This window comes from Paraburkholderia sediminicola (assembly GCF_902859805.1).
Taxonomy (GTDB): domain Bacteria; phylum Pseudomonadota; class Gammaproteobacteria; order Burkholderiales; family Burkholderiaceae; genus Paraburkholderia; species Paraburkholderia sediminicola.
The window spans coordinates 459,895-513,202 of the sequence record NZ_CADIKC010000005.1 but is presented as its reverse complement, the minus strand read 5'-3'; the positions used below and the strand labels follow the sequence as shown (position 1 = coordinate 513,202).

The 53,308-nt window shown below is 62.1% G+C and carries 51 protein-coding genes, 1 tRNA gene and 1 riboswitch (1 of these 53 cut by a window edge); of the genes, 29 read left to right on the top strand and 23 right to left on the bottom strand.

Going from position 1 to position 53,308, the window contains the following annotated elements:
- Positions 1-832 precede the first annotated feature (832 nt).
- The 5 genes from R8871_RS20990 to R8871_RS20970 all read right to left on the bottom strand — a co-directional run bounded on the left by R8871_RS20990 (position 833) and on the right by R8871_RS20970 (position 7,813).
- Positions 833-2,062, bottom strand: coding sequence for a pyridoxal-phosphate-dependent aminotransferase family protein (locus tag R8871_RS20990; RefSeq protein ID WP_175052176.1), 1,230 nt, complete (start codon positions 2,060-2,062; stop codon positions 833-835).
- Positions 2,063-2,255: 193 nt separating this feature from the next.
- Complete coding sequence (locus tag R8871_RS20985; RefSeq protein WP_175052175.1) at positions 2,256-3,920, bottom strand: bifunctional aspartate transaminase/aspartate 4-decarboxylase; 1,665 nt, start codon at positions 3,918-3,920, stop codon at positions 2,256-2,258.
- 103 nt (positions 3,921-4,023) lie between these two features.
- Complete coding sequence (gene aspT, locus R8871_RS20980) at positions 4,024-5,706, bottom strand: aspartate-alanine antiporter (RefSeq protein ID WP_175052194.1); 1,683 nt, start codon at positions 5,704-5,706, stop codon at positions 4,024-4,026.
- 119 nt (positions 5,707-5,825) lie between these two features.
- Complete coding sequence (gene aspT, locus R8871_RS20975; protein ID WP_175052174.1) at positions 5,826-7,508, bottom strand: aspartate-alanine antiporter; 1,683 nt, start codon at positions 7,506-7,508, stop codon at positions 5,826-5,828.
- Between the two features lie 134 nt (positions 7,509-7,642).
- Complete coding sequence (locus R8871_RS20970; RefSeq protein ID WP_175052173.1) at positions 7,643-7,813, bottom strand: hypothetical protein; 171 nt, start codon at positions 7,811-7,813, stop codon at positions 7,643-7,645.
- A 248-nt stretch (positions 7,814-8,061) separates the two neighbouring features.
- Here R8871_RS20970 and R8871_RS20965 point away from each other — a divergent pair, with 248 nt between their 5' ends.
- Positions 8,062-9,060, top strand: coding sequence for a 2-hydroxyacid dehydrogenase (locus tag R8871_RS20965; protein ID WP_175052172.1), 999 nt, complete (start codon positions 8,062-8,064; stop codon positions 9,058-9,060).
- On the opposite strand, the gene R8871_RS20960 is transcribed toward R8871_RS20965, so the two are convergent.
- A complete protein-coding gene (locus tag R8871_RS20960; RefSeq protein WP_175052171.1) occupies positions 9,057-9,680 on the bottom strand; it encodes a plasmid fertility inhibition factor family protein in 624 nt (207 codons plus the stop codon). The genes R8871_RS20965 and R8871_RS20960 overlap by 4 nt on opposite strands.
- A gap of 89 nt (positions 9,681-9,769) precedes the next feature.
- On the opposite strand from R8871_RS20960, the gene R8871_RS20955 reads away from it, so the two are divergent.
- The 3 genes from R8871_RS20955 to R8871_RS20945 all read left to right on the top strand — a co-directional run bounded on the left by R8871_RS20955 (position 9,770) and on the right by R8871_RS20945 (position 13,368).
- The gene (locus R8871_RS20955) at positions 9,770-10,594 is read left to right on the top strand and encodes a crotonase/enoyl-CoA hydratase family protein (protein ID WP_175052170.1); all 825 of its coding nucleotides are present in this window, start codon (positions 9,770-9,772) and stop codon (positions 10,592-10,594) included.
- 229 nt (positions 10,595-10,823) lie between these two features.
- Complete coding sequence (locus R8871_RS20950; RefSeq protein WP_175052169.1) at positions 10,824-11,990, top strand: MFS transporter; 1,167 nt, start codon at positions 10,824-10,826, stop codon at positions 11,988-11,990.
- Between the two features lie 217 nt (positions 11,991-12,207).
- On the top strand, positions 12,208-13,368 hold the full coding sequence (locus R8871_RS20945) for an MFS transporter (RefSeq protein ID WP_175052168.1): 1,161 nt from the start codon (positions 12,208-12,210) through the stop codon (positions 13,366-13,368).
- 133 nt (positions 13,369-13,501) lie between these two features.
- Here R8871_RS20945 and fahA read toward each other — a convergent pair whose 3' ends face one another.
- The 3 genes from fahA to R8871_RS20930 are packed head-to-tail and all read right to left on the bottom strand — an operon-like array spanning position 13,502 to position 17,585.
- Complete coding sequence (gene fahA, locus R8871_RS20940) at positions 13,502-14,830, bottom strand: fumarylacetoacetase (protein WP_175052167.1); 1,329 nt, start codon at positions 14,828-14,830, stop codon at positions 13,502-13,504.
- Positions 14,827-16,173, bottom strand: coding sequence for a homogentisate 1,2-dioxygenase (hmgA, locus tag R8871_RS20935; protein ID WP_175052166.1), 1,347 nt, complete (start codon positions 16,171-16,173; stop codon positions 14,827-14,829). The genes fahA and hmgA overlap by 4 nt, the downstream gene beginning before the upstream one ends.
- Before the next feature lie 47 nt (positions 16,174-16,220).
- Complete coding sequence (locus tag R8871_RS20930) at positions 16,221-17,585, bottom strand: MFS transporter (protein ID WP_175052165.1); 1,365 nt, start codon at positions 17,583-17,585, stop codon at positions 16,221-16,223.
- 347 nt (positions 17,586-17,932) lie between these two features.
- Between R8871_RS20930 and R8871_RS20925 the strand changes: the two genes are divergently transcribed.
- On the top strand, positions 17,933-18,766 hold the full coding sequence (locus tag R8871_RS20925; RefSeq protein ID WP_175052193.1) for an EAL domain-containing protein: 834 nt from the start codon (positions 17,933-17,935) through the stop codon (positions 18,764-18,766).
- 49 nt (positions 18,767-18,815) lie between these two features.
- Here R8871_RS20925 and R8871_RS20920 read toward each other — a convergent pair whose 3' ends face one another.
- Entirely contained in the window at positions 18,816-19,601 is a 786-nt protein-coding gene (locus tag R8871_RS20920; protein ID WP_175052164.1) for an IclR family transcriptional regulator, read from the bottom strand.
- A gap of 117 nt (positions 19,602-19,718) precedes the next feature.
- On the opposite strand from R8871_RS20920, the gene R8871_RS20915 reads away from it, so the two are divergent.
- A complete protein-coding gene (locus R8871_RS20915) occupies positions 19,719-20,909 on the top strand; it encodes an acyl-CoA dehydrogenase (RefSeq protein WP_175052163.1) in 1,191 nt (396 codons plus the stop codon).
- Positions 20,910-21,062: 153 nt separating this feature from the next.
- On the opposite strand, the gene R8871_RS20910 is transcribed toward R8871_RS20915, so the two are convergent.
- Positions 21,063-21,701, bottom strand: coding sequence for a peroxiredoxin (locus R8871_RS20910; protein ID WP_175052162.1), 639 nt, complete (start codon positions 21,699-21,701; stop codon positions 21,063-21,065).
- A 339-nt stretch (positions 21,702-22,040) separates the two neighbouring features.
- Here R8871_RS20910 and R8871_RS20905 point away from each other — a divergent pair, with 339 nt between their 5' ends.
- The 3 genes from R8871_RS20905 (at position 22,041) to R8871_RS20895 (ending at position 23,476) form a co-directional block, all read left to right on the top strand.
- A complete protein-coding gene (locus tag R8871_RS20905) occupies positions 22,041-22,343 on the top strand; it encodes a DUF883 family protein (protein WP_028198798.1) in 303 nt (100 codons plus the stop codon).
- Positions 22,344-22,483: 140 nt separating this feature from the next.
- Complete coding sequence (locus R8871_RS20900; RefSeq protein ID WP_093644691.1) at positions 22,484-22,870, top strand: phage holin family protein; 387 nt, start codon at positions 22,484-22,486, stop codon at positions 22,868-22,870.
- A 126-nt stretch (positions 22,871-22,996) separates the two neighbouring features.
- The gene (locus R8871_RS20895) at positions 22,997-23,476 is read left to right on the top strand and encodes a DUF3318 domain-containing protein (protein WP_175052161.1); all 480 of its coding nucleotides are present in this window, start codon (positions 22,997-22,999) and stop codon (positions 23,474-23,476) included.
- 113 nt (positions 23,477-23,589) lie between these two features.
- Here R8871_RS20895 and R8871_RS20890 read toward each other — a convergent pair whose 3' ends face one another.
- From R8871_RS20890 to glyA, 7 genes are all read right to left on the bottom strand, one after another.
- Complete coding sequence (locus tag R8871_RS20890) at positions 23,590-24,021, bottom strand: type IV pilin protein (protein WP_175052160.1); 432 nt, start codon at positions 24,019-24,021, stop codon at positions 23,590-23,592.
- A 10-nt stretch (positions 24,022-24,031) separates the two neighbouring features.
- Entirely contained in the window at positions 24,032-24,478 is a 447-nt protein-coding gene (locus tag R8871_RS20885) for a pilus assembly PilX family protein (RefSeq protein WP_175052159.1), read from the bottom strand.
- A gap of 131 nt (positions 24,479-24,609) precedes the next feature.
- Entirely contained in the window at positions 24,610-25,419 is an 810-nt protein-coding gene (locus tag R8871_RS20880; protein ID WP_175052158.1) for a PilW family protein, read from the bottom strand.
- A complete protein-coding gene (locus R8871_RS20875; RefSeq protein WP_281370243.1) occupies positions 25,416-25,850 on the bottom strand; it encodes a type IV pilus modification PilV family protein in 435 nt (144 codons plus the stop codon). The genes R8871_RS20880 and R8871_RS20875 overlap by 4 nt, the downstream gene beginning before the upstream one ends.
- 20 nt (positions 25,851-25,870) lie before the next feature.
- Entirely contained in the window at positions 25,871-26,437 is a 567-nt protein-coding gene (locus R8871_RS20870; protein WP_407673175.1) for a GspH/FimT family pseudopilin, read from the bottom strand.
- A 199-nt stretch (positions 26,438-26,636) separates the two neighbouring features.
- A complete protein-coding gene (gene nrdR / locus R8871_RS20865) occupies positions 26,637-27,119 on the bottom strand; it encodes a transcriptional regulator NrdR (protein ID WP_027799387.1) in 483 nt (160 codons plus the stop codon).
- A 6-nt stretch (positions 27,120-27,125) separates the two neighbouring features.
- Entirely contained in the window at positions 27,126-28,373 is a 1,248-nt protein-coding gene (gene glyA / locus R8871_RS20860; RefSeq protein ID WP_175052155.1) for a serine hydroxymethyltransferase, read from the bottom strand.
- A 166-nt stretch (positions 28,374-28,539) separates the two neighbouring features.
- Positions 28,540-28,648, bottom strand: a riboswitch (ZMP/ZTP riboswitch).
- A gap of 238 nt (positions 28,649-28,886) precedes the next feature.
- On the opposite strand from glyA, the gene ydfG reads away from it, so the two are divergent.
- The 11 genes from ydfG to R8871_RS20805 all read left to right on the top strand — a co-directional run bounded on the left by ydfG (position 28,887) and on the right by R8871_RS20805 (position 37,304).
- Positions 28,887-29,633, top strand: coding sequence for a bifunctional NADP-dependent 3-hydroxy acid dehydrogenase/3-hydroxypropionate dehydrogenase YdfG (ydfG, locus tag R8871_RS20855; RefSeq protein WP_093644681.1), 747 nt, complete (start codon positions 28,887-28,889; stop codon positions 29,631-29,633).
- Between the two features lie 70 nt (positions 29,634-29,703).
- The gene (gene ybgC, locus R8871_RS20850) at positions 29,704-30,183 is read left to right on the top strand and encodes a tol-pal system-associated acyl-CoA thioesterase (protein ID WP_175052154.1); all 480 of its coding nucleotides are present in this window, start codon (positions 29,704-29,706) and stop codon (positions 30,181-30,183) included.
- A gap of 155 nt (positions 30,184-30,338) precedes the next feature.
- Positions 30,339-31,016 (top strand): protein TolQ, encoded by a 678-nt coding sequence (gene tolQ, locus R8871_RS20845; RefSeq protein WP_012431821.1) that lies wholly within the window; start codon positions 30,339-30,341, stop codon positions 31,014-31,016.
- Between the two features lie 10 nt (positions 31,017-31,026).
- Complete coding sequence (gene tolR / locus R8871_RS20840; protein WP_175052153.1) at positions 31,027-31,470, top strand: protein TolR; 444 nt, start codon at positions 31,027-31,029, stop codon at positions 31,468-31,470.
- Positions 31,467-32,459: a cell envelope integrity protein TolA gene (tolA, locus tag R8871_RS20835; protein WP_175052152.1), complete on the top strand. Its 993-nt coding sequence runs from the start codon at positions 31,467-31,469 to the stop codon at positions 32,457-32,459. The genes tolR and tolA overlap by 4 nt, the downstream gene beginning before the upstream one ends.
- A gap of 139 nt (positions 32,460-32,598) precedes the next feature.
- Complete coding sequence (gene tolB, locus R8871_RS20830) at positions 32,599-33,891, top strand: Tol-Pal system beta propeller repeat protein TolB (protein ID WP_093644673.1); 1,293 nt, start codon at positions 32,599-32,601, stop codon at positions 33,889-33,891.
- Between the two features lie 32 nt (positions 33,892-33,923).
- On the top strand, positions 33,924-34,433 hold the full coding sequence (pal, locus tag R8871_RS20825) for a peptidoglycan-associated lipoprotein Pal (protein ID WP_035552920.1): 510 nt from the start codon (positions 33,924-33,926) through the stop codon (positions 34,431-34,433).
- A 19-nt stretch (positions 34,434-34,452) separates the two neighbouring features.
- The gene (gene ybgF / locus R8871_RS20820; protein WP_175052151.1) at positions 34,453-35,202 is read left to right on the top strand and encodes a tol-pal system protein YbgF; all 750 of its coding nucleotides are present in this window, start codon (positions 34,453-34,455) and stop codon (positions 35,200-35,202) included.
- Positions 35,203-35,409: 207 nt separating this feature from the next.
- Positions 35,410-35,485: transfer RNA gene (locus R8871_RS20815), tRNA-Lys, on the top strand.
- 441 nt (positions 35,486-35,926) lie between these two features.
- Entirely contained in the window at positions 35,927-36,298 is a 372-nt protein-coding gene (locus R8871_RS20810) for a hypothetical protein (protein WP_175052192.1), read from the top strand.
- Positions 36,299-36,491: 193 nt separating this feature from the next.
- Positions 36,492-37,304, top strand: a complete 813-nt coding sequence (locus R8871_RS20805) for a mechanosensitive ion channel family protein (protein WP_175052150.1) — start codon at positions 36,492-36,494, stop codon at positions 37,302-37,304.
- A 171-nt stretch (positions 37,305-37,475) separates the two neighbouring features.
- On the opposite strand, the gene R8871_RS20800 is transcribed toward R8871_RS20805, so the two are convergent.
- Complete coding sequence (locus tag R8871_RS20800) at positions 37,476-38,150, bottom strand: DedA family protein (RefSeq protein WP_175052149.1); 675 nt, start codon at positions 38,148-38,150, stop codon at positions 37,476-37,478.
- A gap of 275 nt (positions 38,151-38,425) precedes the next feature.
- On the opposite strand from R8871_RS20800, the gene mutL reads away from it, so the two are divergent.
- Both mutL and miaA read left to right on the top strand, forming a co-directional pair.
- Entirely contained in the window at positions 38,426-40,498 is a 2,073-nt protein-coding gene (gene mutL, locus R8871_RS20795) for a DNA mismatch repair endonuclease MutL (RefSeq protein WP_175052148.1), read from the top strand.
- 43 nt (positions 40,499-40,541) lie between these two features.
- The gene (miaA, locus tag R8871_RS20790) at positions 40,542-41,498 is read left to right on the top strand and encodes a tRNA (adenosine(37)-N6)-dimethylallyltransferase MiaA (protein ID WP_175052147.1); all 957 of its coding nucleotides are present in this window, start codon (positions 40,542-40,544) and stop codon (positions 41,496-41,498) included.
- A gap of 87 nt (positions 41,499-41,585) precedes the next feature.
- Here miaA and purM read toward each other — a convergent pair whose 3' ends face one another.
- The gene (gene purM / locus R8871_RS20785) at positions 41,586-42,641 is read right to left on the bottom strand and encodes a phosphoribosylformylglycinamidine cyclo-ligase (protein ID WP_175052146.1); all 1,056 of its coding nucleotides are present in this window, start codon (positions 42,639-42,641) and stop codon (positions 41,586-41,588) included.
- A gap of 114 nt (positions 42,642-42,755) precedes the next feature.
- Between purM and R8871_RS20780 the strand changes: the two genes are divergently transcribed.
- From R8871_RS20780 to panB, 7 genes are all read left to right on the top strand, one after another.
- Positions 42,756-43,832: an AI-2E family transporter gene (locus R8871_RS20780; protein ID WP_175052145.1), complete on the top strand. Its 1,077-nt coding sequence runs from the start codon at positions 42,756-42,758 to the stop codon at positions 43,830-43,832.
- 105 nt (positions 43,833-43,937) lie between these two features.
- The gene (hda, locus tag R8871_RS20775) at positions 43,938-44,696 is read left to right on the top strand and encodes a DnaA regulatory inactivator Hda (RefSeq protein WP_175052144.1); all 759 of its coding nucleotides are present in this window, start codon (positions 43,938-43,940) and stop codon (positions 44,694-44,696) included.
- 6 nt (positions 44,697-44,702) lie between these two features.
- The gene (locus tag R8871_RS20770; RefSeq protein ID WP_175052143.1) at positions 44,703-45,389 is read left to right on the top strand and encodes a histidinol-phosphatase; all 687 of its coding nucleotides are present in this window, start codon (positions 44,703-44,705) and stop codon (positions 45,387-45,389) included.
- A complete protein-coding gene (pcnB, locus tag R8871_RS20765) occupies positions 45,386-46,963 on the top strand; it encodes a polynucleotide adenylyltransferase PcnB (protein ID WP_175052142.1) in 1,578 nt (525 codons plus the stop codon). Before R8871_RS20770 ends, pcnB begins: the two co-directional genes overlap by 4 nt.
- A 48-nt stretch (positions 46,964-47,011) precedes the next feature.
- Positions 47,012-47,560, top strand: coding sequence for a 2-amino-4-hydroxy-6-hydroxymethyldihydropteridine diphosphokinase (folK, locus tag R8871_RS20760; RefSeq protein WP_175052141.1), 549 nt, complete (start codon positions 47,012-47,014; stop codon positions 47,558-47,560).
- Positions 47,557-48,237, top strand: coding sequence for a deoxynucleoside kinase (locus R8871_RS20755; protein WP_093644653.1), 681 nt, complete (start codon positions 47,557-47,559; stop codon positions 48,235-48,237). Before folK ends, R8871_RS20755 begins: the two co-directional genes overlap by 4 nt.
- A gap of 35 nt (positions 48,238-48,272) precedes the next feature.
- Positions 48,273-49,088 carry a 3-methyl-2-oxobutanoate hydroxymethyltransferase gene (gene panB / locus R8871_RS20750; protein WP_175052140.1) on the top strand — a complete coding sequence of 272 codons (816 nt, stop codon included), beginning with the start codon at positions 48,273-48,275 and terminating at the stop codon, positions 49,086-49,088.
- 363 nt (positions 49,089-49,451) lie between these two features.
- On the opposite strand, the gene pabB is transcribed toward panB, so the two are convergent.
- From pabB to dnaK, 3 genes are all read right to left on the bottom strand, one after another.
- Complete coding sequence (gene pabB / locus R8871_RS20745; RefSeq protein WP_175052139.1) at positions 49,452-51,332, bottom strand: aminodeoxychorismate synthase component I; 1,881 nt, start codon at positions 51,330-51,332, stop codon at positions 49,452-49,454.
- A 24-nt stretch (positions 51,333-51,356) separates the two neighbouring features.
- Positions 51,357-52,499, bottom strand: coding sequence for a molecular chaperone DnaJ (gene dnaJ, locus R8871_RS20740; RefSeq protein WP_175052138.1), 1,143 nt, complete (start codon positions 52,497-52,499; stop codon positions 51,357-51,359).
- A gap of 266 nt (positions 52,500-52,765) precedes the next feature.
- A protein-coding gene (gene dnaK, locus R8871_RS20735) for a molecular chaperone DnaK (protein WP_175052137.1) crosses the window boundary here: on the bottom strand, positions 52,766-53,308 show its 3' end. The gene runs 1,413 nt beyond the window's last position; 543 of the gene's 1,956 nt are visible here — the last part of the coding sequence; its start codon lies beyond the right edge, outside the window; its stop codon occupies positions 52,766-52,768.

Here is a 53,308-nt window from a genome sequence, read left to right as displayed (position 1 = left end):
TTCGGCGCTCAGATGTTCGTATATTTTTCCCATGCAACGCATCCTAACTGAGGCTGTTGCACTTGTATTTTGAAACCGCCAGGCAAAAGAAAGCGGCTCAAACCGCTAATGTTAAGTGGGCACCGTGGTCTGCTACGGGTAGTGGTGCATCTGGAATCTGTGTCCTCCCACATTCGGCGCCAGTGACAAGGGCATCATACTTCCGGCGGCGCTGCGCGCGCCGAAGAGTACTTCTTAAACCCCCCCGCTACGTTTCAATTCCTACGCCTCACCGACGGGGGCGTGGCTCGTCATTGCACCGCCATCACCATCTCGATTCCAATTGCAACGCCAACGGCAGATGCGAACGCGACCGTGGCTGGGATTGGGGCGGGGTGGAGCGAGGAGGGGCGGTGATTCAGCACAGCGACACATCGTTTAAAGAGGGCGGGCATTTCCGGGCTGAATGCAGCGGCGCGTCGCCGAGGCGAAGCCGACGGCCCCGACAAACCTCAACCGAAGCCCGTGGTTTCCCATGCAAACCCGTCCGCGACGCACGCAGTGCGGAGTGGGAGCTGATGAGTCCTTTGTCACTAACGTGGAATGTGCGAGAGCACGGATTCCAGTCGCACCACTACCCGCAGAAAACCACGGTGCCCACTTAGCATTAGCGGTTTGAGCCGCTTTCTTTTGCCTACTTTTCTTTGCGGCAGGCAAAGAAAAGTAGGTGCCGCCCCGCACAGGGGCAACGCTAATAGACCACTAACAAATCAAGAAAAGGCACGAAAGCCAGAACAAGGAATAGCACCAAACCCAGAACCACAAACAAGAAGCGCCGAGCAGGCCAAAACCTTCATTTCCCTTCCGACAACCCCCGCTCAAGCGCCGCCACCCCAGCCGGCAACTCAACCTTAACCCCAAGATCCACCATCGTCCTCCCAAGCGCATGCAAGGTCCTGAACAGGTTATGTTCCCGGCACTGCTCACCCATCTGCCCAATACGCACAATCGGCAAACCAAACGACCCGGAGATTTCCACCTGATGATGCCGCGAGATATGACCGCAAATATCAGCAGGACTCAATCGCTCCGGCACAACGATGCCAACAACTGAATTCAAACGACAAGGCGCCGGCGCATAAAGCTGCAAACCCAACGCAGTAATCCCCGCCTGCAGCGCGACCGAACACTTCAAATGCCGCGCAAACCGCTTCTCAAGCGTCTCCGCGCACACGAGCCGCAACGCCTCGTGCAACGCCAGCACGCCCGACACCGGCGCCGTATAGTGATACCCCGCGTTGTGCCAGAAATTCTCCGCAAGCGAAGCGTCAAGACACCAATGCGCATTCGGCGCCGTGCGCCCCTTCACCCGTGCCCACGCCTCATCCGAAAACGCGATCAGCGAGACGCCGGGGATCGACGACAAGCCCTTCTGCCCGCCTGTAATGACCGCATCGATACCCCACGCGTCCATCTCCAGGGGCATCGTGCTCAGCGTACACACCGCGTCGACGATGACCAGCGCACCGGCTGCCTTCGCGAGCGCCGCAATCTCCTTCAATTGGTGATTCCACACGGTGTTGGACGTCTCGCCCTGCACGATCGTCACGATCTCCGGACGCTCGCGGCGGATCGCCTCAGCCACGCTTTCGAGACTCGCCACGGTCCCGTCCTCGACATCGAGAATCGCGACTTCCGCGCCGACGCGCCGACCCATCTCCGCCATCCGTTCGCTGAAAAAGCCGTTCTTGATGCTCAGCACTTTCGTGCCTTCCCAAGCGAGGTTGGAGATCGCCATTTCCATCGCGGCAGAACCCGGCCCGGCTACGCCCAGCACCCACTTCGAATTCGTCTGGAACACGTAGCGCGCCATGGTCTTCACCTGGCCGATCACCTTCACCATCGTGCTGCCCAGGTGGTTGATCACCACCGTGTTGGCCTTGGCCACCGCCGCGGGAATCGGCACGGGGCCGGCGCCCATCATCAGCAACGGCTCTTCGGGAAGAATGGCGTCGAGCGATTCGACAACCGGACAAGGCACAGTGTAGGAAACCGGTGCGGCAGAGGTGGATGAAGTCGGCATGATCGGTACGTGAATGTCAAAGTGCAAGGGACAAGCGGCCCCGCCAGCAATGACACTGGCGGGGCCGCTTGACCGATCATTCACTGATCCGGGTAATTGCGCAAGTTTTTTGTCCATGCCTCGCCGCGCTCGAAGCCGAGTTCGAGCGCGGATCCAGCACACATCAGACGCGAATCAAAGCCTCAATTCACGTTCACTTCACCTTGGACTTGTCGAGCTTCTTGCCGGTTGCCGCGTTGTAGCGCTCCACGTACTCCTCGATCAGCTTGCGCATCGCGCGGCCGATCTGCCGATAGTCCGACTCGTTCAGATTAGCCAGCGACACCCGTCCCGACGGATGCTGCGTACCGAAGCCGCGCCCAGGCAACAGCACCACGCGTGCTTCACGCGCGAGGCGGAACAGCAATTCCGAAGGCTCCGTGTTCTTCAGCAGCCACTCGACGAACTCGCGACCAAACATGCGCTCGCCGAGGAACTCGATGTCGAGAATCGTGTAGTAGTCCACCTGGTTCGGATCGTCGTCTTCGAACGAGATGCCGACCTCTTCGTACAGCGCCTGCTTGCGCTTACGGATCAGGCGCTTCAACGCGTTCTTGTACGCGTCGGGCGTATCCATCAGCGAAAACAGCGAGAACAGCACCATCTGCACCTGCTGCGGCGTCGACAAACCCGCCGTGTGATTCAGCGCGACCGTGCGGCTGTCGGCCACCAGCCGGTCGATGAACTTGAGCTTGTCCGGTTCGGTCGTGATCGATTCATAACGCTCGTGCAACTGCTTCTTCGCGTCCTTCGGCAGCTCGGCGATCAGCTTGTCGAGCACGTTGTCACGATGCGTCGCGATCACGCCGAGACGCCAGCCCGTCGCGCCGAAATATTTCGAGTACGAGTACACGAGGATGGTGTTCTTCGGCGCGAGCGCGAACAGCGAGACGAAGTCGTCGGCAAAGGTGCCGTACACGTCGTCGGTCAGCAGAATCAGATCGGGACGCTCCTTGACGATGTCCGCGATGTATTGAAGGCTCTCGTCGTCGATCTTCACCGAAGGCGGGTTGCTCGGGTTCACGAGGAAGAACGCTTTCACCTTCGGATCGCGCAGCTTGTCGAGTTCCTTCTTCGAATACTGCCAGCCGCTTTCAACCGTAGCTTCGAGATTGACGACGTTCAGCTGATAGTCGTTCAGGCGCGGAATTTCGATGTACGGCGTGAAGATCGGCAAGCCGAGCGCAATCGTGTCACCCGGCTTGATCAGGTGATTCTCGCGCATCGTGTTGAAGATGTACGTCATCGCCGCCGTGCCGCCTTCCACCGCGAACACGTCGAACTCGCCGACGAACGGATGGTTACCGATCATCTCCTTGCGCAAATACTGACCGACAATCTGTTCGGACAACTTGAGCATCCGGTCCGGTACCGGATAATTCGACGCGAGAATGCCCTCGCACATTTCATAGAGGAAGTCGCCCGCGGAAAGTCCGAGCTGATCGCGCACATACGACACCGCGCCGCGCAGAAAATCGATGCCGGGCACGCCCTTGTTTTCGCGCAGGAACAGATCGAAGCGCTCCGTCAGCCCTTCGCGTCGCGGAAAACCGCCAACGCCTTCCGGCATGAACGCGAACGAACGCTCCGACTCGCGCATCGCAAACAGGCCAAGCTGCCAGAAGCCGTGGCGCGGAATGGTCGCGAGAAAGTTCGGATTGCCGCGGCCGGCGTTGAGCATCGATGCGTTGGCGGCACGCTCCACCGCGCCGCCGCCGGCGGCCTTGATCAGTTCGTCCTTGAGTTCGAACGGGCTGAGCGCCGCAAAGCCGGCTTGAGCCATGTCGCCTTGTTTCTTGCCGTTTTTCTCTTTTGCCATGATGCGTTCTCCAATGTGCAAGTGAATGACGCCGGCGCCACGAGTGACACGTTCAGTTACCGCCGGCGTAAGAGAGATCGATAAATGCGTACGCTAAACCGGGTTAAACCAATCCGACCACGAGCGGTCCGAGCAACGTCAACGCGACGTTCGCAATCGCATACGTAATCGCGAACGGCACGGTGGGTACGGCGCTTTCCGCCTTGTCGAGCACACCGCCGAATGCCGGGTTGGCACTGCGTGAACCTGTCAGCGCGCCGGCCAGGATGGCCGCGTTGTTGTAGCGCAGCACGTAGCGGCCAAACAGCATCGTCAGTATCAACGGCAACACAGTGACAACCACGCCGAGCAGGAAGATCGTCATACCGCTCTGCTTGACGGTCACCACGGCCTGCAAGCCCGAATTCAAACCGACCACCGCGACGAACGCCGCAAGGCCGAAGTCCTTCAGCAACTGTGAAGCCGCGGACGGCATTGCGCCGTACATCGGATGCTTGCCGCGCATCCAGCCGAACAACAGGCCGGCCAGCAGACAGCCGCCGCCGGAACCGAGCGTGAGCGGAACGCCGCCCACGTCGATCACAATCAGACCGATCAGCAGACCCAGCACAATGCCGACACCCATATAGATGAAGTCGGTCTTGTTGCTGTACGGCAGCTCGTAGCCGGCTGCATCGACGGCGCGCTTGGTGTCTTTCGGCGAACCGTAGAAGGTGATGACGTCGCCGTGTTCGAGTTTGGTTTCGGGCAGGATCGGCAGCGGCTGGCCGGCACGCGAGGCGCTCTGGATATAGACGCCGTGGCGCAAGTCGCGATCCACGACTTCGCGTGCAGCGGCGATCGTCGTGTGGTTCATGCCTTTGCGCGTGAACACACCGTCGCGCGTCTGCATCACGACGCCAATGTCGTCGACGCTGGCAATCTCGTTGCCGTTCGCGCCGAATGCGACCACCGCCTCCCGGCGGCCCACCACCAGCACTTCGTCGTTGAGTTGCAAGACCAGATCCGGTGCCGGCTCGAGGTTCTCACCGCCGCGCTTGATCCGCTCGATCGTCAACATGTCCTGATGCAGAGTCTCGACTGCCTTGACCGTTTTCCCGGCGCTGACGTCGATCTTGTATGCACGTCCCACAAGTTCCGGCAATGCACGAATTTGCCCCGCTCCGAGCGACGACGAACCGGCAGACAGTTCACGCTCCGCTTCGATCGAGGCGTCGCGCAGACTTTGCCCCATGAACTTAGGCAGGATGTTCACGCAGACAATGATCGCGCCAAGCGAGCCGAATACGTAGGTCACCGCGTACGCGATCGCCACGTCGGACTGCAGCGACTTGACCTGATCGGCGGGCAGACCAAGACGCGCGATGGCGTCGCCGGCCGTGCCGATGATCGCCGACTGCGTCAGCGCGCCGCCCGCGAGTCCGGCTGCGAGACCCTTGTTCAGATGGAACAGCTTCGCGCAGATCACCACCGTGATCAGTGCAGTGACGGCGAGAAATATCGCCATCGCGATCTCACGCAGCGTCTTGCGGTTCAGCGAATTGAAGAAGCCCGGCCCGGAGTCGTAGCCGACCGCGTAAATGAACACGGCGAACATCACCGATTTCACGCCGTTGTCGATCGTCACGCCCGCCTGACTGATCAACACTGCGGCTAGCAATGAACCGCCCACGCCGCCTAACTGGAATTTGCCGAAGTTGATCTGCCCGATGAAATAGCCGGCTGCAAGTGATAAAAACAACGCAATCTCGGGTGATTTTTGAAAAATGTGATGTAACCAGTCCATCATGCCCTCGCTGGATAGTTTGCGGTACTGAGTACTGGGTGCTGCATGTGCATACGAACTTCATGGCATCCGTATGCGGTCGACTGCGCGCCACGCCGCGCGCAGCCCATCTGCCCCGCCTAGCCGAACTTCCCGGCGAGGCCGACCACGACCGGCCCCATCAACGGCAGCAGAATGTTCGAGAGTGCATAGGTGATCGTGTAGCCGATCACGGGCGTCGAATTGCCGGTTACGCCGACCAGCGCGCTGATCGCCGGCGTGCTGCATTGCTGACCGGCAATGGCGCCGAGCAGCATGGGCGCTTCGAGTTTGAGAAACGCGCGGCCGATCCACAGCGACAACAGACCGGGCACGAGCACCATCAGAATGCCGGCGACGGGCAGCGCCAGGCCGTATTCGCGCACCAGCTTGATGGCATCAGGCCCCGCCGACAGGCCGACGGCGGCAATGAAGGTGGCAAGGCCGAAGTCCTTGAGAATTTGCGCCGCAGCCGAAGGCAGCGAGCCGACTAACGGATGGCGCGAGCGGATCCAGCCGAACAGCAATCCTGAGAGCAAGCAGCCGCCGCCCGTGCCGAGCGCGATCGACACACCGCCGATGCGCCCGCCGAGATGGCCGATCGCCATGCCGACCAGCACGCCCAGGCCGAGGTAGACGAAGTCGGTTTTCTGGGTCGCGGTGAGCACGTAGCCCAGATTGCGCGCGCCACGCTCGACGTCGGCTTTCGCGCCCACCAGCGTCAGCACGTCGCCGCGATTGAGCTCGGTGCCGGGCAGCGCGGGCACCGTGGTTTCAAGCCGCGTGACGGCCGCGATGTAGATGCCGCGCCCGTCCTCGGGCTTTGCCCGCTCACGCAACTGTGCGACCGTCAGACCGTGCGCGTCGCCGCGCGTCAGCACGACGTCGAGCTTCTGCGCAATGATCTGGCCGAAGCCGGCATCCACCACTTCTTCGCCGAGGCTGGCAGCCGCGGCCACCATCGCTTCGCGCCGTCCGCCCACAAGAATCAGGTCGCCGGCGGCAAGCGCCAGTTGCGGCTCGACCGGCACGTCGGCGCCGTTGCGCCGAACCTGCTCGATGGTCAGGTTAAAGCCGTGCTTCTGTTCGAATGCCTGGATCGTCCCGCCGGCCGCCGCGTCGACCCGGAACGCGCGGCCCACGAGCGCCGGGGCCGCGGCCCGTTGACCTTCGCCGAAGGCACCATCGCCGCCAAGCTTGTGCCACACGCGCTCGGCTTCTTCGCGCAGATTGACGCGCAGCAGCAGGGGCGCAAACTGACTGGTGAACAGGACGATGGTGATCAGGCCGAACAGGTAGCTCACGCTGTACGCGGTCACGATGTTGGCCTGCAGGCGCAGCGTCTCCGCATCGCTGAAGCCGAGCTTGGCAATCGCCTCCGAAGCCGTGCCGATCACGGCCGACTCTGTCGCCGCACCGGCCAGCAAACCGGCCGCCGTACCGGCGTCGAGCCGCATCACAAGCACCGCGATCATGATCAGCACCAGCACCGAAACGATCTCGACCACCGACAGCAAGCCATAGCGCCAGCCCCGGCCAATGTTGGCGAAGAACTGCGGTCCACCGGTGAAACCCAGCGCAAAGATGAACAGCGCGAAGGCGATGTTCTTCAGATCGGGGGCAAGCCGCGCACCCGTCTGCCCCAACAGCAAGGCCACGATCAACGTGCCGCAGACGCCGCCCAGCTGAATTGGCCCCACGCGAAACGAACCAATGAAATAGCCGATTGCAAGGCTTGCGAACAGCGCGATCTCCGGTTGAGACCTCAACAATTCACCGATCATGTTGACTTGCCGATTTACGGTTTATTAGCAGAAAGATGAAAAATCTCTCTGAAATTTGAAATGAATTCGATCTGAGTCACCCCCGATTCAGGAATTACTCATCCAGCATGACCGCATTCCATTGAATGGAAAATTTATGGCAATGGCATGACGCTCTCGGCGCCAAAGAAGGTATGCCGCAATGCAGCGACGATAGCGATAGTGAAATACTTTTCAGCAGGTTCGACAGTCACACTTTCCTCGCGAAGTTTGCCCGATGCCTTGAAAATGGCATGCTCTGCTGGCGGCCGGTTCTCTCCTGGCATGATTGAACATGCCTTTTTTGGACTGCTTTTTTAATAAATATTGTAGTTCGGCATCGCTGTCAATATTATTTTCAATTGCGACCGTTTTTGCTTCGCAAAAGATGATCTTTAGTAAAGGTCGGAATGATTTTCGCACCAGGCGTAGTAAGCAGCGGTCTTCGCCATTAAGTGCCGATATACTGACTTTCCTGCATGCCAGGTTGTGAATCGGCATTTGCCGCGCCGGCACTCATCCTTCGGAGCTACTCATGCGCATGATCCTGTTCAGCAGCCGCCAGTACGACAGCGACACGTTCGGCGAGGCCAACGGTACGCATCGCTATGAATTGCACTTCCAGGAATCGCACCTTGATGTCGAGACCGCGATCCTTGCCAACGGCTATGAAGTGGTCTGCCCGTTCGTCAACGACAACGTCGAAGCCGCCGTACTGGAGCGTCTCCATGCCGGCGGCACGCGCATGATCGCGCTGCGCTCGGCGGGCTTCAATCACGTCGACCTGGCCGCGGCCGAACGTCTCGGCATAACGGTTGCACGGGTGCCGGCTTACTCGCCGCACGCGGTCGCCGAACATGCGGTCGGTCTGATTCTGGCGCTGAACCGGCGCTTGCCGCGCGCGGTTGCGCGCACCCGTGAAGGCGATTTCTCGCTGCATGGGCTTCTGGGCTTCGACCTGCACGGCAAGACTGTGGGCGTGATCGGCACCGGCATGATCGGCCGCGTGTTCGGCCGCATCATGGCGGGCTTCGGCATGCAGGTGCTCGCTCATGACCCCGGTACGCCGGCCGAGGATCTACTTGCCCTCGGCGCGCGCTACGTGCCGCTCGACACCCTGCTCGCCGAAAGCGACGTTGTCAGCCTGCATTGTCCGCTGGTGCCGGGCACATACCATCTGATCGACGAGCCCGCGCTCGCGAAGATGAAGCGTGGCGCGATGCTGATCAACACGGGGCGCGGCGGACTTGTCGAAAGCAATGCGCTGATCGGCGCGTTGAAAGATGGCCAGCTCGGCCATCTCGGGCTCGACGTGTACGAAGAAGAAGGCGGCCTCTTTTTCGAGGACCACTCGAACCTGCCGTTGCAGGACGACGTGCTGGCGCGTTTATTGATGTTTCCGAACGTGATCGTCACCGCGCACCAGGCGTTCTTCACGCGCGAGGCGATGAACGAGATCGCGCAGACCACGCTCGAGAACGTCGCGGCCTGGCAGGCCGGCACGCCGCGCAACGTCGTACGGGCGCGAAGTTAGGTCGTGCCGGCGCCATCCACGGTAGTCGGGCGGATTACCGTGCGGGCGTCGTCCGCCGCGCCGCAGATCTCGCGCAGCAAGGCCGCCTCGCGTTCGTGCACTTCCACCGGAAACCAGCGCGCGCCCGCATCGGCCAGATAGCGCGCGCGATGCTGTCCGTTGCGAAACGCCACCACACCTTCGCGCTCAAGACCGAACCAGCCCAGCAGACCCGGCGCGCGACGCGTCGAGATCGTCACGTACGGCATCTGCGGAATGCGCGGATTCTCCGGATCGAGAAACTCGCGAATGCCACGCACCTTGCCCGAATGCCACTCGGCAACCGGCTTCAACACGTAATCGGTGTTGTCGCGATCCGCGCATTCCAGCAACTTACGCGCGTCGACCATGACCACCTGATGGCGTGTGCCGTCAGTCACGAAGACGCGTTTCAGGCGCACATGGTCGTACCATGGATGTTCATGTTCATGCAGAGGCACGTTCCAGATCGTCTCGGCAGAGGCAGGCGCGGTTTCGGGCGATGAGTTGGACAAGGGCAAAGGCAGGCTCGATAAGCTGGCAAAAAAACGCCAGCGCGTTAAAAGAGCGCTAACGCTACGAGCCGATTGTGAAAGATGCATGACAACCAACGGTATTAGTCGCACTGCATGAGCGCAGCGCATGAACCTCCGGCATGAGCAGCCGGATGCGAACCTTTACGGACACTGCGATGATAACCACGCAAAATCTAAATGAACATGTGTGCATCGAAGCCAATGCAGACACCGGCGTCGCCACTATCGTGCTCTCACGGCCGGCGCGGCGCAATGCCGTCGACCGTCCTACCGCGGAAGCACTCAGCGCCGCCTTCCGCCGCTTCGAAGCGGAACCGGCATGGCGCGTGGCCGTACTGTTCGGCGCGGGCGGCACCTTCTGCGCCGGCGCGGATCTCACTGCGCTCTCAGACGAGGCCCACCGCAATGAACTGCACGCTGACGGCAGCGGTCCTGGCCCAATGGGACCGACGCGCATGAACTTCAGCAAACCGGTGATTGCCGCGATTGCCGGCTATGCGGTCGCGGGTGGCCTCGAATTGGCCGCGATGTGCGATCTGCGCGTCGTCGAAGAAGATGCCGTGCTCGGTGTGTTCTGCCGGCGTGTCGGAATTCCGCTAATCGATGGCGGCACGATCCGTTTGCCACGACTGATCGGGCTGTCGCGAGCACTCGATCTGATCCTGACCGGCCGAGCGGTGGATGCCCAGGAAGCGCTCAGCTTCGGCCTCGCCAACCGCGTCGTGCGCAAGGGCGAAGCACGCGCCGCCGCGGAACAATTGGCCGCCGAACTGGCAGCCTTTCCGCAAGCGGCGCTGCTGGCGGACCGCCGCTCCGCGTTGGAAAACAGCACGCTCGAGGATCTCGCTCTCGCGCTGCAACGCGAAGGCGCCGGCGGCTATCAGGCAGTGTTCGACGAAGGCGTTACAGGCGCCGCGCGTTTTGCCAAAGGCGCAGGCCGTCACGGCGACACTTTCAAGTCAGACGAAAGCACGTCATAAAAAGGCGCCCTTTCCCGGGAGCAAGGTGCATGGCGCGTGCATGCCCGATACATGCGCCAAGGCGCGCTTTCAGCAAAAAACAACAGCCTGCTTGACGCTCAGCAAGGGTGTTTTGACTTAGGTAGAATCCCCTACTGTTTTCCCCTCGCATGGCGCATGCGTTCTCGCCCCGAAAAATGCGCGCCTGCCGCACGACGCTTCCCGTCGCGCTGATTCACGCTCCGTCATCATGCCTTTGCCCCTGCTCGCCCTTGCCGTTGCCGCTTTTGGAATCGGTACCACTGAATTCGTGATCATGGGGCTGCTGCCCGATGTCGCGCGCGATCTGTCTGTGTCGATCCCCGCAGCCGGCATGCTGGTGTCGGCTTACGCGCTCGGCGTCACCATCGGCGCGCCGATCGTCGCGATCGCCGTGGCCAATATGCCGCGCAAGAAAGCGTTGATGAGCCTGATCGGCGTCTTCATCGTCGGGAATCTGCTCTGCGCGATCGCGCCGGGCTACGCGGTGCTGATGGCCGCGCGCATCGTCACGGCGTTTTGCCATGGCGCGTTCTTCGGCATCGGTTCAGTGGTCGCGGCCGGCCTGGTCGCGCCGAACCGTCGCGCGCAGGCCATTGCGCTGATGTTCACCGGCTTGACGCTCGCCAACGTGCTCGGCGTGCCGCTCGGCACCGCGCTCGGCCAGGCGGTGGGCTGGCGCGCGACCTTCTGGGCCGTGACCGGCATCGGCATTCTCGCCGCGGGCGCACTCGCCGTGTGTCTGCCGGCGAAGATCGAGATGCAGAAGGCGAGCCTCATCCACGAATTCAACGTGCTGAAGAACCCGCAAGTGTTGATGGTGCTCGGCATCAGCGTGCTCGCGTCGGCCAGCCTGTTTTCCACCTTCACCTACATCACGCCGATTCTCGAAGACGTAACCGGCTTCACGCCGCACGCGGTCACCTTCGTGCTGCTGCTATTCGGCCTCGGCTTGACGGTGGGCAGCACGCTCGGCGGCAAGCTCGCCGACTGGCGGCTGATGCCCTCGCTGGTCGCGTTTCTGCTGGCGATCGTCGTCATCCTGACTATCTTCGCCGGGACCATGCACGCCGAGATTCCGGCCATGATCACGATCTTCGTGTGGGGCATCCTGGCCTTCGCGATCGTGCCGCCGCTGCAAATGCTGATCGTCGACCGCGCAAGCCATGCGCCGAATCTGGCGTCGACCCTGAATCAAGGTGCTTTCAACCTCGGCAATGCAACGGGCGCGTGGCTCGGCGGCATGGCGATCGGCGCGGGCGCGCCGCTTACTACGCTGCCGTGGGTCGGCGTGGCAACCTCGATCGGTGCGCTGGCGCTGACGCTGTGGTCGGTGTCGATCGACCGGCGTGCGCAACGGATGGCCGTGGCCGGATAACCGCGGCGCCCGCGCGCAGACTGCGCGCACAGCTTCAGTCAGGACAGGTTTCGCATCGCCGCTACCCGCTGCCGGCTCCGTAACGACTCCGGCCACCGCGCCTTGCGGACCCGGCAGCGGGCAGCCCCTCGAAAGCAAGCGAACACGGCCCTCAACCGCGTTCATGCAATCCGCACACAGGTGCGAATGACTCGCGGCCGTAGTAGCATCTGGCCCGATGAAAGTCATCTTCACTCGCGATTTTTTCGCTCTGATTCTTAGTGTTGCCGTCGTCGGACTCGGCAGCGGCGCCACACTTCCCCTCACTGCCCTCGCGCTGACGCAAGCCGGCTATGGCACCGACGTGGTCGGTCTCCTGAGCGCCGCGCAAGCGGGCGGCGGCCTGCTCGTCGTGCCGGTAGCCGCCTGGATCGCGGCGCGCTGCGGCGGCCGCCAGGTGATCGTCGGCGCGGTGCTGACGGTTGGGGTCGCCACCGCGCTGATGCAACTCACCTCGAACTTATGGCTATGGGCCGCGTTGCGCGTACTCTGCGGCGCAGCGCTGATGCTGCTCTTCACGATCAGCGAAGCATGGGTCAACCAGCTCGCTGACGACGCCACGCGCGGCCGGGTCATTGCGATCTATGCGACCAACTTCACGCTATTCCAGATGTCGGGCCCGGTGCTGGTGAGCCAGATCGCCGACCTCACACACTGGCGCTTCCTGATTTGCGGCGCGCTCTTCCTGCTGGCTTTGCCCGCGCTTGCCAGCATCCGCAAGACGCCGCAAGCGTCGAAGGATGAACACGCCGCGCACGGCAGCTGGCGCCATTTGTTGCCGCAGATGCCGGCGCTCGTGATCGGTACGGGTTTCTTCGCGTTGTTCGATACGATCGCGCTGTCGCTGCTGCCGCTCTTCGCGATGTCGCACGGCATCACAAGCGAGGTGGCCGTGCTGTTCGCCTCGGCCCTGCTGCTCGGCGACACGACGATGCAGTTTCCGATCGGCTGGCTCGCCGACCGGCTTGGCCGCGAACGTGTGCATATCGGCTGCGGTGTGGTTGTCGTGGTGTTGCTGCCGTTGCTGCCCTGGGCGATCCATTCGCCGTGGCTGTGCTGGCCGTTGCTCTACGTGCTCGGCGCGACGGCTGGGGCGATCTATACGCTGTCACTGGTCGCTTGCGGGGAGCGGTTTCGCGGTGTCGCGCTGGTGTCGGCAAGTTCGGTGGTGGGGGCGTCGTGGGGCGCGGCCAGTTTCGGCGGGCCGTTAGTGGCTGGCGCGTTGATGAAGGGGGTTGGTAACGACGCAATGGTCGGTGTGCTTCTGGTTGCTGCGCTTGCGTTTCTTGCTGCGGTTTGGTGGGAAAAGCGGCGTGCGCCCGCGCGGGCGATCGGCTGAGGGTGCGGTAAGCCGTTGGGGCGTTGGGGCGTCGAACCATGCTCGCCTCTGGATACGAAAAACGGGGAAGCCATCGTGGCTTCCCCGTTTTGCATAGTGCTTTCTTCCGCGTGATTTCCGTGCTGCTTCTACTCTACTTCCGCGCCGGCAGAATCTCCCCAACACACGTGCCGAAGCCCACACGATACCCATCGCCCTGGCACCATCCGGCGAGCGTCAGTTCGTCGCCGTCTTCGATAAATCCACGTGTGCCGCCCTCCTTCAACTCCAACGGATTCTTGCCGTTCCACGTGGACTCGAGCAGGCTGCCGCATGAGTCGGCGGTCGGGCCGCTGATCGTGCCCGAACCCATCAGATCGCCAACCCGCGTGTTGCAGCCCGATACCGTGTGATGCGCGAGCTGTTGCGCCATTGTCCAGTACATGTACTTGAAATTGGTCCGCGAGATCGTGGTGGCTTGCTTTGCCGTCTGCGGCCGCAGTGTCACTTCGAGCGAAATGTCGAACGCGTGCTTGCCCTCGTGGCGCAGGTACGCCAGCGGCTGCGGTTCCTGCACCGGCTGCTCGACACGAAACGGTTCGAGCGCGTCGAGCGTCACGATCCAGGGCGAGATCGTCGTCGAGAAACCCTTGGAATTGAACGGGCCGAGCGGCACGTATTCCCATTGCTGGATATCACGCGCGCTCCAGTCGTTCAGCAGCACCATGCCGAAGATGTGCGCTTCGGCATCGGCACAGGCAATCGGCTCGCCCAGTGCATTGCCGCCGCCGATCACGAAACCCGTCTCCAGTTCGATATCCAGCTTGCGGCACGCGCCAAACACCGGACGCTCCTGATCCGGCAGTTTCAACTGGCCGTTAGGACGCCGCACCGGCGTGCCGCTCACCACCACCGACGATGCGCGCCCGTTGTAGCCGATTGGCATTTCGGACCAGTTCGGCAACAGCGCATTCTTCGGATCGCGGAACATCGAACCGACATTCGTCGCATGCTCCTTCGACGAATAGAAATCCGTGTAACCCGGGATCTGCACCGGCAGATGCAGTTGCGCGTCGGACTGACGCACGAGGGCTTTCGCACGCAAGGCGGAGTCGTCGCGCAAAATCGCGGTGTCGCGCGCCAGCAGATTGCTCAACTGGATGCGTACGCTGCGCCATGCATCGCGGCCAAGCGAGATGAAATCGTTGAGGGTGTCCTGCTCGAAGGCACGGTCTTTCGTCGCAATGGATTGACCGGCCGAGGCAGCCGGTAGCGTGAGCAGGCCGGCTGACTTGAGCACGCTCAGATCGACGATCTCATCGCCGATCGCGACACCCACGCGGCGCGCGTCGTTGTTCTTGTCGCTGAAAATACCGAACGGCAGGTTCTGGATCGAAAAATCGTTGGTCGGGTCGTTAGCCGACTCGACCCAGCTCTTACGCGACGGATCGAGCGTCGCCTGAAGATCGCTCAATGCGCTCATCGTTGCTCCGGGTTGAAATGTTTCTTGAGACCTTGCCAGCACTCGTAGTAATGCGCCTGCAGTTGCGCGGTTTCGAGCGCGAAGCGGGTCGGCTTGATCAGCGTGCGCGTTTCGAACATGAAGGCCATCGTGTCGCCGACTTTCTTCGGCGTGGACGTATCGCCATGCGACGCTTTCTCGAAGGTGTCCGCGTCCGGCCCATGACCCGACATGCAGTTATGCAGACTCGCGCCACCCGGCACGAAGCCCTCGGCCTTGGCGTCGTACACGCCGTGCACGAGGCCCATGAATTCGCTCGCGACGTTGCGATGGAACCAGGGAGGCCGGAACGTATCTTCGGCTGCGAGCCAGCGCGGCGGGAAGATCACGAAGTCGATGGTATCGACGCCCGGCGTATCGCTTTGCGAATGCAGCACGAGAAAGATCGACGGGTCCGGATGGTCGAAGCTGATCGAACCGATCGTGTTGAAGCGGCGCAGATCGTATTTGTATGGCGCGTAATTGCCGTGCCACGCCACCACGTCGAGCGGTGAATGGCCGATGTCCGCGCGCCACAAATTGCCGTTCATCTTGGCGACGAGTTCGAAGTCGCCTTCGCGGTCGTCGTAAGCGGCATGCGGCGTGAGGAAATCGCGCGGATTGGCGAGGCCGTTCGAGCCGATCGGGCCGAGGTCCGGCAGACGCAGCAGCGCGCCGAAGTTCTCGCAGATATAGCCGCGCGCGTTGCCGTCCGGCAGGCTCACCGCGAAGCGTACGCCGCGCGGGATCACCACGATCTCGAACGGCTCGACATCGAGTCGGCCCATTTCGGTGGCGATATGCAGGCGACCTTCCTGCGGCACGATCAGCAATTCGCCGTCCGCGTTGTAGAAGAACCGATCCTTCATCGAGCGGTTCGCTGCGTACAGGTGGATCGCGCAGCCGTTCATCGCTTCGGCTGAGCCGTTGCCCGCCATCGTTATCCAGCCGTCGATGAAATCGGTCGGCTCGGTGGGCATCGGCAATGCGTCCCAGCGCAACTGGTTAGGCGGCGTGGGCGGCACCTCGGCGAAGTTGGCGACGAGCCGCTCCGAGGGCAGCAGGGTGAACGGCTTGTGAACCGCCGCCGGACGAATCCGGTACAGCCATGAACGGCGGTTATGGCCACGCGGCGCAGTGAACGCGGTGCCCGACAGTTGCTCGGCGTACAAGCCATAGGCCGCGCGTTGCGGCGAGTTGCGGCCTTCGGGCAGCGCGCCCGGCAAAGCCTCCGTAGCGAATTCGTTTCCGAAGCCCGACTGATAGCCCGGCTCGATTTCGAGTCGCGAGCTGGCGGTATTCGGTGTGCGGGTTGAGGTATCCATGCAAGGTTCTCCGTTGATACTTGATCTGTCGACGTGCGCTGTGTGTCTCAGGCTGTCCGAGGCTCGGATGGGCTGCCGCGTTGCCGGGTGGCAGCGGCCAGCGCGATCACCAGCAATGCAGAGCACAGCACCGGTACCGCAGCCGCATGAAACAGCGATTCATTCGACCAGTTCAGCGCGATCAGTTGTCCGCCGACCAGCGGTCCGATCACCGAGCCGATACGGCCGATGCCGAGGCTCCAGCCAATCCCTGTGGAACGCAGCGTCGTCGGATAAAAATGGCCGGCCAGCGCGTTGACTGCCGGCTGTCCGCCGACCACGCAGAAGCCGCCCGCGAATACGACAAGCAATAGCCACGGCAGCGCGTGCGCGACCGTTCCGATGGTGCCGACCGCCAGCGCCGCGCCCGCGAAACACACGAACAGCACGCGCACAAAACCAAAGCGCTCGATGAACCACCCGAGCAACAAGGTGCCCACCACACCGCCCGTCTGCAATACCGTGCCGACGATCACCGCCGTGCCCGGCGAGTAACCGGCATCGCGCATCACGGTGGGCAACCAGTTCGACAGGAAGTAAAGATCGATCAGGTTCATGAAGCTGATCGCCCACAAAATCAGCGTGACCGGGCCACGGCCCGCGCGGAACAGTTCGGCGACGGGCGCGCCGCCGTTGCCCTTCTCACGCACAACGATACGTGTATTCGCGTCGATCGGCAGCGCCGGATTGAACTTCGCGAGCCAGCGCAACGCGCGATCGCTGCGCCCCTTGAGGACCAGAAACTGCAGCGACTCCGGCAATGCCGCCAGCATCGCGAACGCGAGCAGCAAAGGCACCGCGCCGCCCACCCAGAACACCGCACGCCAGCCGTACGCGGGGATCAGCGCGGCGCTGATGAAACCACCTAAAGCCGCGCCCAACGTGAAGCCGCACGACACCAGCATCATGCGCTTGACGCGATGCGCGGGGGTCGAGAATTCGCCGACCAGCGCCATCGCATTCGGCATGATGCAGCCGAGTCCGAGGCCGGTGATGAAGCGCAGCGTGATCAATGCGGGGATCGTCGTGACAAAGGGCGTGGCCAGCATCGATAGCGCGAAGAAAAACGTCGCGCCAATCAATACCGGGCGCCGGCCAATGCGGTCGGCCAGCACCGACAAGCCCAACGCGCCCAGCAGCATCCCGAACAGACTGGCGCTGAACACGGGCCCGAGCGCCGCCTTCGAGACATGCCATTCGCCGATCACGCTCGGCGCGACGTAGCCCATCGCTTGCGCGTCGAAGCCGTCGATCACGAGGCACAGCCCGCATAGCGCGAGCAGCATCAACTGGAATGCCGGGTGATGCGTTTCGCCGAGCACGCGCTCGACTTCGATCACATTGGCGGCGGCCGCGGCCGGTTTGGCGCTCATTGGGTCGTCCCCTCGTCCTGACTGGATTGTTTGGTCGCGGCGCGCGCCCGGTGGGTCGGCGATCAGGGACCACGCCGTTTCCCGCCGAGGAGACACAAACATGTCCGCCATCGCAGCCGCGCTACAATTTACGTATAGTAAAATGAATTACGAATAGTGAAATTAACGTATACCCTGGAAACGCGTCGCGAAAGCCGCGGTGGCCTGCAGCGACAAGCGTTCGGCCGATAACGTTATGAGCATTTTGTTCAAGTGCGCGCGGCGCGGACTGCTACCATCAATGGATGCGGCAACCGAGTCGCGTTGCCGAGCGCCGAGTGCGCACTTATCGCCATCCATTTGCCTACATGATTCCGCCGACCATCCCCAACCTGATTGCACGCGCCGCCGATCACCCATTTCTCGGCGAACATCTGGTGATGGGGAGCGGCGTGCACAGCGATGTCGCGCTGGCGCAGTTCGATGGCTTCGAGCTCGCCAGTGCCTATGAGCCGATCTTCGATATCAGCGTGCATGCGTTGGCGCAGTCGTTGTCGTCGGGCGCAGAGGGCGTGGATCGTTTCGGCGATGAACTCGGGTTTCAGGCCGTCACGCAGCGTCTCGACGGCGCGCCCTTCGATGTCTTCGATCCCTTCGACCGTGTCGCCGACGATCAGGAACTGGTCGCACTCGACCGCATGTCACGCGCGCTGCACGCCATCAATTTCTTCGGCGCGCAACGGCACGGGCTGCTGTTTCTGCGTGTGCACGAGCGCCTGCTCAAGAGCGTCAAGTACGACCATGGGCGGCATTTCTCGAGCGTGCTTCTGTCCTTCGGACTGAACCCGTCGCGGGTGGTGATCGAGTTGCCGGCGGCCGCGGTCGCGCATAAAACATTCCTCGGCTATCTGACCACGAGCTATCAGCGCTACGGCTTCAAGGTGGCAGGGAATCTTTCGAACGCGGGGCAGATTCTGTCGGTGTCGGAAACGGCGCGGCTCGACTTCATCAAGATGGATGCGGCGGTCGCATTGCGCGACGCGATGGTGAAGCCGCTAGTCGGCTATGCAAGCCGGCTGCGGGTTCCACTGATTTTCAATCGGGTGATGGATGAGCCGCAGTTCCTCGCGCTGCAGCAGTACGACGTGCGCTTCGTACAAGGTCCGTTGTTCACGGCGCACTATCACGATCGGGCGGTGTGAGTATTGGGTTGACGCTGCGCGGCGCAGGCCGGCACTTCAACCCGGCACTTCAACCCGTATCGCCCAGCCGTCGCGCCAACGCCTTCAGCCGTGGCGCAACGCTTTCCCGGAACACCTCCTCTCCCATCGACGACGCCGGCCCGCTGCAACTGAGCACCAGCCAGCGGCCTTCGCGCGGCTCGCGAAACGGTACCGCGACTGCGTTCACGTCGTCATGCCACGCGCGGAACGAATAGCAACAGCGCTCCTGGGCGAAGGCTTCGATTTCCTTTTCCGCATCGGCCAGCAACGCGGCGCCTTCTTTGCCCGCGGACCTCTTGAGCTCGGCCAGCAAGGCGGCGCGCACGTCCAACGGTTGCACCGCCAGATACGCGCGCCCCATCGAACTCGTCAGCATCGACAGTTTCGAGCCTGAGGCGAGCCCGAGCGTCAGCGCGGTTTCACTGCGGATCGTCTCGAGATAAATCATGTCGAGGCCGTCACGGCATCCAAGCGACACAGCCGCACCCACTTCGCGCGCGAAAGTGCGCATATGCGGACGCGCGAGTTCGAGCGTGTCGGTGCCCGAGAGCAGCGCGAAACCGAGCGACAGCACGCCGGCATCCAGCGCATATTTACCTAGCGTTTCGTCGAGCCGCAGATAGCCGAGCACGGTCAGCGTGTAAGCGAGACGGTTGACGGTCGCCTTCGGCAAACCCGTGCGTTCGACGAAATCGCGATTGCCGAGCATCGTTTCGCCCGGCTTGAACGCGCGCAGCAAATCCAGCCCGCGTGCGAGGGCGACGACAAATTTGCGCTCGTCGAGCGGTTCGGAGAGAGTGGATATGGGCGTCATGTGGTGATACACTCGGGCGTGGTTTGCAAAACATTGTTTCGCATAGCGGAACTTAAGTCAAGCTCGAACATGTTTAACGAACACGTTAAAGTCAAGTCGGAAATCAGGAGATACGTCATGGCAGAGGCCGCGCAGTTTCACTGGGAAGACCCGTTGCTGCTGGATCAGCAGCTCACCGAAGACGAACGCATGGTGCGCGACGCCGCCGCCGCGTACTCGCAGGACAAGCTGCAACCGCGTGTGCTCGAAGCGTTCCGTCACGAGAAGACCGACATCGAGATCTTCCGCGAAATGGGCGAACTCGGCCTCCTCGGCCCGACGATTCCCGAGCAATACGGCGGCCCCGGCCTGAACTACGTGGCGTACGGCCTGATCGCGCGTGAAGTGGAGCGCGTCGATTCCGGCTACCGGTCGATGATGTCGGTGCAGTCGTCGCTCGTCATGGTTCCGATCTACGAATTCGGCTCGGAGGCGCAAAAGCAGAAGTACCTGCCGAAGCTCGTCACGGGCGAGTGGATCGGCTGCTTCGGTCTGACCGAACCGAACCATGGCTCCGATCCGGGCAGCATGATCACGCGAGCAAAGAAGGTGGACGGCGGCTATTTGCTGTCGGGCGCGAAGATGTGGATCACCAATTCGCCGATCGCCGATGTGTTCGTCGTGTGGGCCAAGCTCGAAGAGGACGGCAAGGATTCGATCCGCGGCTTCATTCTCGAGAAGGGCTGGAAGGGGCTGTCCGCGCCGACCATCCATAGCAAGGTGGGTCTGCGTGCATCGATCACCGGCGAGATCGTGCTCGATGAGGTCTTCGTGCCGGAAGAAAACCGTTTCCCCGAAGTCAGCGGCTTACGCGGTCCGTTCACCTGCCTGAACTCGGCGCGCTACGGGATTGCCTGGGGCGCGCTCGGCGCGGCGGAAGCGTGCTGGCATACGGCGCGTCAGTACGTGCTGGATCGCAAACAGTTCGGCCGGCCGCTCGCCGCCAACCAGTTGATCCAGAAAAAACTCGCCGACATGCAAACCGAAATCACGCTCGGCCTGCAAGGCGTTTTACGTCTCGGCCGCATGAAAGACGAAGGCACGGCTGCAGTCGAAATTACGTCGATCATGAAGCGCAATTCGTGCGGCAAAGCGCTGGACATCGCACGGCTCGCGCGCGACATGCTCGGCGGTAACGGTATTTCGGACGAGTTCGGCATTGCGCGTCATCTGGTCAATCTGGAAGTCGTGAACACCTATGAAGGCACGCACGACATTCACGCGCTGATCCTCGGGCGCGCGCAGACGGGGATTCAGGCGTTTTTCTGATGCGCTGAGCCGAGTGCTTCGATGGCGGCGTTTCGTCCTGGCCGCTGAGTGGAAAATCGAAAAGTAGAAAAGGAAAGGCCGGTTCTCTTGAACCGGCCTTTTTTCGTTGCGCCGCCTTGGTGCTAACGGTGCGCCTCGTGACGCGTCAGTCGCTTACTTGTTCGGCTGCGGCGTCAGACGCAGATACGGGCGCAGGGCCTTGTAGCCCTTCGGGAATTTCTGCTTGATGACTTCTTCGTCCTTCAACGACGGCACGATCACCACGTCGTCGCCCTGCTTCCAGTTGCCGGGCGTAGCGACCGAGTGGTTGTCGGTGAGTTGCAGCGAGTCGATCACGCGCAGTACTTCGTCGAAGTTGCGCCCGGTGCTCGCCGGGTAGGTAATGGTCAAACGCACTTTCTTTTTCGGATCGATCACGAACAGCGACCGGACCGTGAAGGTTTCACTGGCGTTCGGGTGGATCATGTCGTACAGCTCAGCGACCTTGCGATCGCCGTCGGCGAGAATCGGGAAGCCGACACTGGCGGCTTGCGTCTCGTTAATATCCTTGATCCATTCCTTGTGCGACTCGGCGCTGTCGACCGACAATGCAATCGTCTTCACATTGCGCTTCTCGAATTCGCCGGCCAGATTCGCCGTCAAACCCAGCTCGGTCGTGCAGACCGGCGTGAAGTCAGCGGGGTGCGAGAACAACACGCCCCAACTGCCGCCCAGCCAGTCGTGGAACTTGATGCGACCGACGCTCGATTCCTGTTCGAAATCCGGTGCGATATCGCCAAGACGTAGACTCATATTGCAGCTCCTTGATTGTATTTGGACATTCCGCGCGAGCATTCGCCCGCGACGCGCAGCAAAAATACAGCATACGGGAGTGACAGTGAACAACTAACCAACATCGCGTCACTACTTTATGTGTTTTTGTAATTTTCACCGATTTAGTGGAAACTTTGCGGGACAGATCAACTCCATCTTAAGCAAACCTTGCAGCCCCGTGCCGCAAGGGTGGAGTTTTTAAAGCTTTGCTTCAACCAGGAACGGTTCGTGCGATTGTTTGAATCGAGCGCTGCGCTCGCCAGCGGCCGTTTCTTTGGTTACGATTCACGCGTGGCGTGAGACGAAGGGGAGCTGTCAATGTCGGAAGTCAACAAGGAGAGATTGATGTCGGATATCAAAACCGTCCTCGCGGACGCTGAAGATTTGCTGAAACAGGCCGCGAGCGCTACTGGCGAGCGCGCTTCGGAACTGCGTGAAACGGCGCTTACGCGCCTGAAGCAGGCTAAGGAAAAGGCGGCTGACGTGCAGGTCGTGGTGGTCGAAAAAGGCAAGAAGGCCGCACGCGCCACCGACGACTACGTGCATGAGCATCCGTGGGCATCCATCGGCATCGCCGCGGGCGCTGGCGTACTGCTCGGGTTGTTGATCAACCGCAAGTAACACTGGTGAGGCTGCCGGGGCGAATCCGCCTCCGGCACATCAGCGAATCGAGTTGACCGGCGCACGTCTGGCCGGTCCGCTTCTTTTGGCGCGCTCGTTTTCACGCGCCGGTTCAGCATTCACGCGCAACGCCCAGAGCCATGACGATCGAAACACAATCGCAGCACGGCGAACATAGTCCGTTGCGCCGTATCATCGGATCCGTGTTTGCCATTTTGCAAACACGGCTTGAACTGGTCGGCATCGAACTCGCCGAAGAAAAAGACCGTCTGCTCGGCGTGCTGTTCCTCGGCCTCGCGGCCATGATGCTCGCGACGATGGCCTTGATCGCGTTGACGGCGCTGGTCGCCATCGCATTCTGGGACACCTACCGGTGGCAAGCGCTCGCCGGCATCACGGTGGTTTATGCCGTCGCGGGAATAGCGTGCGCACTGAAAGCGCGCAGCGGTTTGCGCAATGCTCCGATGGTGTTCGAAGCCACCCTTGCCGAGTTCGAAAAAGACCGCGACGTGTTCCGCAAACCGTGACGCAGCAGGCATAACGGGCTCACGAGCAGACCTCAAACGCCCTGCGCCTTCGAAAAGGCTTCGACAATACCTCGAGCGATTTGCAGCACAGTTTTACCGCCCCACCTCCACTGCCGCCGACACGCCATGAGCCAAATCCATTCCGATACCGCATTCCGCAACAAACGCCACCAGGTCAGAGATCTGAGTGCGCCGCACCTGCGGGCACTACGCAAGGAACTGCTGCTGGTGCGCGCGGATGTCGAGCGTATGGAACTCGCTCAGGCGACTATCGAATTGCGGCAGGCAGTCACGCACTTCAGCTGGCTCAAATTCATTCTGCCGGGCTTCGGCGGCATGCGCGTGGGCCGCGGATCAAAGGCGAGCTTCCTCAACGCTGGGAGCATCGGCGCGCTTCTCAAACAGTATCCGCTCGTCAGTTCGATCGCTTCGCTGCTGTTGGCCAAGCCGCTGCGCGCGACTATTGCGGCAGGTGCAAAACCCGCACTCAAATGGGGCAGCCTGGCGCTTGCCGGCTGGGAAGCGTATCGAATCTGGAAGCAGATAAAGAAAGATTCCGCAGCGTCTGCCGACAACAAGAAAGAGACGGTTGATAGTGGGTATTGAAGTGCGGGGATCGTCGGCCGCCTCCGGCGTAGGCCGAGAGCAGTAACTTGTCGCCCGTTCCTCGGGCACTAGCACGTCTCGACTCGCCAACTGGCGCCCTGCAATAACGACCCTTAGCTCGTATTCCAGCACTCGCCGCTTGCCGGTGCTGTGCCGTTTGCCCCGCTTCTGTTGCCTCGCAACCCTGTCGCATCCAGCGTGAAGGTGCCACAGGCGTCGTCCCGCATAGGGCCGGTTTCGGTCGGCACGGCCTCTACCGAATAACCACCGTTTGCATCGTCCACCGGCAGCACTTGCAAGCGGTAGATCGGCGTGCCGAACTGCGGAGCCTGATCCAGGCCCGCCGGCAATGTCGCGGGGCCATCGCTTGCCGATCCCTCGACGAATTGCGCTGCGCGATAAAGCGCGGACGCAGCGTCGACCCGATGTGTTCGCGCGACATGGCTCCGATACGAGGGCACGGCAAACACGACCAGCGTCGCGGCTATTGCCAGCACGATCATCAGTTCCAGCAGCGTGAATGCGGATGTGCGCGGTCTCGCCATAAATCTCCCGTCAAAATGGGTGTGAGGCAACGCGACGCCAATGGCGCTCGATTTGCTCGCCTGCGATCACGAGTTCCATCTGCAACCACACCTGCGACTCTCTGGTCCGGCCGAAACCACGCGCAGTCAGCAAATAGGCTCGAGCATCGGCGCGAGCGCCCAGACGCCACGCTTCGATCAAACATTGCGGCGCACGCAGCGATCCGGGCCATTGCGCGACAGGCGTGACAGCACGGGCTTCAAAGGCAGCTTCGTGCGTCCATTGGGTCGGCTCGCCGGGTGAGAACGGCGCCACAGGCTGCGGTTCGAAAGCTGCCGCTGCCACGACGCTCCGGGCGCATAAGGTCAGCGCCGAATCCGCGGCATGAAATGCCTGCAAATAGTCACGCACGTTGTTGGCGCTGCGCGCCGCTGCAAGCGATGTCTCGAACCAGGCCGCAGAGGTGGTCAACATCATCGCGGAAATCAGCAAAACGATCGGCAGGACGGTGCCGCTATTGCGAACGCGCGAGCGACGCCAGGTGCAGGGAAGACGTGTCAAATGTTTCAACGACGCGCAGCGGTGCGTTGGATTGCGGAGCCCTTCTGTCACAGGAGATCCTCCGCGTGATTGCGTATCGCCACGCGCCGCCAGAAAGCCTGCCGCGCCCGCGTGTCGGCGCCTAGAGCGCTCGCGCCGTCGCAATCTACGTAACGCATACGCCGTCCTTGCGGCGATCCCCGAACGAGCACACAGAGATCGACCGCGACGATCTTTGCCCATTGGCCGCCCGTCATTGCCGATGCATCTATTGCGGCCAGGCCCCCGGCCAGCCAGTACCTGAATCGCACGCGCTCGACGCCTTCGACCAACGGCTGCGCGGACCCTGCCTTGCCATTGCCTTCGCAGTAAAGCTCCGGCTCACCCGTCGAACCGCTGACTCTCGCGAAGTATCGGTTGACCACCAACACGCCCTGCCCGCCGAGTGCCGCGTTGTTGTTCGTTACAGTCTGGCCCAGGCAGTCGGTTGTTTGGCCCGTCGCTGAAGGCCACGTCGAAACGTTGTCCCCAACGTAACGGACTACGATGCCGTCAGAGCGGCCGGCTAACGCCTCGCAGGCAACGCTGTCGTCCGCGCCGGTCGGGCGGCCACCCGAACAACCGAACAACGGCGGCGGACTATTGAACCTCACGACGTCCGCGGGCACGAAGCCGGCCATTTGAATTTGCTGGCCCATCAACGTAAGCGCGCTCAGACCGGCTTCGCGAATCCGCATCGCATCGCCCGCGCGCTCGAACACGTTGCGCTGCGTTGTATAGAGCGCGACCGCGCCGGCGGTCACCACCAGCCCCAACGCAATGGCGATCACGAACTCGACGAGCGTATGCCCACGCGCGACAACCATACGCCGCGTCATTTCGCGAAAGCCAACGCAACGCATGAGGAGCCCGCAGGGACATCCGCACCACCGCATGACTCGGGCTTGTCGATGACATCGCCGGCGCGCGGCGTGTCACGCAGGGCCGTCCACGTGACACGCGCGGCGGATACACCGCCGCTTTCTGCTACCGACGCCTCGCCATGCGGCAACAAGGCCGTTGCACGCGCGCTCCATTGCCTGATCGCAGAATCGCCTGCCGATGGCTCACGCATTGCTTCGGCAACGGAATCGGCTATCCATGCTGCGTGCTCGCGCATTGCCATCGCACGGGCTTCGCGCGCAGTCCACAATTGACCGGCGATCAACCCGAGCGCGGTCACTGCCATCAATGCAACGGCCAGCATCACTTCGATCAGCGAACTACCCCTATGCCTTCGTGAGCGCGTTGCTGCGCAGTTGCGCGCCAAAGAATTCGACGGGCACCGGCTCACGATGCCGCTCCACACGCGCCCTCGACAATCCGCGCGCGCCCGCCCGCCGCAATGCGGATGCAGCGCCGCCACTTGTCGCCTTGCGTCGCTTTCGACGGCACGCGCGGCGCGATCTCAAAGCTGCGAAAAGTGCCGATCAGCTGCCCTGCGGGAGGCGTAAAAGTGAGATTTGTCTGCGTCCCGATGATGCTGACTGCCGCGAGCAAAGGATGCGCGCGCAGTAGTGAGAGCGTGCCACCGCGGTCGGCGAATACGGCCCAGCCACACGACCAGTCCGTGACGCCGTTGCCGCAAGCTTGCCCTGCGGCAAGGCAACGCCGTGCCGCGTCGATCCGGCACACGGTGACGCGAGCACCGCGTCGCAATGCCTCGCTGCGCGCATAGGCGAGCGTTGAAGCAAGCACTTTCGCGCGTGCGTCAACCTGGTCCCGCAGGTGCCACGCAACGAACGACGGTGTTGCCATGACCGCGACTATCGCCAGCAGCGCAACAACCGCCAGTGTTTCGACAAGCGTAAAGCCGCGGCGCGGCCGCAAACAGACTGCATCCCATTTCATCTGCATCCCTGATCGTTTCGAAGCATGCAGCCAATCTAGCGATTCGCAGGCAGGTCAACAATCGGCCGAACGGCCAGGTGGCACTCAGACGCTATCCCACGCAAAAATGCACGCGTGACGAACCATAACGGGAGCGGAGATGGAGATGCGCAAAGCTACGCAGCGGAAAACAGAACCTGGCGCGCAATTTCAGGCGCGACAGCAATCAGCGCTTGCGGGACGGCTTGGGAGGAGAAGAGGCTCGGCGAAATTCTTCGATCACGTCCTCGAATTCGGAGACGTCTTCGAAGCGCCGGTAGACAGAGGCGAAACGAACATAGGCAATCGTATCGAGCGCACGCAACTCGTTCATCACGAGTTCGCCGAGGCGCTCGCTGCGCACCTCACGCTCGCCACTGCCGAGCAGTTGATACTCGATGCGGGCGACTGCCGCGTCGATCGCGTCCGCCGCCACCGGGCGCTTGCGCAGCGCCAGTTGCATGCTTGCGACGATCTTGCGGCGATCGAATTCCGTGCGGCTGCCGTCCTTCTTGACGACCGACGGCAACGCCAGCTCGACCCGCTCATACGTCGTGAAACGTTTGTCGCAGGCCGGGCAGCGGCGGCGCCGACGAATCGTCGCGCCGTCTTCGGATACGCGGGAATCCACAACTTGCGTATCGGCGTGACGGCAGAAGGGGCAATGCATGGCGGCTTAGCGGTAAACCGGGAAGCGCTGGGTCAGCTCGGCCACTTGCGCGCGCACGCGTTCGATCGTGGCTGCGTCTTCCGGGTTGTCCAGCACGTCGGCGATCAGGTTACCCACCTGCTCCGCTTCCTTGACACCGAAGCCACGCGTGGTCATGGCCGGCGAGCCGAGACGCACACCGCTCGTGACGAACGGCTTTTCCGGGTCGTTCGGAATCGCGTTCTTGTTGACCGTGATATGTGCCGCGCCGAGCGCCGCTTCCGCTGCCTTGCCGGTGATCTTCTTCGCACGCAGGTCGACCAGCATCACGTGGCTTTCAGTGCGGCCAGACACGATACGCAGCCCGCGCTTGACCAGCGTCTCAGCCAGCACGCGCGCGTTCTCCACGACCTGTTGCTGATACGCCTTGAACTCCGGCGACAGTGCTTCCTTGAACGCCACAGCCTTGCCGGCGATCACGTGCATCAGCGGACCACCTTGAATGCCCGGGAAAATTGCCGAATTGATCTGCTTTTCGAACTCGGCCTTCATCAGGATCACGCCGCCGCGCGGGCCGCGCAGGCTCTTGTGCGTGGTGGTGGTGACGAAATCGGCGTGCGGCACCGGGTTCGGGTAGACGCCGGCGGCGACGAGGCCGGCATAGTGCGCCATGTCGACCATGAAATACGCGCCGACCGACTTGGCGATCTTCGACATCCGTTCGAAGTCGATGCGCAGCGAAAACGCCGATGCACCGGCCACGATCAGCTTCGGCTTGTGTTCCTGGGCCAGCTTCTCGGCAGCGTCGTAGTCGATGTCTTCGGCTTCGTTCAGGCCATAGCTCACCACGTTGAACCACTTGCCCGACATGTTGACCGGCGAACCGTGCGTGAGGTGACCGCCGTGCGCGAGGCTCATACCCATGATCGTGTCGCCCGGCTTGAGCATGGCGAAGAACACGCCCTGGTTCGCCTGCGAGCCGGAATTCGGCTGCACGTTGGCGGCTTCGGCGCCGAACAGTTGCTTCACGCGGTCGATCGCCAGTTGCTCGGCGACGTCGACGAATTCGCAACCGCCGTAGTAGCGCTTGCCCGGATACCCTTCGGCGTACTTGTTGGTGAGTTGCGAGCCTTGCGCAGCCATCACGGCCGGGCTCGTGTAGTTTTCCGACGCGATCAGTTCGATGTGCTCTTCCTGACGGCGGTTTTCCTGCTCGATGACCTTCCAGAGTTCAGGATCGACGTTGGCGATGGTGCTTTGGGCTCTATCAAACATACGGATTCCGTTGAGTGTGTTCAGGTTGACCGGATCGTGCGCCGAATCTTGCGTAGAGGGTACGCAGCGCTGCTGGCAGCTGGGCCAGCCCTGACGTGGCGGATGGAGAGTCGCCGCACACGCGAGGCAGGACAGCCACCGTCAGCGCAGATCAATGCGCGCGGATCACGGCTGCCCAGGCGAACGGCAAAACGGCTCCCTGCGCTTCACGGTGGGTTGCTCCACCTTGAACCCGATTGCTCGAATCGGTTCTATCGCCAGTCACGCAGGGATGAGCGCGTTAGTTTATTGGAAGAGGATCGAATAGGCAACCGGCTTCCTGCCGGACCGGCGGGCGCTCGGGAAACCGGTCCTGACGCCGCTGCGAGGGGCGCGCAAACGTCTGACGAAAACTCGCCCGCCACCCGCTGCGCGTCACTGCCGCAGCCGCTCGTGCGGCTGGTTCATCCTTGCCGCAGCGCCGCATTGGAAGTAGGCTTGGGGCCTTTCTCTCTTACCAACCAGGGAACTGCAATGATCGTGTTCGTCACCGGAGCGTCCGCAGGATTTGGCGCCGCTATCGCTCGTGCTTTCGTCAAGGGCGGCCATCGCGTCGTCGCCACTGCGCGCCGCAAGGACCGCCTGCAGGCACTCGCCGACGAACTCGGCGACGCCCTTCTGCCGTATGAACTCGACGTGCGCGACCGCGCCGCCGTCGAGGCCGTGCCTGCCTCGCTGCCCGCCGATTTCGCCGCACTCGACGTGCTGGTCAATAACGCCGGCCTCGCGCTTGGCATCGAGCCGGCGCAAAGAGCGAGTCTGGACGAGTGGAACACCATGATCGAGACCAACTGCACGGGCCTTGTGCAGGTCACGCATGCACTCCTGCCCGGCATGGTGGAGCGCAACCGCGGGCACATTTTCAATCTGGGCTCGGCAGCCGGCAGCTGGCCTTACGCGGGCGGTAACGTGTACGGCGCAACCAAGGCGTTCGTGCGTCAGTTCAGTCTGAATCTGCGGGCCGATCTGGCCGGCACGGCACTGCGCGTGACCGACATCGAGCCAGGCCTGTGCGGCGGCACCGAGTTCTCGAACGTGCGTTTCCGCGGCAACGACGAAAAAGCGGCCAAGATGTACGAGAACGTACAACCGCTGACACCCGAAGATATCGCCGACTCGATCTACTGGATCGCCACGCGTCCTGCGCACGTCAACATCAACACGATCGAACTGATGCCGGTGGCCCAATCCTTCTCCGCTTTGTCCGTTCATCGCGGCTGAATTCCCGGCTGAGGCCCGCCAGACGGGGCGCACATCTTGAAACAGACCTCCGGGTGTGCGTTCCGGTAAAATGCGCCGCATGAATATGTCGACCAGCCAGCCCGGCACGGAAATCGGGTTCACGTGGCCAATCCGCGTGTACTACGAAGATACCGACGCCGGCGGCATCGTGTTTTACGCGAATTATCTGAAGTTTTTCGAACGTGCGCGCACCGAATGGCTACGCGCGTGCGGCGTCGACCAGAACCGTCTCGCCGGCGAATCGGGTGCAATCTTCATCGTGCGCAGCACCGCAGTCGACTATCGGGCACCGGCCCGGCTCGACGATGTCGTCAAAGTGGTGAGCCGAATTGAACGTCTTGGCCGCGCGTCTGTCGATTTTGCGCAGGAAGCGTGGCGGGACGGCACGCTGCTTGCTACCGGTTCCATCCGGGTCGGCTGCGTCGAGCGCATTGCGCTGCGGCCGGTCGCGATTCCTCCGCCCGTTCTCGCGGCGTTGCGGCGCGGTCCGGGCGCGAACGACGGTGGCATGTCAACGGACAACGACTGAACCCCGTTGTTACGGGGCCAGTGAACTCGTATCGATCAAGCAACACAAAGCATGGTTCGGCTTGCAATATCGCCGATGCTTCCGTTTTGCTCACGGCAAGCTTCGAGTGACCTTGCAGCCGGACGCCCCCTTCCGGGACGTTAAAACGAACCTTTATGAACACTACACAAGATCTGTCGATCGTTTCTCTCGTACTCAATGCGAGCCTGCTGGCGCAGGCCGTCATGGCGCTGCTGCTTCTGCTGTCGCTGTTGTCGTGGACCTTCATCTTCCGCAAGTGGTTTGCGATCCGCCGGGCGCGCGCGCAAACTGAACGCTTCGAACGCGATTTCTGGTCGGGTGGCGACCTGCAGGCGCTCTACCAGAGCGCCGCCAACAATCGCCACACGATCGGCGCACTGGAACGGATTTTCGAGTCCGGCATGCGCGAATTCCTGAAGGGCAAGGAAAAACGCCTGAACGATTCAGGCGCGATTCTCGACGGCGCGCGCCGCGCCATGCGCGCCGCGTTCCAGCGTGAAATGGACGTGCTCGAGGCAAACCTGGCGTTTCTCGCATCGGTCGGCTCGGTCAGCCCGTATATCGGTCTGTTCGGCACGGTGTGGGGGATCATGAACGCGTTCCGCGGCCTTGCCAACGTGCAGCAGGCTACGCTTGCGAACGTCGCTCCCGGTATTGCCGAAGCACTGACCGCCACCGCAATCGGCCTGTTCGCCGCGATTCCGGCCGTGGTCGCCTACAACCGCTACGCACACGACATCGACCGTCTGGCGATCCGCTTCGAGACCTTCATCGAAGAATTCTCGAACATTCTGCAGCGCCAGGCACAGTAAGGAGTCCACGATGGCAGGCTCTTCCTCCAGCATGCGCGGCTCCCGTCAGCGCCGCGCGATGGCCGACATCAACGTCGTGCCGTACATCGACGTGATGCTCGTGCTACTCGTGATCTTCATGGTGACTGCGCCGCTCGTCGCCCCGTCGATCGTCAATCTGCCGACCGTCGGCGGCGCCGCGCCTCAGCAGCAGACCCCGCCGGTGATCGTCAATATTCGCGCGGACGGCAATATGAGCGTCAAATACAAGGATGACGCGGGCGCGCAGCAGCAGGAAGACATGACCAAGGCCGATCTGCACGGCTTTATCGCCGACCGCGCGCAGTCGCACCCTGATCAGCCTGTCGTGATCGCCGCCGACAAGACCGTGAAGTACGAAGTCGTGATGAACGTGATGTCCGAGTTGAAAGCTCAAGGTGTCAAGCGCGTTGGATTGCTCGTCAAATCACAATGATCCGCAAGAATTCCGAATACCCGCTTCAGCCGCCGCGTGAACGCGGCACCTGGCGAGCCTTTGTGTTCGCCCTGGTGATGCACGCGCTGCTCGGGTTCTTCCTGTATCACGGCATTCAATGGCAGAACAGCACGCCTGAAGGCGCGGAAGCAGAACTGTGGACCGAGGTGCCGGATTCGGCGATTCCGCGCCCGCCCCCGCCGCCGCCCGTTCCTGTCGCCCCTGCCGCGCCGCTACCGGACGAACAGGCCGACATCGCGCTGCAGGAAAAGAAACGCCAGCAGCAGGAAGCGGCCCGTCAGGCGCAACTGGCCGAGCAACTGCGTCAGCAGAAGCTGCAAGCCCAGCAGGAAGCCGAGGCGAAGCGCCAGCAGCAACTGGCAGCCGATCAGGCTGCGCAAAAAGCCGCGGCTGCCAAGCAGAAACAGTTGCAACAACAGCAACAGCAGCAGGCCGACAAGCTGAAACAACAGCAATTGGCCGATCAGCAGAAGCAGCAGCAGGAACAGCAGAAACAGGCCGACGCTGAGGCGCAGAAGAAGGCCGATGCGCAGAAAGCAGCGAAGGCCAAGGCGCAGGCCGATGCAGCGGCGCAAGCCAAGAAGCTGGATGCGGAGCGTCGTGCGCGGCTTGCCCAGATGCAAGGTTCTGCAGGCGCACCTGGCTCGACCGGCAATGGACTAGCGAAGAGCGGCACGGGTAGCGGCTCGGGTGGCACGGCGACATCGCCGGGTTACGCGGACAAGGTGCGCCGTGTGGTGCGTCCGAACATCTCGTGGGGTGGCGAAACGGAAGGTCTGGAGACCGTCATCTCCGTGCGCTGCTCGCCGACAGGCACGTTGCTGGACGCGCAGATCGCGCACAGCAGCGGTAACCCGGCGTGGGACGATGCGGCGTTGCGGGCCGTCCAGCGTTCCAATCCGATGCCTCAGGACATCGACGGGAAGACGCCAACCAGCTTCAAGATTACGTTGCGCCCGGCAGGTTGATTGCAACAGTTTGACAGTCAGTTGACAGCAGACGCCGCGCCCCGCCCAGCGCGGCGCACCCGGGAACGAATTAGTTGTTTTCGGGTCTCTCTGCTGTCATGAAGTGTTAGTAAAACCGTTTTTGGGGAAACCATTCAGCATGAGTTTGATGACCAAGCTAGGCCTGCGGACACTCGTAGCATCGTGCCTGATCGCCGTCGGCGGCGCCGCCCACGCACAACTCAACGTCCTCGTGACAGGCGTCGGGTCCACCCAGTTTCCGATCGCAACGGCGAATTTCGCCAATGAAGCGAACTCGCCGCAGCAGGTCAGTACGATCGTGCGTCAGGATCTGCAACGCAGCGGCAAATTCACGAATATCGACGCGGGCAGCACGCCGGTCGCAGAAACCGATTCCGTCGACCTCGGCAGCTGGAAGGCCAAGGGCGCCAACGCGTTCGTGTCAGGCAGCGTCAACCGCTTGCCGAACGGCCAGTACGAAGTGCGCTTCAAACTGTACGACACCGTCAAGGGCGAAAGCCTGGGCGGCCTCGTGCTGGTGAGCCCGGAAAGCGGCTTGCGCATGAGCGCGCACAAAGTCGCGGACTATATCTACGCGAAGCTGATGGGCGGCCGCGGTGTGTTCGCCACGCGCCTCTCGTACGTCATCAAGACCGGTGGCCGTTATCAGTTGCAGATCTCCGATTCGGACGGCCAGGACGCGCACATCGCGCTGTCGAGCCCCGAGCCGATCATCTCGCCCGCCTGGTCGCCTGACGGCACAAAGGTCGCTTACGTTTCGTTCGAAAAGAAGAAGCCGATCGTCTACATCCACGATCTGCCTACGGGCCGTCGCGTGGTCGTATCGGACCAGAAGGGTAACAACAGTGCGCCGGCATGGTCGCCGGATGGCCGCACGCTGGCCGTCGCGCTCTCACGCACAGGCAACACGCAGATTTTCGCCGTCAATGCGGACGGCAGCGGCCTGCGGCGTCTGACGCAAGGCAGCTCTATCGACACCGAACCGTGCTTCTCTCCTGACGGTCAGTCGATCTATTTCACCAGCGACCGCGGCGGTCAACCGCAGATCTACAAGATGTCGGCCCAGGGCGAAAACGCCGGCGCCGCGCAACGCGTGACCTTCACGGGCAGCTACAACACCAGCCCGCGCGTGAGCCCGGACGGCAAGCAGCTCGCCTACATCTCGCGCGTCGGCGGCGGCTTCAAGCTGTATATCCAGGACCTGCAAGGCAACACGGCAACAGGCCTGACGGACACCACACACGACGAATCGCCGAGCTTCGCGGCGAACGGTCAGTACATTCTTTACGCCACAGAGGTGAACGGCCGTGGCGTGTTGGCCGCAGTATCGACCGACGGTCGCACTCGGCAGGTCCTGTCCGTTCAGGGTGGCAGCGTACGCGAGCCATCCTGGGGCCCGTTTATGCAGTAACGTTCATGCAACAACACAAGGAGAGTAACAAAATGATGTCAAAACTTCGTTTCGCATTTGCCGTATTGATGGTCGGTGCGCTGGCCGCATGTCACTCGGGCGTCAAGCTCGACGAAAACGCTAACAAGGGTGGTGCAGTTTCGACGCAACCGAATCCGACCGATGTCGCTCAGGTCAACGTCGATCCGCTGAACGATCCGAACAGCCCGCTCGCCAAGCGCAGCATTTACTTCGACTTCGACAGCTACTCGGTCAAGGACGACTATCAATCGCTGCTGCAACAACACGCGCAATACCTGAAGAGCCATCCGCAACGTCACGTCCTGATCCAGGGCAACACCGACGAACGCGGCACCAGCGAATACAACCTGGCACTCGGCCAGAAGCGTGCAGAAGCGGTTCGCCGTTCGCTGTCGCTGATGGGCGTGACGGACTCGCAAATGGAAGCCGTGAGCCTCGGCAAGGAAAAGCCGCAAGCGACCGGTCATGACGAATCGTCGTGGGCACAAAACCGCCGCGCCGACCTCGTGTACCAACAGTAAGTAACAGGTGATGAGCCGAATGACGCATCGTTTCTCCTGGCTGCGGTTTGCCGCAGCGGCCTGCGTCGCGGGCACGGCCTTCGCGGCTGTGCCTGCTCATGCGGGCATCTTCGACGACGATCAGGCCCGTCAGGCCATTCTCGATCTGCGTTCGAAGACCGATAGCCTGTCGAGCCAGCTGTCGGCCGCACAACGCACTATCCTCGATCAGTCCAACCGCCTCGATCAGCTGAATCAGCAGGTCGCGACGCTGCGTGGGCAGAACGAAGATATGGGCAACCAACTCACCACGCTGCAAAAGCAGCAGAAGGACTACTACACCGATCTGGACACGCGGCTGAAGAAATTCGAGCCGCAGCAACAGACGGTGGACGGCGTCCAGGGTGAGGTGCAGCCGGGTGAAACCGATTCGTTCAACGCGGCTTCACAGCAGTTCCGCAACGGCGACTTCAAGAATGCGGCGGCGTCGTTCCGCAGCTTCATCGCCAAGTTTCCGAACAGCCCTTACCAGCCGACCGCGCAGTACTGGCTCGGCAACGCGCTGTATGCGCTGCGTGACTACAAGGGCTCGACGGCGACCTGGCAAGGTGTGGTGGCCAAGTATCCGCAGCATCCGCGTGCGCCGGAGGCGTTGCTGGCGATTGCGAACAATCAGCTCGAGCAAGGTCAGAAGGCTGCGGCCAAGAAGACGCTGGAGCAGATCGTCGCGCAGTACAGTGGCTCGGATGTCGCGCAGTCAGCCCAGAGCAAGCTGTCGCAGATCAAGTAGTCGTTCAGGCAGTCGTATAAGGTTTGGCAGTTGACGTAACGCGCAGTGGCCACGCAGTCTTCAAATCAATAGTCACGCGCGCCTCTCGCTGGAAAGCCCGGGGTAGTGATACCTCGGGCTTTTCACTATCTGAAGTGCAGAAAACTCGACCAACCACCATGGGTTGACAACCTGCTGGTGTCATCGCTATAATCTCGCTTCTCTTTTGGGTCGTTAGCTCAGCTGGTAGAGCAGCGGACTTTTAATCCGTTGGTCACAGGTTCGAATCCCGTACGGCCTACCAAAAGATTCAAGGGCTTGCACGCGTCAGCGTCGCAAGCCCTTTTCTTTTTGCAGCTCGAATTCGCGCGAAGTCCCGGCGAATCACGCCCTCACCGTTCACCCCGTAGCGCTCGTATTTCCCCAATCGAATGACGTCGCAAAAACGTCGTTTGAGCGACGAGCGTAAACCGTGAAATCGATGAAATGGGAACGAAATCGCCGCACTCTTTACACGCACGCGAAGCATTCTCACAACGCCAATCACAAAGCCCCACGCAACCACAAGCCCTCTCCTACATCACGTTTCTTCGATTCCGAACAGATATAACGGACTCCGAACATTGATATTTATTGAGACATAAAGACGTGCAATGATCGCCGCCGATTCTGCGAATCGCGCTGCAACGCTGCGTGAGCAGACGCTTTGGCAACGCCGCAGACCCTGCGCTTTCATTCCGTCAACATGACCAATTTTCTGCTCGGCCTCGTCTCGAACCTTGTTTTGCTCGCTATCGTGCTGGGCGCATGTCATCTGTGCAACCGGCTCGTACCCGGCGCCGCGCTCAATGGTGCGCACATTTTCGTGGCGATGGCGGTGTCGGCCTTACTGCTCGACGCCGCGCTGACCTTTCTCGTGTTCGCCGATGCGCAGAGCCGCTACGGCAGATTCAGCACGCCGACCGCGTTCTTCGAACGCGCCGGCGCGTATGCGCTTGCGGCGATTGCCGCATTGGCGTTGCGTTACGTGACACGTCGCGCACGCACCGTCAAAACTAACCACGACGCACTGGTCATTCGCACGTCCCCGTATTCCGAATCTCATCTGCCGATGTAACCCCACGCAGCCCGTTTTCTTCCATTACGCAATCCGCATCATCAACAGGAACGGTCCTTGCGGTTGTGCGCGCCGTCGCATATAACTTTCGAAGATCGAGATTTACCGTGTGCGCCCGTCGCCGGGCATTTGCCGCTGTATTGCACCACCGCCGTTCAATCAGTCGAAGGCAACTCAACCAGCGAGGAACATCTTGGATCTCGAAACCGTACGCGTATTCATCATGACCCGAGGCATCGACCTCGGCACCAAGGTACTCGGCGCAATTGTCTTGTGGATCGTCGGCCGGTGGGTCATCGGCCTCATCACCGGCTTGCTTCGCAAGCTGCTGGCGAAAAATGGCCGCGTCGATCCAACACTCGCTCATTACCTCGGTTCGATTCTCGGCGCACTGCTGAATCTGCTGCTGATCCTCGCGATTCTGCAGGTGTTCGGTGTCCAGACCACCTCGTTCGCCGCGCTGCTCGCCGGCCTCGGCCTTGCAATCGGCACGGCGTGGGGCGGCTTGCTCGCCCACTTCGCGGCAGGCATCTTCATGCAGGTGCTGCGGCCGTTCAAGGTGGGGGACTTCGTGATGGCGGGCGGCGTCACGGGCACGGTCTCGGAACTGGGCCTGTTCGGCACGACCATCGTGACGCCCGACAATGTGGTAACCATTGTGGGCAACAACAAGATCTTTTCGGACACAATCTCGAACTACAGCGCATTGCCTGTGCGGCGCGTCGAGTTGACCGCGAAGATTGCAAACGGCGTCGATCCTACGGATGCGATGGTCCGGTTAAAGGCGGCCGTTACGCAGATCCCGAACGTGGCCGAGAGTCCCGCACCGGATATCGAAGTGTTGAGCTTCACGCCGGAAGGACCGTTGCTGTGCGTGCGGCCCTACACGCACACCGACCATTACTGGCAGGTCTACTTCGACACCAACCGCGCGATCATCCAGACCTTCAAGGATGCAGGCTATCCGACACCGGAAACGCCGATTGCTCCGCGTATCGTCAGTTGAGCATGATCGGGGCTTAGGTTTAGGTCTCGGGATCAAGGCCGACGTCCGCTAAGGTGAAGCGTTTTTCGCCAGATCAGCGCTTCAACTGATCGGAAGCCAGACCGCAAACGAAAACGGCGTCGCGAAATTCGCGACGCCGTTTGTTCGTTCAGCTTCTTATTACGTGAAGCCTTAGTGGTTGCCCGACTTGGCTGCGGCGTTCTTGCGCGTCACTTTCCACAGCGCGCCGAGCACAACCGGCACCACGGCCGCGCCGATACCCACCAGCACGATCAGGTTCAAATACTGACGGATGAACGGAATGTTGCCAAAGAAGTAACCGAGGAACACCAGCAACAACACCCAGAACAGCGCACCCAGCACATTGAAAAGCTGGAATCGGCTAACCGTCATCTCCGACGCACCCGCCACGAATGGGGCGAAAGTCCGCACCACCGGAATGAAACGCGCCAGCACGATGGTCTTGCCGCCATGCTTCTCGTAGAAGTTATGAGTCTTCTGCAGTGCGCTGCGGTCGAGGAAGCGTTCAAGGAAAGGGATGTGCGAATTGAACACCCGAGGCCCGATAGACCGCCCGACCATATAGTTCACCGTGTTGCCGACGACCGCCGCGACGAGCAGCAGCACAATCAGCAAACCGAGATTCATTTCGCCAGTCGCGCAAAAAGCGCCGCCGATGAACAGCAGCGAATCGCCCGGCAGAAATGGCAGCACGACCAGCCCGGTTTCGCAGAACACGATCAGAAACAGCACCGCGTACACCCAGGCGCCGTACTCGTGAATAAAGACTCCCAGAAACTTGTCGATGTGCAAGACAAGATTGGCGAACTGTAGCAGCGTGTCCAAAAAGCGTCCTTTATTAAGCGAATGTGAGCGTGGCGGGAGCGGCCGCGTCAGCAGCCTTGCGGGCGATGAGTAGCGAACGCATGTGCTCGCCGCCGGAAATTGACCGCGTCATGATACCGAAAGTGCCCGGCTGCGATTAAAAAACTGCCGTGTGCGGACAATTTCGACGCCGTGCGGCGATTCGGCAGTTCTGCAGTCCTCGAGTGCGAGACCGCGGCGATTCCTGGCTTCGGCCCGCATCCAGCCTGTTCGCGCCGAATCGCTATAATTTCGCCATGTCAGAATTCTCCGAAACGCCTGCCGGCACCGCCGACGCGGCCGCAGTTTCCGCCGCCGCGCCCGTCCCACGCCCGTTGCGGGCGATCCAGCCCTTGCCCGATCAGTTGATCAGCCAGATTGCCGCCGGCGAAGTGGTCGAACGGCCGGCCTCGGTGGTCAAGGAATTGCTGGAAAACGCGCTCGACGCCGGCGCGCAGACGCTGCGTATCCTGCTTGACGAAGGCGGCGTCAAACGCATCTCGATCACCGACGACGGCTGCGGCATCCCCGAACACGAACTCGCGCTCGCGCTGATGCGTCACGCGACCAGCAAGATCCGCTCGCTCGCCGAACTGGAAGCGGTTGCAACGCTGGGGTTTCGCGGTGAGGCGCTGGCATCGATTGCATCCGTCGCGCAAATGGCCATCACGAGCCGCACGGCTGACGCGCCGCACGCCGTGCGCGTCGACGCGCAGACGGGCGTGCTGAGCCCCGCTGCGGGCACCCAGGGCACCACGATCGAAGTCCGCGAGTTGTACTTCAATACGCCCGCACGCCGCAAATTCCTCAAAAGCGAGCAGACCGAACTCGGTCATTGCCTCGAACAGATTCGCCGTGCTGCGCTGGCGCGGCCGGATGTGGCGATTTCGGTCCTGCATAACGGTAAGGCGGTCGAACACTGGAACGCCAGCGAACCGCCCGTGCGCGTCGCCAAGATCCTCGGCGAAACCTTTGCGACGGCTCATTTGCCGCTCGACGAATCCGCTGGACCGCTCGCCGTCTACGGCTGCGCAGGCCTGCCGACCGCGAGCCGCGGACGCGCCGATCAGCAGTATTTCTTCGTCAATGGCCGGTTCGTGCGCGACAAGCTGCTCACGCACGCCGTGCGCGCCGCCTACGAAGACGTGCTGCACGGCGACCGCTATCCGTCCTACGTACTATTTCTCGATCTGCCGCCAGAAGCGGTCGACGTGAACGTGCATCCGTCCAAAATCGAAGTGCGGTTTCGCGATTCCCGCTCGATTCACCAGTTCGTGTTCCACGCCGTGCAGCGTGCGTTGGCGCGGCACGCGGGCGCCTCGCCCGAAACGACAGCCGGTGGCCATGCAGCGCATCTGGAAGCGTCGCCGGGTGGGCCGGCTTCGTTCGGCGCTACACCGCTCGGCGGTGCGGGTGCTGGAGGCGGCGGTGGTTTTGGCACCGGTGCAGGTGCAGGTGCAGGTGCAGGTGCAGGTGCAGGTGCAGGCAGCTTCGGCGGCTTTGCTAGCGGATCCGGATCCTCGCAGCCGGGCAATACCTGGATGCGCCAGGCGCGCATGACGCAAGGCACACTGCCGGTTGCCCAACCGCTGGCCTTCTACGACGCCCTCTTCGGCCGTAGAGACACGAACACGGGCACAGCGGAAGGCGCGACGCTCTTCGAAGCGCGCGACTCGGCTACGGAAGCGCCGTCCCCGTACAACACCTCATCGCCATACGCGTCGCCTGCGTTCAATGCCTCGGACGAACAGCCGCTCGGCTTCGCCCTTGGCCAGATTCACGGCATCTACGTGCTCGCACAGAACGCGTATGGGCTGGTGATTGTCGATATGCACGCCGCGCACGAGCGCATCCTGTACGAGCAGTTCAAGAACGCGCTGGCCGATCGCACGATTGCCGTGCAGCCGCTGCTGATTCCGCAAACGATGCAGGCCGATCCGATCGAAATCGGCACGGTCGAAGAAGAGCGCGACACGCTGGACGCACTCGGCTTCGACCTCGCCGTACTGTCGCCGACCACGCTCGCGATCCGCGCCGTGCCGGCGTTGCTGAAAGACGCCGATCTGCAGGCGCTGGCCCGTGCGGTCCTCACGGACCTGCATGCGTTCGGCGGTTCACGCGTATTGACGGAGCGTCAGCACGAACTGCTCGGCACACTCGCCTGCCATCACGCGGTGCGCGCGAACCGCCGTCTAACGCTCGACGAAATGAATGCCCTCCTGCGTCAGATGGAAGCAACCGAGCGCGCCGACCAATGCAACCACGGGCGTCCGACGTGGTATCAGTTGACGCTGTCCGATCTCGATCGGCTGTTCATGCGTGGGCAATGACGGTGCGCCTGATCAAGTTGACTTGGCGCGCGTCGTCTTGCCCATGACCTCAAGCACTTCACGCACACCCACGCCGATTCCCTGCCTGCTCGGCCCGACCGCATCCGGTAAAACCGCCGCCGCGCTGGCGCTGGCCGCACGGCGACCGGTAGAAATCATCAGTGTCGATTCGGCGCTGGTGTATCGCGAGATGGATATAGGCACTGCTAAGCCGTCGGCGGAAGAACGCGCGGTGGCGCCGCATCATCTGATCGACATTGTCGATCCGACGGACGCATATTCGGCGGCGGAATTTCGCAGCGACGCGTTGCGCCTGATTGGCGAGGTCAGCGCGCGCGGGCGGCTGCCGTTGCTGGTCGGCGGGACGATGCTGTACTACAAGGCGCTCACGCAAGGGCTAAACGACCTGCCCGCCGCCGATGCCGACGTGCGCGCGACACTCGACGCCGACGCCGCACGCGATGGCTGGCCAGCAATGCATGCGCGGCTTGCCGCCGTCGATCCCGTTACGGCTGCGCGTCTGGCGCCGAACGATTCGCAGCGGATTCAACGCGCGCTCGAAGTTTTCATGCTGACCGGGCAGGCAATGTCCGCTTTGCTGGCCGCACCCGCTCGAACGGATGACGCCGCTTTGGCGTGGCGCTTTGTGCCAATCGCGCTTGAGCCATCCGATCGGAGCTGGCTGCATGCGCGCATCGAAAAGCGCTTCGACGCCATGCTGGCCGACGGCTTTATCGACGAAGTGGTGAAATTGCGCGCGCGCGGGGATTTGCTGCCCGAGATGCCGTCCATGCGCTGCGTGGGATATCGGCAGGCTTGGGAATATCTCGACGGGGCGGTCGATTACTCGACCATGCGGGACAAGGGGGTGTTTGCTACCCGGCAATTGTGCAAACGGCAGCTCACATGGCTGCGCAGCATGACAGAGCGGGTTGTTGTTGATTGCTGCGACCCCAATGCTACTGGGCAGGTCGTGAGCTTGATTGAAGAGCTAGTTTGAGGTTTTGCCCACGCGGCGCATTCTTTCTGTACGTCGCGCAGGCAAACCCAGCCTTAAGTCAGGCTGCTTAAGGTCAAGCTGGCTTAGTTAGACCACCACCGTCTGAGCTTCACCAGCCGCGCTTTCGCGAATCACGCCGATTTTCCAGACCTGCTCGCCAGCCGCCGACAAAGATGCGATCGCAGCGTCAGCATCAGCCGCGGCAACCACCACCGCCATGCCGATCCCGCAGTTGAACACGCGGTGCATTTCCGCATCCGCCACGCCGCCGTGCTTTTGCAGCCACGAGAACAGCGGCGGCATCGGCCAGCTGCTGTGATCCAGCTCAGCCGTCAGACCTTCGCGCAAAACGCGCGGAATGTTTTCGACCAGACCACCGCCGGTGATGTGCGCCATACCCTTCACAGCGATCTGCTGCATCAAGGCCAGCAAAGGCTTCACATAAATATGCGTAGGCGCCATCAGCGCATCGGCCAGCGAGCGGCCATCAAAATCCGCATTCAGATCCGGCTGCGCACGCTCAATGATCTTGCGCACCAGCGAAAAACCATTCGAATGGATGCCGCTGGAAGCAAGGCCCAGCACCACATCGCCCGGGGCGATCGTGCTGCCGTCGATAATCTTGCTCTTTTCCACCGCGCCGACCGCAAAACCGGCCAGGTCGTATTCACCGTCCGGATACATGCCCGGCATTTCAGCCGTCTCGCCACCGATCAGCGCGCAGCCCGACAGTTCGCACCCATGCGCGATACCCTTCACGACCGTTGCCGCGGTACCGACGTCCAGCTTGCCGCAAGCGAAATAATCGAGGAAGAACAGCGGCTCGGCGCCCTGAACCAGGATGTCGTTCACGCTCATCGCCACCAGATCCTGGCCGACGGTGTCGTGTTTGTTCAGTTGGAATGCGAGGCGCAGCTTGGTGCCGACACCGTCTGTGCCCGAAACCAGCACCGGTTCCTTGTATTTCTTCGGCACTTCAAACAGCGCGCCAAACCCGCCGATGCCACCCAGTACGCCGTCGCGCATCGTCTTTTTGGCAAAGGGCTTGATCGCGTCGACAAGGGCGTCGCCCGCGTCGATGTCCACGCCGGCGTCGCGATACGACAAACCTTGGGCGTCAGAGGCGGATTTCGGTTGATTCATGGGGAAGAGCAAGAAGGTCGGTAAAATGCGATTTTACCCGATGCTGGCCGGCCGGCTGGCTGGAATTTGAATCATCCTGAATCCTCCGGTCACGACGACACCAGGGAAATAACTTTGCAACAGAACTCCTCGATCCTGACGCCTGTGCAGCGCCGCGCCTTTATCTGGCTGGCGATCGCGCTGGGCGTCGGCATTCTGCTCTGGCTACTGAGCCCGGTCCTCACGCCGTTCCTGCTCGGCGCCATTCTCGCGTACATTCTGCAACCGGGCGTAGCGTGGATGGTGCGCCGGCGCGTGCCGCGCGGACTCGCCGCCTTGCTGATGATGCTGGTCTTCTCCTTGATGATGACGTTGCTCGTGCTGCTGGTGCTGGCCGTCATCCAGAAAGAAGGGCCGCAACTGAAACAGCAGGTGCCCGTGCTGTTCACCCACGTAAGCGCCTGGCTGCAACCCAAGCTTGCGCTGCTGGGCCTCGCCGACTCGCTCGATTTCGCCAGCATCCGCGATCTCGTGATGGGCCAGCTCGAAGGCAGCGCGCAGCAGGTCGCGCTGTATGTATGGACCTCCGTTCGCACCAGCGGCAACGTGATGATGACGGTGGTCGGCAACCTCGTGATGGTGCCGCTCGTGCTGTTTTATCTGCTGTATGACTGGAACCGCATGCTCGCTCGCATGCAGATCGTGGTGCCGCGCCGCTGGCTCGACAAGACGCTGCAACTCGCGCGCGACATGGACCAGATGCTGTCGCAATACCTGCGCGGCCAGCTGCTCGTAATGGGTGTGCTCGCGGTCTATTATGCGATTGCGCTGACCATCGCCGGCTTCGAGATCGCGCTGCCGGTGGGTATTTTCACGGGCCTCGCCGTGTTCATCCCCTACATCGGTTTTGCAACCGGTCTCGCGCTGGCGCTGCTCGCGGCGCTGCTACAGTTCGGCGACTGGTACGGCTTCGGCGCGGTCGCGCTGATTTACGGCGTCGGCCAGATCGTGGAGAGCTTTTATCTCACGCCGCGCCTCGTCGGCGAACGGATCGGTCTGCACCCCCTCGCGGTCATCTTCGCGTTGCTCGCGTTCGGTCAACTGTTCGGATTTTTCGGCGTGTTGCTGGCGTTGCCGGTCAGCGCCATTCTGTCGGTAGCCATGCGCGAGTTGCGTCAAAGCTATCTGACGAGCACGCTTTACAATAACTGAGTCACTGACTGCTCATTGACTGCTCATTGACTGTTCACGGACGTTTTAGGGCCCGAAATCCGGGCCGTTTGCGGCCTTAAGCCTCATTTTCGGCATTAACCTACTGTGCTTCGTCAACTGACGCTCGATCTCGGCACCCCGCCACCATCGACATTCGACAATTTCTTCGCCGGCGCCAACGCCGAGCTGGTCACGCGGCTGCGCGAGCTCGACAACGCGCTCGCGGCCGGGCCAGTGGCCGATCGCACCTTCTATGTATGGGGCGAAGCCGGCAGCGGCCGCACGCATCTGTTGCAGGCGCTGGTCCACGAAGCGCCGCCGGGTCATGCACGTTTTGCCGGTCCGCAGAGCAGCCTCGCCGCTTTCACGTTCGACCCGCGCGTCGCGCTGTATGCGATCGACGATTGCGACGGCCTCTCGGCGGCGCAGCAGATCGCCGTGTTCAACCTGTTCAACGAAGTGCGCGCACACCCCACCAGCGCGCTGGTCGCCGCGGGCAATGCGCCGCCGATCGGCATGACCGTGCGCGAGGATCTGCGCACCCGTCTCGGCTGGGGCCTCGTGTTTCACCTCGCACCGCTGCCGGACGAGGGCAAGGCCGCGGTGCTCAAACACGCGGCGCGCGAGCGCGGCATCATGCTCGCCGACGACGTCCCCGCCTACCTGCTCACGCATTTTCGCCGCGATATGCCGAGCCTGATGGCCCTGCTCGACGCGCTCGACCGCTTCTCGCTCGAACAGAAACGCGCGGTTACACTGCCGCTCCTGCGCACCATGCTGGCCTCGCCCGACGCCGACGATCGGCGAGGGGCGCCCCCTTCATCCGCCTCATCCGCGTCCCCGCCGCCGCTTCAAGTAAAATAGGCCCCCATGGCTAACCTCGCACTCTTCGACCTCGACCACACCCTCATTCCCACCGATAGCGACCACGAATGGGGCCGCTTCATGGTGAAACAAGGCATGGTCGACGCCGAAAACTTCGCTCGTGAAAACGACCGCTTTTTCGCCGACTACAAAGCCGGCAAGCTCGACATTCACGCTTATCTGATCGCCATGCTCACGCCGCTCGCGAAATACACGCGCGCACAGCTTGCCGAACTTCACGCGCAGTACATGCATGAAGTGATCAAGCCGGCGATCTTTCCGGTCGCGTTGGAACTGGTCAGGGAGCACCGTGAAGCCGGCGATCTCTGCTGCGTGGTCACCGCAACCAACGAATTCATCACCCGCCCGATCGCGCAGGCGTTCGGGGTCGACGCGCTGATTGCCTGCGAAGCGGAAACCGTCGACGGCCAGCCGCATTCGCCGTACACCGGCCGCCCCACCGGCACGCCGAGCTACAAGGAAGGCAAGATCGTCCGTACCGAGGCGTGGCTGGCATCGCTCGGCAAGACCTGGAGCGACTTCGAGCACAGCTATTTCTATAGCGACTCGCACAACGACATCCCCCTGCTCGACAAGGTCACCGATCCGATCGCGACCAATCCCGACGACACATTGCGCGCCCATGCGCAGGCCAAAGGCTGGCGCATCCTCGAACTCTTTCAACCCTCGTGATCAAAAAACTTATCCGCAAGCTATTCGGCCAGGACCCGGCGCCCGCTGACGACACCCCGCCCGCCGAAGCAGACGAAGCCGGCGAGGCGCCGGCACGCAATGCGTCCAGCGCTACCAAAGCGCGCCGCAAACCGGCGCGCCCTGCCGCCAGAACCGTGCGGGATCCCGACGTGCCGGTCATCATTCCGCACGACGTGCATGGCATCGATCAGTCGCTAATCTCGAGGAACGCGATTCGCGTCACCGAGGGTCTGCAGGAAGCGGGGCATCGCGCGTTTATCGTCGGCGGTGCGGTGCGCGATCTGCTGCTCGGCATCAAGCCGAAAGACTTTGACGTCGCAACCGACGCCACGCCCGAACAGGTGCAGAAACTGTTCCGCCGCGCGCGCATCATCGGCCGCCGGTTTCAGATCGTGCATGTGCAGTTCGGCCAGGAAATCATCGAAACCTCCACGTTCCGCGCGCTGGTCGATCCGCCCGCAGCCGACGCCGCGCCGCCGCGCCGCCTGAAACGCGACGAGCTCGACCGCCGCACGCACGCCGTGGACGCCAGCGGCCGCGTGCTGCGCGACAACGTCTGGGGCGAGCAGCACGAAGACGCCACGCGCCGCGACTTCACGATCAACGCGATGTACTACGATCCGGCCACGCAAACCGTGCTGGATTATCACAACGGCATGGCCGACATGCGCGCACGTCTGTTGCGCATGATCGGCGACCCGGCCACGCGTTATCGCGAGGACCCGGTGCGCATGCTGCGTGTGGTGCGTTTTGCCGCCAAGCTCGAGTTCGAGATCGAAGACACGACCCGCGCACCGATCGCCAAAATGGCCGATCTGATCAACAACGTGCCGGCCGCGCGTCTGTTCGACGAGATGCTCAAGCTGATGCTGTCGGGCCATGCGCTTGCCTGTTTGAAACGTCTGCGCCAGGAAGGCCTGCATCACGGTTTGTTGCCGCTGCTCGACGTGGTGCTGGAGCAGCCGATCGGCGAGAAATTCATCACGCTCGCGCTAAGCAACACGGACGCCCGCGTGCGTGCCGGCAAGCCCGTTTCACCCGGCTTCCTGTTCGCCACGCTGCTGTGGCACGACGTGCAGACGCGCTGGCAGCAATTTGAAGCAAACGGTGAATATCCGGTGCCGGCCCTGCATCGCGCGATGGACGAAGTTCTCGACATGCAAACCGAGAAACTCGCGATCCACAAGCGCTTTTCGTCGGATATGCGCGAGATCTGGGGGCTGCAGCTGCGCCTCGAGAAACGCTCGGGAAGAAGCGCGCTGAAGCTGCTGGAACACCAAAGATTTAGAGCGGGGTATGATTTCCTCCTGTTGCGCTGCGAATCGGGCGAACTCGATGAGTCGGTCGGAGCGTGGTGGACGGAGTTCATCGAAGGAGACGTCGCTGCGCGTGAGACTTTGCTCACGCAAGGCGGGAAGGACCGAAGCCCCAGAAAACGACGGCGGCGCAGCAGTGGCGCCAGGAACCGCAAACCGGGCGACGGAATGGAGGGCGGCACGCAAGCCGAACGCACAGCCAGCGATGCAGGTCATGACGGCCCGCACGAAGACTGACACAGCGTTGGCTGTTGCCGTCGAACGATAGTTGCAGGAAGTTATGCCATGACGGTTGCCTATCTCGGCCTCGGCGCGAATCTCGGGGACGCGCGCCAGACCCTGAAAGACGCGGTGGTGTGCCTGGCACAACAGCACACCATCTCCGTGCTCGCGAAGTCGAGCCTGTATCGCACTGCCCCGATCGACGCGGGCGGTGACGACTATTTCAACTGTGTCGTGAAGGTCGACACGACGCTCCCCGTGCGGCATCTGCTAGCGCTATGCCACAAGATCGAGCATCAGTTCGGCCGTGAACGGCCGTTTCGCAATGCCCCGCGCACGCTCGATCTGGACATCCTGCTATACGGCGATCAATCGATCGACGAAGCCGATCTGATCGTGCCGCATCCACGTTTGATCGAACGCGCCTTTGCACTCGTGCCGCTCGTCGAGATCGACCCAACGCTGATCATTCCGCAACACGGCCGGGCCGAGGCGCTGCTGGGCCGCGTAAGCGATCAACGCATCGAAAAGGTGAAGGGGCCGTGCCAGTGTCCGATGCTAAATGCATTGACCGCCGACGCTGCCGCCGGTGACAAAGGCCGTTGCGAATGAATTCGCCGCCACTCACCGTCACCGCACCACAACTACGACCGCCCTTCGGCTATCTCGCGATCGAAGGGCCGATCGGCGTCGGCAAGACCTCGCTTGCGCGGCGGCTCGCCCAGCGCTGGTCGATGCAGGAACTGTTCGAGCGTCCGCAGGACAATCCCTTTCTCGAACGCTTTTATCGCGACACCACGCGCTATGCGCTGCCCACGCAATTGCACTTCGCCTTGCAGCGCGCGCAGCAGGCCCAGGAAGTGGCGGCCGCGCACGTGGCGGGCACCCCGCTGATCGCCGATTTCATGACGCAGAAGAACGACATCTTCGCGCGTCTGACACTGCAGGAAGACGAGTGGCAGCTTTATCGCGCCCTCGCCGCGCGAATCGACGTGAGCGCGCCAGCGCCCGATTTCGTGGTCTACCTGCAAGCCAGTCCTGAAGTGCTGTTCGCACGCATCCAGAAACGCGCCGTACCGATGGAATTGCAGATTTCCGACGCATATCTGCACGCGCTCTGTGACGCCTACAACGAGTTTTTCTACCACTACGACCGCACGCCCGTGCTGACGGTCAACGCTGAACACCTGAATCCGCTCGACTCGGACGCGGACCTTGCGCTACTCGCCGAACGCATCGAAACCATGCGCGGCCGCAAGGAATTCTTTGTCAAAGGCACGTCGCTTTAAGCGGCGCGCCGCTCTTCTTTCCAACGGATTTCCCCATGACCTATTTGCAGGAAGCGAGCCGGAGCGCCATCACCGTGCCGAAACTGCAGGCAATGCGCGACGCTGGTGAAAAGATCGCCATGCTGACCTGTTACGACGCGAGCTTCGCCGCGCTGCTGGATCGCTCGGGCGTCGACGTGCTGTTGATCGGCGACTCGCTCGGCAATGTGCTGCAAGGCCAGACCACCACGCTGCCGGTCACGCTCAGCGAAATCGCGTATCACACGGCGAGCGTCGCGCGGACGCGGCCCTCGGCGCTGGTCGTTGCCGACCTGCCGTTCGGCACATACGGTACGCCGGAAGACGCCTTCAGGAGCTCCGTGGAACTCATGCGCGCCGGTGCACAGATGGTGAAACTCGAGGGCGGTGAGTGGCTCGCGGACACAGTGCGCTTTCTGGTCGAACGGTCGATTCCGGTGTGTGCGCACGTCGGCCTGACGCCGCAATCAGTGCATGCGTTTGGCGGTTTCAAGGTGCAGGGCAAGACCGACGCCGGCGCAAGCCAGGTACTGCGCGACTCGCTCGCCGTGCAGAATGCGGGCGCTCAATTGATCGTGATCGAAGCGATTCCGACGCTGCTCGGGAGCGAAGTCACCAAGCAATTGCGGATTCCGACGATCGGGATCGGCGCGGGTCTGGATTGCTCAGGTCAGGTGCTGGTGCTGCACGACATGCTAGGAATTTTCCCAGGTAAGCGGCCGCGCTTTGTAAAAGATTTCATGCAGGGGCAGCCCAGCATCCAGGCTGCCGTGGAAGCCTACGTGCGCGCCGTGAAGGACGGTTCGTTCCCAGGGCCGGAGCATACATTCTGAATAACGCCGAAAACGTATAGGACTATTCGGGCAGATTCGCGCCCGTTTTGAGATCGGTCCGATATCGCTCGAAAACCCGGTCGTCTATCTTCGTCTTCTTGTTAATGCGGCGCTGCCGCGAGCCGAAGAGAGATGACCATGAGCCCCTTTTGCCTGATCGACGTAGCGGGAATCCGCGACCACGCCACCGCACCGCGTGACGTGCGGGAATCGAATTGGCGCGCACGCCTGTCCGGATGGGTGATGCGCGTGCTACATGTTCGCCAGAGTTAAGCTGGCGCAGGGGCTCGTGGCGGTCAAAGGCGACGGCGCGACTGGCTTTAAGTCTCAGCTGCCGGCCCTTCTCAGGTAGCCATCCCTGCCTTAGCCCAGCACGCGCGCCTTTACCGCGCCTCGCAGTGCGTTGCACACCAGAAGCGCTTCGGCATTCTGCACATCGACTCGAGTCAGCACACGTTCAGCGGCGCGAAGGCCGGCATCCTCCAGCAGCACACCTCGCATGATTCCGGGCAGCACGCCCGACTCTAATGGCGGCGTCCACCACCGTCCCGCCAGCTTCACAAACACGTTCGACCGGCCGCCTTCGGTCAACTCGCCGCGCTCGTTGAAAAACAGCGTGTCGAAAGCCCCCTTCGCTTCGGCTTCGCGCCAACCGCGATCGTATTCGGCGCGGCGGGTAGTTTTGTGTTGCAGCAGCGGATCGTTGGCGTCCGTCACGGGGAAATTGTGATCCGGCCCGAGCAGCACGCCGACCGTCGCGTCGGCTAGCGGCGTCAGCACTGCTGCTGTTATTTGTACCACGCCGTTTTTGCTCAACGCGAGGCGCATGCGGTGCGGCGTTTGCGTTGGCAACGCCGCACATTTCCCCGCGATTTGCGCGCGAATTTCGTTTTCGTCGTCGAGTTTGAAACCCAGCGTCGCGGCGCTCGCCGAGAGTCGCGCGAGATGGCGCGACAGATGCCGCACGCCCTCTTCCCGCGTCGCGTACATCGTTTCGAAGAGCTCGAAACCCGGCTCGGCGCCGGTCAGAAAGCTGGCCTTCAATTGGCACTCCGCATATTCGTCGGCGGCGACGCTGTCGAGCACGATGCCTGCGCCGACACCCATCTCGCCTTGCAGTTCGCTCGGCTGTGTGGTCGGAGTTAAGGTCAACGTGCGGATCGCGACGGACAGGCAGAAGTCACCGCATGCGTTTTCGCTTGTGGTGGCATCGAGCCAGCCGATCGCGCCGGTATAGAGGCCACGCGGCGTGCTTTCGAGCGCCTCGATCAACTGCATCGTACGATGCTTCGGCGCACCGGTGATCGAGCCGCATGGAAACAGCGCACGCATGATGCCAGCGAACGACGTGCTGCCGCGCAACGTCGCATGCACCGTCGACGTCATCTGCCAGACCGACGCATACGGCTCGACCGAAAACAGCGCCGGCACACTGACCGAACCCGTCTGCGCCACCCGCGACAGATCGTTGCGCAACAGGTCGACGATCATTACGTTTTCGGCGCGATTCTTCGGGTCGTTCGCGAGGAAATCGGCGGCGCCGCGATCCGCGACAGGATCTTCCGAGCGTGGCGCCGTGCCTTTCATCGGACGGGCGCGCAGCATAGCGCCTTCCTTCTCGATGAACAGCTCCGGCGAGCACGATAGCACCCAGTTGCCGCCCGATAACGCGATCAGCGCACCGTACGGAACCGGCTGACGAGCCCGCAACCGCCGATAAAGCGCGGTCGGCGAGCCGAATACATCGAAACCAAGCCGGTACGTGTAGTTGACCTGATAGGAATCGCCCGCACGCAGGGCGGCATGGATCGCCTCGATTGCTTCGTTGAATTGCTTTGGATCGACGCTCGCGCGCACATTCGCCGTGCCCGCCACCGACGCCTCGGCTGCTCCGCCGTCGCGCGCCATGAGCCACGCGTCAACCTCGCCGCGCGACAGTTTCTCGCAACGTTCGAACAATAAAAAACGCAGCGTGGCATCGCCACGCTGCGTTTTTTTCAATGCCTGGTGAGGAAGGCCGCCGTCGAGAAGATGCCGGCCAAACTCATAGTCGGCGAGCACGACGGCATGCAAACCACGCCGTGTGTCCGCGGCTACGGTCTCGCACACGGCTTCGAGTTGCGCGGCGTCCGCGCAAACCCGTTCATGCACAAAACCCGTGTACAGACGACTCGAACGGCGCGCCGCCGTCGCGTCGCAATCGTCGAGCAACGCGAACACTGCGTCGCGCTCATCTGCCGTCATGCTTACCGCCACATCAAACCGCTATTAATCGAAGAAGCTCTTCACCCGATCGAACCAGCTCTTGCTCTGCGGGCTATGCCGTGCACCGCCTTCCACGAGGGCCTTCTCGAATTGCTGAAGCAACTCGCGCTGCGACTCGGTGAGCTTGACCGGCGTTTCGACTTGCACATGCACGTAAAGATCGCCGGCGATGCTCGAACGCAGCCCCTTGATCCCCTTGCCACGCAGACGGAACGTCTTGCCCGACTGCGTACCTTCCGGCACCGTGAAGCTTGCGCGGCCCGCGAGGGTCGGCACTTCGATTTCGCCGCCGAGTGCCGCCGTGGTAAACGGAATCGGCATCTGGCAATGCAGGTCGTCGCCGTCGCGCTCGAACACCGAGTGCTGCTTGATGTGAATCTCGACGTACAGATCGCCCGACGGACCGCCATTGATACCCGGCTCACCGTTGCCGGCTGAGCGGATACGCATGCCGTCGTCGATACCTGCCGGTATCTTCACTTCCAGCGTCTTGGTTTCCTTCACCTTGCCCGCGCCGTGGCAATGTCCGCACGGTTCAGGGATATAGGTGCCGGTGCCGTGACACTTCGGGCAGGTCTGCTGGATGCTGAAAAAGCCCTGCGACATCCGCACCGAACCCGAACCGCTACAGGTCGGGCAAGTCTCCGGCTTGGTGCCGGGCTTCGCGCCCGAGCCGTGACAGATTTCACACGACACCCAGCTCGGCACGCGAATCTGCGTGTCGTAGCCATGCGCGGCCTGTTCCAGCGTGATTTCCATGCTGTAGCGCAGATCGGCGCCGCGATACACCTGCGGGCCTGCGCGGCCGCCACCGCCGCGTGCGGCACCGCCGGCCGCCTGGCCGAAGATGTCGCCGAAAATATCGCCGAATGCATCGGCAAAACCGCCGAAGCCCTGCGCACCCGCGCCGCCCATGTTCGGATCGACGCCCGCGTGGCCGTACTGGTCGTACGCGGCACGCTTTTGCGAGTCCGACAGCATTTCATAGGCTTCCTTCACCTCTTTGAAATGCTCTTCCGCATCCTTGTTGCCGGGATTGCGGTCGGGGTGGTGCTTCATCGCAAGCTTGCGATAAGCCTTCTTGATTTCGTCGTCGCTCGCGTTCTTTGCGACGCCCAGAACCTCGTAGTAATCCCGTTTCGCCATATCGGTTCAACGCCACTCGCGCAATGCGACGCGGTGGCTCCTCTTGAATGCTGGAGTCTTGCGACTCGTCCGGCCGCCGTTCACGCCGTTTTTACGCGGCTCAAACAACGCCCTCCATAAAACAAATGTGCCCGGAGAGCCCAAAAAGGCTCACCAGGCGCGATAACCGCTTTGCAGGTTCATGCACCCAGACGGGAGCAAACCGTTTTGCAGCCAGGCCGCACACATCGCTGTGTGCGGCTTTACGGTCAGATTGCGACCCGGCTTTAGTCCTTCTTCACTTCCTTGAACTCGGCGTCGACCACGTCGTCCTGCTGCTGGTGGCTCGCGCCGCCCGCCGATGCGCCCGCACCTGCCGCGCCCGCTGCCGCAGCTTCGGCACCTTGCGCAGCCTGCATGTCGGCGTACATCTTCTCGCCCATCTTCTGCGAGGCCGTGGCCACCACTTCGATCTTGGCTTCGATCGCTGCCTTGTCGCTCGAACCGCTCTTCAGCGTTTCTTCGAGGTCCTTCAGCGCGGTTTCGATCGCTTCCTTCTCAGCGGCTTCCAGCTTGTCGCCGTATTCGGTGAGCGCCTTCTTCGTGCTGTGGACCAGCGCGTCGCCCTGGTTGCGGGCATCGGCCAGCTCACGCAGCTTGTGATCTTCTTCCGCGTTCGCTTCGGCGTCCTTCACCATCTTCTCGATTTCGGCTTCGGACAGACCCGAGTTCGCCTTGATCGTGATGCGGTTTTCCTTGCCGGTCGCCTTGTCTTTCGCGCCGACGTGCAGAATGCCGTTCGCGTCGATGTCGAAGCTCACTTCGATCTG

What these genes read in the sequence shown, in the direction of transcription:
- tolQ (WP_012431821.1), top strand. Translation starts at nt 30,339, where the DNA reads ATGAACACTACACAAGATCTGTCGATCGTTTCTCTCGTACTCAATGCG.
- aspT (WP_175052194.1), bottom strand. Translation starts at nt 5,706, where the DNA reads ATGGACTGGTTACATCACATTTTTCAAAAATCACCCGAGATTGCGTTG.
- hmgA (WP_175052166.1), bottom strand. Translation starts at nt 16,173, where the DNA reads ATGGATACCTCAACCCGCACACCGAATACCGCCAGCTCGCGACTCGAA.
- ybgC (WP_175052154.1), top strand. Translation starts at nt 29,704, where the DNA reads ATGCGCCGCATGAATATGTCGACCAGCCAGCCCGGCACGGAAATCGGG.
- R8871_RS20990 (WP_175052176.1), bottom strand. Translation starts at nt 2,062, where the DNA reads ATGCCGACTTCATCCACCTCTGCCGCACCGGTTTCCTACACTGTGCCT.
- tolB (WP_093644673.1), top strand. Translation starts at nt 32,599, where the DNA reads ATGAGTTTGATGACCAAGCTAGGCCTGCGGACACTCGTAGCATCGTGC.
- R8871_RS20945 (WP_175052168.1), top strand. Translation starts at nt 12,208, where the DNA reads ATGAAAGTCATCTTCACTCGCGATTTTTTCGCTCTGATTCTTAGTGTT.
- R8871_RS20965 (WP_175052172.1), top strand. Translation starts at nt 8,062, where the DNA reads ATGCGCATGATCCTGTTCAGCAGCCGCCAGTACGACAGCGACACGTTC.
- R8871_RS20770 (WP_175052143.1), top strand. Translation starts at nt 44,703, where the DNA reads ATGGCTAACCTCGCACTCTTCGACCTCGACCACACCCTCATTCCCACC.
- tolA (WP_175052152.1), top strand. Translation starts at nt 31,467, where the DNA reads ATGATCCGCAAGAATTCCGAATACCCGCTTCAGCCGCCGCGTGAACGC.
- R8871_RS20960 (WP_175052171.1), bottom strand. Translation starts at nt 9,680, where the DNA reads ATGCATCTTTCACAATCGGCTCGTAGCGTTAGCGCTCTTTTAACGCGC.
- fahA (WP_175052167.1), bottom strand. Translation starts at nt 14,830, where the DNA reads ATGAGCGCATTGAGCGATCTTCAGGCGACGCTCGATCCGTCGCGTAAG.
- R8871_RS20895 (WP_175052161.1), top strand. Translation starts at nt 22,997, where the DNA reads ATGAGCCAAATCCATTCCGATACCGCATTCCGCAACAAACGCCACCAG.
- nrdR (WP_027799387.1), bottom strand. Translation starts at nt 27,119, where the DNA reads ATGCATTGCCCCTTCTGCCGTCACGCCGATACGCAAGTTGTGGATTCC.
- ybgF (WP_175052151.1), top strand. Translation starts at nt 34,453, where the DNA reads ATGACGCATCGTTTCTCCTGGCTGCGGTTTGCCGCAGCGGCCTGCGTC.
- R8871_RS20880 (WP_175052158.1), bottom strand. Translation starts at nt 25,419, where the DNA reads ATGACGCGGCGTATGGTTGTCGCGCGTGGGCATACGCTCGTCGAGTTC.
- R8871_RS20885 (WP_175052159.1), bottom strand. Translation starts at nt 24,478, where the DNA reads ATGATGTTGACCACCTCTGCGGCCTGGTTCGAGACATCGCTTGCAGCG.
- R8871_RS20915 (WP_175052163.1), top strand. Translation starts at nt 19,719, where the DNA reads ATGGCAGAGGCCGCGCAGTTTCACTGGGAAGACCCGTTGCTGCTGGAT.
- R8871_RS20950 (WP_175052169.1), top strand. Translation starts at nt 10,824, where the DNA reads ATGCCTTTGCCCCTGCTCGCCCTTGCCGTTGCCGCTTTTGGAATCGGT.
- R8871_RS20970 (WP_175052173.1), bottom strand. Translation starts at nt 7,813, where the DNA reads ATGCCAGGAGAGAACCGGCCGCCAGCAGAGCATGCCATTTTCAAGGCA.
- R8871_RS20985 (WP_175052175.1), bottom strand. Translation starts at nt 3,920, where the DNA reads ATGGCAAAAGAGAAAAACGGCAAGAAACAAGGCGACATGGCTCAAGCC.
- R8871_RS20870 (WP_407673175.1), bottom strand. Translation starts at nt 26,437, where the DNA reads ATGCAGATGAAATGGGATGCAGTCTGTTTGCGGCCGCGCCGCGGCTTT.
- R8871_RS20955 (WP_175052170.1), top strand. Translation starts at nt 9,770, where the DNA reads ATGATAACCACGCAAAATCTAAATGAACATGTGTGCATCGAAGCCAAT.
- R8871_RS20905 (WP_028198798.1), top strand. Translation starts at nt 22,041, where the DNA reads ATGTCGGAAGTCAACAAGGAGAGATTGATGTCGGATATCAAAACCGTC.
- folK (WP_175052141.1), top strand. Translation starts at nt 47,012, where the DNA reads ATGACGGTTGCCTATCTCGGCCTCGGCGCGAATCTCGGGGACGCGCGC.
- R8871_RS20925 (WP_175052193.1), top strand. Translation starts at nt 17,933, where the DNA reads ATGATTCCGCCGACCATCCCCAACCTGATTGCACGCGCCGCCGATCAC.
- R8871_RS20930 (WP_175052165.1), bottom strand. Translation starts at nt 17,585, where the DNA reads ATGAGCGCCAAACCGGCCGCGGCCGCCGCCAATGTGATCGAAGTCGAG.
- R8871_RS20910 (WP_175052162.1), bottom strand. Translation starts at nt 21,701, where the DNA reads ATGAGTCTACGTCTTGGCGATATCGCACCGGATTTCGAACAGGAATCG.
- R8871_RS20755 (WP_093644653.1), top strand. Translation starts at nt 47,557, where the DNA reads ATGAATTCGCCGCCACTCACCGTCACCGCACCACAACTACGACCGCCC.
- mutL (WP_175052148.1), top strand. Translation starts at nt 38,426, where the DNA reads ATGTCAGAATTCTCCGAAACGCCTGCCGGCACCGCCGACGCGGCCGCA.
- miaA (WP_175052147.1), top strand. Translation starts at nt 40,542, where the DNA reads ATGACCTCAAGCACTTCACGCACACCCACGCCGATTCCCTGCCTGCTC.
- R8871_RS20810 (WP_175052192.1), top strand. Translation starts at nt 35,927, where the DNA reads ATGACCAATTTTCTGCTCGGCCTCGTCTCGAACCTTGTTTTGCTCGCT.
- tolR (WP_175052153.1), top strand. Translation starts at nt 31,027, where the DNA reads ATGGCAGGCTCTTCCTCCAGCATGCGCGGCTCCCGTCAGCGCCGCGCG.
- dnaJ (WP_175052138.1), bottom strand. Translation starts at nt 52,499, where the DNA reads ATGGCGAAACGGGATTACTACGAGGTTCTGGGCGTCGCAAAGAACGCG.
- purM (WP_175052146.1), bottom strand. Translation starts at nt 42,641, where the DNA reads ATGAATCAACCGAAATCCGCCTCTGACGCCCAAGGTTTGTCGTATCGC.
- pal (WP_035552920.1), top strand. Translation starts at nt 33,924, where the DNA reads ATGATGTCAAAACTTCGTTTCGCATTTGCCGTATTGATGGTCGGTGCG.
- ydfG (WP_093644681.1), top strand. Translation starts at nt 28,887, where the DNA reads ATGATCGTGTTCGTCACCGGAGCGTCCGCAGGATTTGGCGCCGCTATC.
- panB (WP_175052140.1), top strand. Translation starts at nt 48,273, where the DNA reads ATGACCTATTTGCAGGAAGCGAGCCGGAGCGCCATCACCGTGCCGAAA.
- glyA (WP_175052155.1), bottom strand. Translation starts at nt 28,373, where the DNA reads ATGTTTGATAGAGCCCAAAGCACCATCGCCAACGTCGATCCTGAACTC.
- R8871_RS20890 (WP_175052160.1), bottom strand. Translation starts at nt 24,021, where the DNA reads ATGGCGAGACCGCGCACATCCGCATTCACGCTGCTGGAACTGATGATC.
- R8871_RS20900 (WP_093644691.1), top strand. Translation starts at nt 22,484, where the DNA reads ATGACGATCGAAACACAATCGCAGCACGGCGAACATAGTCCGTTGCGC.
- R8871_RS20920 (WP_175052164.1), bottom strand. Translation starts at nt 19,601, where the DNA reads ATGACGCCCATATCCACTCTCTCCGAACCGCTCGACGAGCGCAAATTT.
- aspT (WP_175052174.1), bottom strand. Translation starts at nt 7,508, where the DNA reads ATGATCGGTGAATTGTTGAGGTCTCAACCGGAGATCGCGCTGTTCGCA.
- pabB (WP_175052139.1), bottom strand. Translation starts at nt 51,332, where the DNA reads ATGACGGCAGATGAGCGCGACGCAGTGTTCGCGTTGCTCGACGATTGC.